The 57,671-nt window shown below is 50.2% G+C and carries 53 protein-coding genes (2 of these 53 only partly in view); 38 read left to right on the top strand and 15 right to left on the bottom strand.

All coding sequences use genetic code 11. The annotated features are described in order from the left end of the window. The 6 genes from GBK04_RS01435 to GBK04_RS01415 all read left to right on the top strand — a co-directional run. Positions 1–260: the 3' portion of a hypothetical protein gene (locus GBK04_RS01435; RefSeq protein WP_373330617.1), read on the top strand. The gene continues 100 nt to the left of window position 1, outside the view; the window shows 260 of its 360 coding nt (coding positions 101–360); its start codon lies off the left edge, out of view; it ends in the stop codon at positions 258–260. Then, a complete protein-coding gene (locus tag GBK04_RS30215; protein ID WP_373330616.1) occupies positions 233–445 on the top strand; it encodes a Rieske (2Fe-2S) protein in 213 nt (70 codons plus the stop codon). The genes GBK04_RS01435 and GBK04_RS30215 overlap by 28 nt, the downstream gene beginning before the upstream one ends. 114 nt (positions 446–559) lie before the next feature. After that, complete coding sequence (locus GBK04_RS01430) at positions 560–994, top strand: thioredoxin family protein (RefSeq protein WP_152756214.1); 435 nt, start codon at positions 560–562, stop codon at positions 992–994. A 103-nt stretch (positions 995–1,097) separates the two neighbouring features. After that, a complete protein-coding gene (locus GBK04_RS01425) occupies positions 1,098–1,994 on the top strand; it encodes an FAD:protein FMN transferase (RefSeq protein WP_152765732.1) in 897 nt (298 codons plus the stop codon). A gap of 41 nt (positions 1,995–2,035) precedes the next feature. Next, entirely contained in the window at positions 2,036–2,257 is a 222-nt protein-coding gene (locus GBK04_RS01420; RefSeq protein ID WP_152756213.1) for a DUF4266 domain-containing protein, read from the top strand. A gap of 23 nt (positions 2,258–2,280) precedes the next feature. Further along, positions 2,281–3,498, top strand: coding sequence for a DUF3570 domain-containing protein (locus tag GBK04_RS01415; protein WP_152756212.1), 1,218 nt, complete (start codon positions 2,281–2,283; stop codon positions 3,496–3,498). Positions 3,499–3,530: 32 nt separating this feature from the next. On the opposite strand, the gene GBK04_RS01410 is transcribed toward GBK04_RS01415, so the two are convergent. Then, positions 3,531–6,026, bottom strand: coding sequence for a TonB-dependent receptor (locus GBK04_RS01410; RefSeq protein WP_152756211.1), 2,496 nt, complete (start codon positions 6,024–6,026; stop codon positions 3,531–3,533). A gap of 84 nt (positions 6,027–6,110) precedes the next feature. Next, positions 6,111–6,935 carry an AraC family transcriptional regulator gene (locus tag GBK04_RS01405; RefSeq protein ID WP_152756210.1) on the bottom strand — a complete coding sequence of 275 codons (825 nt, stop codon included), beginning with the start codon at positions 6,933–6,935 and terminating at the stop codon, positions 6,111–6,113. Between the two features lie 312 nt (positions 6,936–7,247). On the opposite strand from GBK04_RS01405, the gene GBK04_RS30210 reads away from it, so the two are divergent. The 9 genes from GBK04_RS30210 to GBK04_RS01365 all read left to right on the top strand — a co-directional run bounded on the left by GBK04_RS30210 (position 7,248) and on the right by GBK04_RS01365 (position 21,744). Then, complete coding sequence (locus GBK04_RS30210) at positions 7,248–7,376, top strand: hypothetical protein (RefSeq protein ID WP_373330615.1); 129 nt, start codon at positions 7,248–7,250, stop codon at positions 7,374–7,376. Further along, positions 7,373–9,073 carry a sodium:solute symporter family protein gene (locus GBK04_RS01400; protein ID WP_152756209.1) on the top strand — a complete coding sequence of 567 codons (1,701 nt, stop codon included), beginning with the start codon at positions 7,373–7,375 and terminating at the stop codon, positions 9,071–9,073. Before GBK04_RS30210 ends, GBK04_RS01400 begins: the two co-directional genes overlap by 4 nt. A 190-nt stretch (positions 9,074–9,263) precedes the next feature. Beyond that, on the top strand, positions 9,264–11,537 hold the full coding sequence (locus tag GBK04_RS01395) for a GH92 family glycosyl hydrolase (protein ID WP_152756208.1): 2,274 nt from the start codon (positions 9,264–9,266) through the stop codon (positions 11,535–11,537). Positions 11,538–11,766: 229 nt separating this feature from the next. After that, positions 11,767–12,297 (top strand): (2Fe-2S)-binding protein, encoded by a 531-nt coding sequence (locus GBK04_RS01390; protein ID WP_152756207.1) that lies wholly within the window; start codon positions 11,767–11,769, stop codon positions 12,295–12,297. A 66-nt stretch (positions 12,298–12,363) separates the two neighbouring features. Next, positions 12,364–13,380 (top strand): FAD binding domain-containing protein, encoded by a 1,017-nt coding sequence (locus tag GBK04_RS01385; RefSeq protein ID WP_152756206.1) that lies wholly within the window; start codon positions 12,364–12,366, stop codon positions 13,378–13,380. A gap of 53 nt (positions 13,381–13,433) precedes the next feature. Continuing rightward, positions 13,434–15,662 carry a xanthine dehydrogenase family protein molybdopterin-binding subunit gene (locus GBK04_RS01380; protein WP_152756205.1) on the top strand — a complete coding sequence of 743 codons (2,229 nt, stop codon included), beginning with the start codon at positions 13,434–13,436 and terminating at the stop codon, positions 15,660–15,662. A gap of 267 nt (positions 15,663–15,929) precedes the next feature. Then, positions 15,930–17,279 carry a TolC family protein gene (locus GBK04_RS01375; RefSeq protein ID WP_152756204.1) on the top strand — a complete coding sequence of 450 codons (1,350 nt, stop codon included), beginning with the start codon at positions 15,930–15,932 and terminating at the stop codon, positions 17,277–17,279. Positions 17,280–17,408: 129 nt separating this feature from the next. Continuing rightward, positions 17,409–18,509: an efflux RND transporter periplasmic adaptor subunit gene (locus GBK04_RS01370; RefSeq protein ID WP_373330614.1), complete on the top strand. Its 1,101-nt coding sequence runs from the start codon at positions 17,409–17,411 to the stop codon at positions 18,507–18,509. Positions 18,510–18,591: 82 nt separating this feature from the next. Continuing rightward, on the top strand, positions 18,592–21,744 hold the full coding sequence (locus tag GBK04_RS01365) for an efflux RND transporter permease subunit (protein ID WP_152756202.1): 3,153 nt from the start codon (positions 18,592–18,594) through the stop codon (positions 21,742–21,744). A 215-nt stretch (positions 21,745–21,959) separates the two neighbouring features. Here GBK04_RS01365 and GBK04_RS01360 read toward each other — a convergent pair whose 3' ends face one another. The 4 genes from GBK04_RS01360 to abc-f all read right to left on the bottom strand — a co-directional run bounded on the left by GBK04_RS01360 (position 21,960) and on the right by abc-f (position 25,683). Continuing rightward, complete coding sequence (locus GBK04_RS01360; protein ID WP_152756201.1) at positions 21,960–22,937, bottom strand: DUF6624 domain-containing protein; 978 nt, start codon at positions 22,935–22,937, stop codon at positions 21,960–21,962. Between the two features lie 154 nt (positions 22,938–23,091). Further along, on the bottom strand, positions 23,092–23,433 hold the full coding sequence (locus GBK04_RS01355) for a DUF1801 domain-containing protein (RefSeq protein ID WP_152756200.1): 342 nt from the start codon (positions 23,431–23,433) through the stop codon (positions 23,092–23,094). Positions 23,434–23,537: 104 nt separating this feature from the next. Next, positions 23,538–23,894, bottom strand: a complete 357-nt coding sequence (locus GBK04_RS01350) for a GyrI-like domain-containing protein (protein WP_373330613.1) — start codon at positions 23,892–23,894, stop codon at positions 23,538–23,540. 148 nt (positions 23,895–24,042) lie between these two features. Beyond that, entirely contained in the window at positions 24,043–25,683 is a 1,641-nt protein-coding gene (abc-f, locus tag GBK04_RS01345) for a ribosomal protection-like ABC-F family protein (RefSeq protein WP_373330612.1), read from the bottom strand. A 251-nt stretch (positions 25,684–25,934) separates the two neighbouring features. On the opposite strand from abc-f, the gene GBK04_RS01340 reads away from it, so the two are divergent. From GBK04_RS01340 to GBK04_RS01315, 6 genes are all read left to right on the top strand, one after another. Then, positions 25,935–27,233 carry an acetylxylan esterase gene (locus GBK04_RS01340; RefSeq protein WP_152756199.1) on the top strand — a complete coding sequence of 433 codons (1,299 nt, stop codon included), beginning with the start codon at positions 25,935–25,937 and terminating at the stop codon, positions 27,231–27,233. 21 nt (positions 27,234–27,254) lie between these two features. Then, on the top strand, positions 27,255–27,824 hold the full coding sequence (locus tag GBK04_RS01335; RefSeq protein ID WP_152756198.1) for a Crp/Fnr family transcriptional regulator: 570 nt from the start codon (positions 27,255–27,257) through the stop codon (positions 27,822–27,824). A 74-nt stretch (positions 27,825–27,898) separates the two neighbouring features. Then, positions 27,899–28,339, top strand: a complete 441-nt coding sequence (locus tag GBK04_RS01330) for a nuclear transport factor 2 family protein (protein ID WP_152756197.1) — start codon at positions 27,899–27,901, stop codon at positions 28,337–28,339. Between the two features lie 230 nt (positions 28,340–28,569). Continuing rightward, positions 28,570–29,040, top strand: a complete 471-nt coding sequence (locus GBK04_RS01325; RefSeq protein ID WP_152756195.1) for a hypothetical protein — start codon at positions 28,570–28,572, stop codon at positions 29,038–29,040. A 45-nt stretch (positions 29,041–29,085) separates the two neighbouring features. Further along, a complete protein-coding gene (locus tag GBK04_RS01320) occupies positions 29,086–30,093 on the top strand; it encodes an SDR family oxidoreductase (protein ID WP_152756193.1) in 1,008 nt (335 codons plus the stop codon). A 54-nt stretch (positions 30,094–30,147) separates the two neighbouring features. Continuing rightward, positions 30,148–31,644, top strand: coding sequence for a vitamin K epoxide reductase family protein (locus GBK04_RS01315; protein ID WP_152756191.1), 1,497 nt, complete (start codon positions 30,148–30,150; stop codon positions 31,642–31,644). Between the two features lie 46 nt (positions 31,645–31,690). Here the strand turns inward: GBK04_RS01315 and GBK04_RS01310 are convergent, their stop codons facing one another. Both GBK04_RS01310 and GBK04_RS01305 read right to left on the bottom strand, forming a co-directional pair. Continuing rightward, positions 31,691–32,836 (bottom strand): sensor histidine kinase, encoded by a 1,146-nt coding sequence (locus tag GBK04_RS01310; protein ID WP_152756189.1) that lies wholly within the window; start codon positions 32,834–32,836, stop codon positions 31,691–31,693. A 135-nt stretch (positions 32,837–32,971) separates the two neighbouring features. Further along, a complete protein-coding gene (locus GBK04_RS01305) occupies positions 32,972–33,886 on the bottom strand; it encodes a DUF2911 domain-containing protein (RefSeq protein WP_152756187.1) in 915 nt (304 codons plus the stop codon). Between the two features lie 80 nt (positions 33,887–33,966). Here GBK04_RS01305 and GBK04_RS30205 point away from each other — a divergent pair, with 80 nt between their 5' ends. Both GBK04_RS30205 and GBK04_RS30200 read left to right on the top strand, forming a co-directional pair. Continuing rightward, positions 33,967–34,221: an NUDIX hydrolase gene (locus GBK04_RS30205; protein WP_373330611.1), complete on the top strand. Its 255-nt coding sequence runs from the start codon at positions 33,967–33,969 to the stop codon at positions 34,219–34,221. Next, on the top strand, positions 34,218–34,505 hold the full coding sequence (locus GBK04_RS30200) for an NUDIX domain-containing protein (RefSeq protein WP_373330610.1): 288 nt from the start codon (positions 34,218–34,220) through the stop codon (positions 34,503–34,505). Before GBK04_RS30205 ends, GBK04_RS30200 begins: the two co-directional genes overlap by 4 nt. Here the strand turns inward: GBK04_RS30200 and GBK04_RS01295 are convergent. The 6 genes from GBK04_RS01295 to GBK04_RS01270 form a co-directional block, all read right to left on the bottom strand. Further along, entirely contained in the window at positions 34,495–36,144 is a 1,650-nt protein-coding gene (locus GBK04_RS01295; protein WP_152756185.1) for a S8 family serine peptidase, read from the bottom strand. The two genes, GBK04_RS30200 and GBK04_RS01295, sit on opposite strands and share 11 nt — an antisense overlap. Next, positions 36,141–36,818 (bottom strand): hypothetical protein, encoded by a 678-nt coding sequence (locus GBK04_RS01290; protein ID WP_152756183.1) that lies wholly within the window; start codon positions 36,816–36,818, stop codon positions 36,141–36,143. The genes GBK04_RS01295 and GBK04_RS01290 overlap by 4 nt, the downstream gene beginning before the upstream one ends. A gap of 29 nt (positions 36,819–36,847) precedes the next feature. Then, positions 36,848–38,092, bottom strand: coding sequence for a 3-phosphoshikimate 1-carboxyvinyltransferase (locus tag GBK04_RS01285; protein WP_152756182.1), 1,245 nt, complete (start codon positions 38,090–38,092; stop codon positions 36,848–36,850). Between the two features lie 144 nt (positions 38,093–38,236). Continuing rightward, complete coding sequence (locus tag GBK04_RS01280; RefSeq protein ID WP_152756180.1) at positions 38,237–38,851, bottom strand: hypothetical protein; 615 nt, start codon at positions 38,849–38,851, stop codon at positions 38,237–38,239. Between the two features lie 59 nt (positions 38,852–38,910). Further along, the gene (locus tag GBK04_RS01275; RefSeq protein WP_152756178.1) at positions 38,911–39,525 is read right to left on the bottom strand and encodes a DUF502 domain-containing protein; all 615 of its coding nucleotides are present in this window, start codon (positions 39,523–39,525) and stop codon (positions 38,911–38,913) included. A 90-nt stretch (positions 39,526–39,615) separates the two neighbouring features. Next, on the bottom strand, positions 39,616–41,220 hold the full coding sequence (locus GBK04_RS01270) for a DUF4139 domain-containing protein (RefSeq protein WP_152756176.1): 1,605 nt from the start codon (positions 41,218–41,220) through the stop codon (positions 39,616–39,618). A 133-nt stretch (positions 41,221–41,353) separates the two neighbouring features. Between GBK04_RS01270 and GBK04_RS01265 the strand changes: the two genes are divergently transcribed. From GBK04_RS01265 to GBK04_RS01225, 9 genes are all read left to right on the top strand, one after another. Then, entirely contained in the window at positions 41,354–42,430 is a 1,077-nt protein-coding gene (locus GBK04_RS01265; RefSeq protein ID WP_152756174.1) for an Ldh family oxidoreductase, read from the top strand. A gap of 143 nt (positions 42,431–42,573) precedes the next feature. Further along, positions 42,574–43,611: an endolytic transglycosylase MltG gene (gene mltG / locus GBK04_RS01260; protein WP_152756172.1), complete on the top strand. Its 1,038-nt coding sequence runs from the start codon at positions 42,574–42,576 to the stop codon at positions 43,609–43,611. A 7-nt stretch (positions 43,612–43,618) separates the two neighbouring features. Further along, positions 43,619–44,032, top strand: a complete 414-nt coding sequence (locus tag GBK04_RS01255; protein WP_152756170.1) for an acyl-CoA thioesterase — start codon at positions 43,619–43,621, stop codon at positions 44,030–44,032. Between the two features lie 10 nt (positions 44,033–44,042). Further along, positions 44,043–44,957 (top strand): YihY/virulence factor BrkB family protein, encoded by a 915-nt coding sequence (locus GBK04_RS01250; protein WP_152756169.1) that lies wholly within the window; start codon positions 44,043–44,045, stop codon positions 44,955–44,957. A 312-nt stretch (positions 44,958–45,269) separates the two neighbouring features. Then, complete coding sequence (locus tag GBK04_RS01245) at positions 45,270–46,274, top strand: glycosyltransferase (protein ID WP_152756167.1); 1,005 nt, start codon at positions 45,270–45,272, stop codon at positions 46,272–46,274. A gap of 57 nt (positions 46,275–46,331) precedes the next feature. Next, positions 46,332–46,958 (top strand): L-threonylcarbamoyladenylate synthase, encoded by a 627-nt coding sequence (locus GBK04_RS01240; protein WP_373330609.1) that lies wholly within the window; start codon positions 46,332–46,334, stop codon positions 46,956–46,958. A gap of 134 nt (positions 46,959–47,092) precedes the next feature. Next, the gene (locus tag GBK04_RS01235) at positions 47,093–47,758 is read left to right on the top strand and encodes a WbqC family protein (protein ID WP_152756166.1); all 666 of its coding nucleotides are present in this window, start codon (positions 47,093–47,095) and stop codon (positions 47,756–47,758) included. Between the two features lie 38 nt (positions 47,759–47,796). Further along, the gene (locus tag GBK04_RS01230) at positions 47,797–50,328 is read left to right on the top strand and encodes an ATP-dependent Clp protease ATP-binding subunit (RefSeq protein WP_152756164.1); all 2,532 of its coding nucleotides are present in this window, start codon (positions 47,797–47,799) and stop codon (positions 50,326–50,328) included. A 499-nt stretch (positions 50,329–50,827) separates the two neighbouring features. Then, positions 50,828–51,433, top strand: a complete 606-nt coding sequence (locus GBK04_RS01225) for an SPOR domain-containing protein (RefSeq protein ID WP_373330608.1) — start codon at positions 50,828–50,830, stop codon at positions 51,431–51,433. Between the two features lie 6 nt (positions 51,434–51,439). On the opposite strand, the gene GBK04_RS01220 is transcribed toward GBK04_RS01225, so the two are convergent. After that, positions 51,440–51,661 carry a hypothetical protein gene (locus GBK04_RS01220; RefSeq protein WP_152756160.1) on the bottom strand — a complete coding sequence of 74 codons (222 nt, stop codon included), beginning with the start codon at positions 51,659–51,661 and terminating at the stop codon, positions 51,440–51,442. A gap of 229 nt (positions 51,662–51,890) precedes the next feature. Between GBK04_RS01220 and fabG the strand changes: the two genes are divergently transcribed. From fabG to GBK04_RS01195, 6 genes are all read left to right on the top strand, one after another. Then, positions 51,891–52,637 carry a 3-oxoacyl-[acyl-carrier-protein] reductase gene (fabG, locus tag GBK04_RS01215; protein ID WP_152756158.1) on the top strand — a complete coding sequence of 249 codons (747 nt, stop codon included), beginning with the start codon at positions 51,891–51,893 and terminating at the stop codon, positions 52,635–52,637. 129 nt (positions 52,638–52,766) lie between these two features. Further along, a complete protein-coding gene (locus GBK04_RS30195; protein WP_373330607.1) occupies positions 52,767–53,690 on the top strand; it encodes a hypothetical protein in 924 nt (307 codons plus the stop codon). A 14-nt stretch (positions 53,691–53,704) separates the two neighbouring features. Then, the gene (locus GBK04_RS30190) at positions 53,705–54,844 is read left to right on the top strand and encodes a hypothetical protein (RefSeq protein ID WP_373330606.1); all 1,140 of its coding nucleotides are present in this window, start codon (positions 53,705–53,707) and stop codon (positions 54,842–54,844) included. Positions 54,845–54,852: 8 nt separating this feature from the next. Further along, positions 54,853–55,758, top strand: coding sequence for a DUF2279 domain-containing protein (locus GBK04_RS01205; RefSeq protein ID WP_152756156.1), 906 nt, complete (start codon positions 54,853–54,855; stop codon positions 55,756–55,758). Positions 55,759–55,856: 98 nt separating this feature from the next. Beyond that, positions 55,857–56,837: a Smr/MutS family protein gene (locus GBK04_RS01200; RefSeq protein ID WP_373330605.1), complete on the top strand. Its 981-nt coding sequence runs from the start codon at positions 55,857–55,859 to the stop codon at positions 56,835–56,837. A 4-nt stretch (positions 56,838–56,841) separates the two neighbouring features. Further along, positions 56,842–57,671, top strand: the 5' portion of a protein-coding gene (locus tag GBK04_RS01195; protein ID WP_373330604.1) for a DUF4403 family protein. Its footprint extends 610 nt past the window's final position; 830 of the gene's 1,440 nt are visible here — the first part of the coding sequence; its start codon is at positions 56,842–56,844; the stop codon falls past the right edge of the window.

Here is a 57,671-nt window from a genome sequence, read left to right as displayed (position 1 = left end):
CCCTGAGCCTGCAAAACCAGACCCAAACAGCCACGCCCGTAACGACACCCGATACCAGTGGTACCACAACTCCAACCCCAGTGACGAGTACGGTGAAGTTGAATTCATCCGCGACCATCAGTACCGAAGCTTTGAACGCCATCAAGAGTCCTAAACTCAAAATCGACCTGACCCAATCGGCCAATGCGGCCCTATTGAAAGTGGGGGGTACCTGCGGAGCAGTGGCATTGTGGTGGCGCAATCCTCCGCCGGGGTACTAGTAGCCGCTACTCAGACTTGCACGCATGAGCCTAAAAAGCAGATTATTTTCAATAAAACAGAGTTTTACTGCACGGATCATGGCGCCCGTTTCAGCCTGACGGGAAGTCCTTTGAACACAATCACCCGCAAGGCTCTGACGGTCTATAAAGTAGCTACCGATGGCAATACGGTGGTGGTGTATTGAAGGAAACGTCTGCTAGTGAAAGACCGACCCAGAGACATTACCACTACCTGCACCAGAGTATTGATTTACAATAAATAGTATTTAACTAACCTGACTACTCGTTAAAAATTACCTATGAAAACCATCATCGTTTCCCTGCTTTTCCTGCTGTGCGGCCCCACTATGGAGTGGAAGCTCGATTTTAAAGCCGCAAAAACCGAAGCCGTTGCGACCCATAAAATGATCCTGCTCAATTTTTCGGGGTCTGACTGGTGCGGGCCGTGCATCAAATTGAAAAAGGACGTGTTCGAATCGGCAGAATTTGAGGCCTATGCTTCCCAGAACCTGGTATTGTTGCGGGCGGACTTTCCCCGGCAGAAGAAAAACCAACTACCCAAAGAACAGGTGGCGCTCAATGAAGCACTGGCCGAGCAATACAACCCCAAGGGTACCTTCCCGCTGACGGTACTACTGGACGAAAAGGGAAAGGTCGTCAGGGAGTGGGAGGGGTACCAGCCCTCCGTTTCGGGCTTTATTGGGGAGATTTCAAAAGCTGGCGGTACCAAATAAACGTACGTTCCGACATTCAGGTTATTATACAATTAAACACTCACCTGTTTCTCCCTTGCCGACTTCCGACTTTCCGCAGCTTCACAAGCGTACGGAGCGCCTAATGGGCAATCGCTTCGAGATTGGCCTAGTAGCCGACCAGGAAGAGTGGGCACAGGCGCAGATTGAAGAGGCGATTGTCGAAATCCGGCGTATCGAGCGCTTGCTGACGACGTTTAGTGACGATAGTCAGACCCAGTTCATCAACCAGAATGCAGGGATACGACCCGTAGCGGTTGACGCCGAGGTGTTCGATTTAATTGCGCGTGCCTGCCGGCTTTCCGATTTGACCCAGGGAGCCTTCGACCTGTCGTACGGCTCCATCGACCAATCACTGTGGAACTTCGACCAGCACATGACCGCCCTGCCTTCGCCCGAAACAGCCCGGGAAATGGTACGGCTGATCAATTACAAAAACATAATTCTGGATAGGGAAAAGCAGACGATATTTTTGGCAGAAAAAGGTATGAGGATTGGGTTTGGCGGAATAGGCAAGGGCTATGCCGCCGAAATGGCCAAAAGACTCTTAATTCGAAAGGGAGTTACCAGCGGAGTAGTCAACGCCTCGGGCGACCTCACCACCTGGGGGCTACGTCCCGACGGGAGCCCGTGGACTATTGGTCTGGCCGATCCCGACGCTAAGGATCAGCCATTTTCGTACCTGGAAATCAGTGGCCTGGCCGTTGCTACATCGGGTGACTACGAAAAATTCGTGACGATTGGTGGCAAAAGGTACTCCCATACCATCAATCCCCGCACGGGGCTGCCCGTTACAGGCATTAAAAGTGTGACGATTATTTCGCCCAACGCCGAGCTTTCCGATGCCCTGGCCACGCCTGTATACGTCATGGGCCCCCGCGTGGGACTGGACCTGATCAATCAGATGCGGGATATTGCCTGCGTCATCATTGACGATCGGAACCAGGTGTTTTGTTCGGATTCTATAGTGGTAAAGGGGTAGGTGATACGGATTTATCAACAACCGGCTTTCAGCTAAAAAAAATGAAAATAACGAACCTGCTAAAATTCAGTGCATTCCTGCTACTCCTAAGCGTATCGTCCTGCGTGACGGTGAAGGAATACCAGAAAAACAAGCTCAACGACTCGGAAATGGATTTGGCCGCCCGCAAAGCCGAGAAATTCGAGCAGGGCTTTTACCTCTACCGGGAGGGTGCCTCCGGGGCCAATGGTGGCAAGAGTGGCGGTGGCTGCGGCTGTAATTGATACCCTGAACGTACTTCCTTTTCATGAAAAAAATAATCATAAGCGTCGCCGCTTTAATGTTCCAGCTAAGTGTGGCCCGAGCCCAGGCTCCCGACAGCACCGCAGCCGATTATCAGGCCCGGAAACTGAAAATTTCGGAAGTCAATCTGGTGTCAAGCTACTACAATCAGGATGGCAACAACTCGGCCATTACGGGCGGGATCGGAACCGAAAAACTCTTCGATGTGGCCAATTCGCTGGAATTGAAACTGACGAAAACCGACCGGCGGCAGCGGATCCATACCTTTTCCGGGGAGTTTAATATAGACTATTACTCCTCGGCTTCGCAGGACAATATCGACCCGCTGACAATTTCCGGTGCCTCCCGTACCGACACACATGTCTATCCGTCGATTTCCTGGAATGTCCAGGATCCCCGTTCCCGCACAAGCCGGGGTATAAGTGCTTCGTATTCCACCGAGTACGATTATACCTCGTATGGGCTGAACCTCCATTTTGCCAAGACTTCAAAGGATAAAAACCGCGAGGTCACGCTGAAAGCGGGGGTTTTTCTGGATACCTATGAGGCCATCCTACCCTCGGAGCTGCGGCCCAGTGGATACAGTTCGGGGGCGGAGGGCGACAGGGCCAATCTGTATTACAAGCCACGCAATACCTACAACGGATCGTTGTCGCTTTCGCAGGTGGTCAACAAGCGACTGCATCTGCTATTCATCATCGAGCCCACCTACCAGGAGGGATTGTTGAGTACGCCCTTTCACCGGACGTATTTTACGGATGGACAGGAAAAAGTGGAAAAGCTACTGGGCAGCCGGGTCAAGGTACCCCTCGGAGTACGGAGCAGCTATTTCCTGGGTGACCGGACGGTCATCCGGACGTTTTACCGCTTCTACGTCGACAATTGGGGGATGAAGGCGCACACCTTTTCGCTGGAGGTACCCTTTAAAATCACCCCCTTCTTTTCGCTCAGCCCGTTTTACCGGTTCAATTCCCAGAGCGCGGTACGGTACTTTGCACCCTATGCGCAGCATGATCCGAACACTACCTACTACACCAGCGATTATGACTTATCGACCTTCCAGAGCCATTTCGGTGGGCTGGGCGTCAGGATTGCGCCACCGGGCGGGGTGATGGGAATTCAGCACTTCGGGGCGCTGGAAATCCGGTACGGGCATTATTACCGCACGGCGGGCACGGGTATGAATGCCAATATGATTACCCTGGCGGCAAAATTCAAATAACAAAGCGCCTGGGCTAACGGTGGCTCTTCAGTCTAGAATTCCTTGTCGCCAAACTCGTTTCCGGGTAGTTTTGCGCGTTTACTCAGCTGCCGGAACGTGTAGCTGAGGTTGATGAGGAAGATGTCCTTTTCCTGAATGTAGTTGGTAGTAGTGAAAAAATCACGTCCCCGGGTGGTGATTCGCTGCTCGTTCGTAGGCAGGAAACCCAGGCCTATGTTCTGCCATTGCGCCAGAACCGTCAGGCGGTTGTTCAGTAGCGTCTTTTTCAACGAAAGATTCGGAGTTAAAAAGCGCGAGTCTTCACCTTGCGCCGTAATACGTTGTGAGAGGTAATTGACGGTGGCCTGCAACGAAAGCGACGGGGCGATTTGTAAAGTGGTATTGGCATTGATGGAATACACCCAGGCCGCCCGGTCAAAAGCCACAACACCCTCGAACAACTGCCCTTCCTGTGAATAGCGGTACACGGTGCCCCCCAGGTAAAATTTCCAGGCTTTTGTAAGTTTCAGGTCCGCCGCCAGCTCTAGACCTACCCGCTGGGCCAGCCCGGCATTGGTGAAGATGCGGTTCAGAATGGTATCGGCGTATACCTTGTTGACACGATTGATCACATGCTGGATACTCTGGTAGTAGGCAGTGACTAGTACAGTACTGTTGCCCACCATTTTGCTAACTCCTGTTTCAGCCAGGTTCACAAATTCTGGTCGCAGGGTAGGGTCTCCCTGTTCGAGCGTTTCGGAGTGTTCGCGCTCGGGTAGGGGATTCAGCGCAAAATTATTATTACGCTGCACCCGACGGCTGAATCCCGCCCGCCACGATAATCCTTCCTGCGACTTATACAATACATTGAACGACGGAAACAGGTTATTGAGCGTCAGTGCGTAGGTCTGGTTGCTGGCATTATTCACTAGATCCCGAACGGCGTGTTCGTAGCGCAAGCCCAGCGTGTACTCTACGGTGGATTTGGTGGCGGCGAATTGCGTGTAGAAACTGTGGATGCGATTCGTGATGACAATCAACCCCGAAAATTCAGGAATAGGAACCAACGGCATCCGGTTGCCATACTGCTCGCGGTACCGGTAATCGCCCCGGTCTTCCTGAGTACGATACTGGTACCCGGCTTCCAGTTTGCCGCCCCAAAGGGGCAGGCTTCCGTCCACATTGGCTCGGAAATTCTGAATCGGTCGATCCGTGGTGGTGAGTGTGTATTGCAATGTATCGCGGTAGTCGGAGCGGTTGAGATTCCGGTTTTTGGTAAAACCACTGATTTGATCGTACTCGTACAACACCCCGGCGCTGAGGGTACCTTTGTTCCGGTAGGTATGCGTGTAATCAAGATTGGCGGTATAGAATTGCCCCTTTTTACGAACAAGATTGCTGTTAAAATAAGAGGTACGCCCGGTCACTTGTCCAGTCCGAACGTTGGTAGTCGTGTTATCATAAAAAATATCGGCCAGCCGGTCTTCGGTGCGCTGGCTCTGGAAGAGCCCCAGATTCCAGGTATTGAATGCATTGGGTACAAAAGCTACCGCCAGCCGATTCGTGTAGGTGTAGCGGTCGAAGCTACGCTCGCCTGCGGAGGGAAAATGGGTGTGCCGATTGCCAATCACAGTGCTGACATCCCCCACGCGCCGCCCGGCGATGTCGTTGCGGAGGTAGGCTGAGCTGAGCGTAAAGTCCCACACTTTTGAGCGGTAGTTGAGGGTGCCATCCAAGGCGTGTCGCTGGGGTTTCTTGGCATTGCCAAAATCACTCACGCTGGGCAAACCCACCAGTCCGTTCAGCTGGGCCGACCAGCCCGTATCGGCTCCGGTCCGGGTGATGATCGCGATGATACCCGCCTTGCCGTCGGGATCGTAGCGAGCGTTGGGCGTGGTGATAACTTCGATGGACTCGATGGAATTGGCCGGAAGCTGATTGAGCAGGGTACCCAGGTTGGCCTGCACGGGTTTGCCATTGAGGAGCACCAGAAATCCATTGGCTCCGCGCAGGCTCACATCCCCTTCGGCATTGAGAGTCAGGCCGGGTAAGTTGCGCAGTACATCGGTAGCTGTCCCGCCCGCTGCCCCTTGAAACTGCGCAGCGCGGTAGGTCTGTCGGTCGGCCTTCATAAGTACCTCCGCTCGCTGCCCGGTTACGCGTACCTCATCGAGCAGTTTGGATTCTACCTCAATCAGCAAGGTACCTACCTCGGTAGTGCGTCCGCCCTGCACGATAAGTTCAGTTGTAGTGGATTGATAGCCCGCATAAAAGGTCCTGATTGTGTAGCGGCCGGACCTGGGGTTTTGAATAAGGTAACGCCCGGTCGTGTCGGTAATGGCACCGCTCAGCGCCACTGAATCAGTAGCGGTGTAAAGCGCCACACTTACGAAAGGCACGGGCTGGCGGCTAGTTTTGTCGAGTACCAGGCCGCTGATTTGGGCGTAGGACTGAAAACCGAAACTAAAAAGCAGGGCTATTCCCGCCAACAGATATTTTGTAAGTGCAAGGGTAGGTGTCTTTTTTTGAACGAATTGTGCCGGCTGCATTGCTTCCAGAGTGGGAAAGGGGTACCCGGCAAAATTGGTACAACGAGGAAGGTAATCCGTGGTACAAATGAAAATACTTTGGTATCAGCCTGTCCCGCTTCGGAACGCCTGGGGCGTTGGGCCGACGTACTTTTTAAAGTACTTGACAAAGTAGGAAGGATCGGTGAAATTGAGGGAAAAGGCTATTTCAGAAACCGTCAGGTCGGTGTAGAGCAGGAGGCGCTTCGACTCGGCAATAACAAATTCCGCCATCAGATCGGCGGCCGCCTTGCCGATCGCCCGCTGGCAGGCCATGTTAAGGTTCTGCGGAGAAACATTCAGAATCTCTGCGTAATGGCTCACCGTATGCTTCAACCCATTGTCGTCATGCAGTAGCTGAATGAAAGCCTGGGCGGTACCCGCTTTCCGTTCTTGCTGCTTGACAAAAGGAGACGAAACCAGCAAAATCTTGGCCAGTAGGGCTTTCAACAATCCTTCAATGACGGTAAACGAGTTTTCTCCATGTACCCCGATTTCTTCAGTCATCAGAGCCAGCGTTCCTTCGATCATGGCATTCTCACGTACCTGCAGACAACTCTGACCGCTGATTTTGGTAAAAAGCGATTTAAGTTCGCCGTCCAGACTTTTTTCGATAAAAGCCTTTTTCACCAGAACCACATACCCCTCCGGTTCTGAGTCGAGCTGCCAGTAATGCACCTGTTCCTGCCGCACGATATGGATCACTGGCGGTTCGATGGGATATTCCATGGAGTCAATACCGTGCATGCCGGTACCTTCCGAGAGATAAATCAATTCAAGGTAGCTATTGTGCTTGTGGGGATTGGTGCGCCGGACATTCTTACGGAATGGGGCCACCTTGATGGTACGTTCTGTTTCAATTTTGGTTTTGATGACAAGTTGGGTAGCCATGGCAGTTGGACGGGGCCGGTAAAACTGGCGTGTGTTTAATGAACCTATTCGTAATCCTGGTCCGTACATTGAAATGTTTTCCAGGGGGTACCTTGTAAGGATGAAGATTCCGAGGCAAACTACCCGGATTATTTTCATTTTTTTAATGCATTCGGATAGAATTGGGATTATTGATCAGGGTACCCGCTGAATCCGTCGGCCTGCAATTCCCAAAAAAATCCCGGCACATTCCGAAAAGGGTTCTATTTTTGCTGAATAGCGTTTGTCCGGTCCCGCAACTGCAACCGAATCAAAATGACTGAACCCAACTCAATGCAAGATTCTGAAACCGAAGGCCTGCCGCCCTTCGTCAAGACCTGGCGGCAGATGTACGTCATCATCACAGGCGTACTGGTACTGCTCATCGTTCTGTTTTATGCCTTTATGATCCACTTCCAATGAGCTACCTCGACTGGATTGTGTTGGCTTTGTCGCTTACGTTTATCGTGGGTTATGGTATTTACCGTAGCCGCGAAAACAAAAACATCGGTTCCTACCTGCTGGCCGACCAGTCGCTGCCGTGGTACCATGTGACCTTGTCGCTGATGGCTACCCAGGCTAGCGCCATTACGTTTCTTTCGGCTCCGGGACAGGCCTATACCGACGGAATGCGTTTCGTGCAGTTCTATTTCGGATTGCCTTTCGCCATGATCGTATTGTGTATCACGTTCGTGCCGAAATTCCACCAACTTAAAGTTTTTACGGCCTATGAGTACCTTGAGGGACGTTTTGACCTCAAAACCCGAAGCCTGACCGCAGGACTTTTCCTGTTACAGCGTGGCCTTTCCACGGGCCTTTCTATCTATGCGCCCTCCATCATTCTCTCGGCTATTTTGGGCTGGGATATCATGTGGACCAATATCATTTCGGGTGGGCTTGTGATGCTTTACACCGTGACGGGTGGAGCCAAAGCCGTTTCCCACACGCATTTGCAACAAATGGGGATCGTCACGCTGGGAATGGTAATCGCGGGTATTACGGTGGTGAAGCTGTTGCCTGATGACGTATCGTTTACCGATGCATTACATGTGGCGGGAAAGATGGGCAAAACCAATGTCATTGATTTCACCTTCGATCTGAATAACCGCTACAATGTGTGGTCGGGTATCATAGGCGGGTTTTTTCTGCAGCTTTCCTATTTCGGCACCGATCAGTCGCAGGTGGGTAGGTACCTCACGGGTAGCTCGATTGGCCAAAGTCGATTGGGGCTGGCGATGAACGGCCTGTTGAAGATTCCTATGCAGTTTCTTATCCTGATGGTCGGGGCGTTGGTATTCGCATTTTATCAATTCACTACCCCACCGATGTTTTTCAATCAGGTGAAGGTAGAGCAGGTGATGGAAACCCCCTACGCTCCCGAATACCAGAAACTGGAAGACCGCCACGCTTTGTTGCAAAGCGAAAAACGCCCCCACGTACGGGCGCTGACGGAAGCCCTGGAAAAAGACGATGAAGCGGCCATAGACCGCGAACGTACCTACTTGGGCGCCGCCGAGGAAAAAGTGCAGGCCGTGCGTCAGGAAGCCCAGGATCTGATCTCGAAAGCCAACGGCGAAGAGACCAACGATGTGAATTACGTTTTTCTCCGCTTCGTGATCGACTACCTCCCGGCGGGGCTGGTGGGGCTACTCATCGCCGTAATCTTGCTCGCCTCGATGGGCTCCGTGGCGGCGGCTTTCAACTCGCTGGCTTCCACTACTATCATTGACGTATTCCGGCGGTCGGTCAGCAAAGATGGTTCCGATGCATACTACGTAAAGGCTTCTCGCTGGGCTACCTTCGGCTGGGGCGTTTTCTGTATCGTGGTAGCCCAGTACGCTAGCCGGTTGGGTAGCATGATCGAGGCTGTGAATGTGCTGGGGTCGCTTTTCTACGGGGTGATTCTGGGCGTTTTTCTCGTTGCTTTTTACTTCAAATCCATTGGTAGTCGGGCTGTGTTCTGGGGAGCCATCATCGGCGAGTTTTTTGTGGTGGCCAGCTATTGGCTCGAGTTAACGGCCTTTCTATGGTTGAATCTGATCGGCTGTGCCCTGGTGATCGGCATCGCCTGGATCATCGAAAAAGGCTGGCCACAACGCGAGCTGGATACTCTGGATTAAATTTACTGATTTTTGAAACGGCCGATTCTAACAAAGATGGGTAGGAGCCAGGTATAGGTTTTACCCTTTCTTTGCTTAAAAAGAGCTTATCAGGGGTTATTTTACCAAAGGTACCCTCTTTCTTAAGGTAGGGGTCGATCTCTGGCAGGAGCGCCAGACTGCTCCTGCCGATATTCAAAATTTCAGTCTAATGAGTTCAAAATTTTTCCTGGTATTTCTATTGGTGATGGGGTTGCTTTCCAATTCTCCAGGCCAAACGCCCGATCTGGTGCACTATGTCAATACCTTGCAGGGTACCAATTCCAGTCATCAGCTGACGCGGGGCAACACGTACCCGACGACCGCCCTGCCGTTCGCGATGCACACCTGGACCCCGCAGACCGGTAAAAATGGCGATGGCTGGAAGTACCAATACGCCAAAGACTCCATCCGTGGCTTCCAGCAGGCGCACCAATGTAGTTCCTGGACCAACGACTACGCTGTTTTTTCGCTGATGCCCGTGACAGGTACCCTGACGCTGGATGAGGGGAAGCGCGCCGCCCGATTCAGCCACGCCAACGAAATAGCCAAGCCGCACTACTATAAAGTGGCACTTGACAATAAAATTACGACCGAGATGTCACCCACCGAGCGGGGGGTACACCTTCGTTTTACTTTTCCCAAAAAACAGGATGCCTTCGTGGTACTCGACGGCTACACCGGCATGAGTGGCGTGAGTATTGACGTCAAAAACCAGAAAATTACTGGCTATGTCCACAACGGGCGCGGTTTGAAAGAAAATTTCAAGAATTACTTTATCATACAATTTGACAAGCCTTTCGTAGCGCAGGGGATTTGGGAAAACAAAAAAGGAGAAAAATGGGATGATCGACTAAGCGGGGAAGGCCGCGGCTACGGAGCCTATATCCAATTCAAACCGGGAGAAACGGTGCAGGCCAGGGTAGGTTCTTCCTATATCAGCCTCGAGCAGGCCGCGCTCAACCTGAGTCGCGAACTGGGTACCCACAAAACCCTGGAAGATACCAAAGCCGCTGCGGCCCTGGTCTGGAACGAACACCTGAACAAGGTACTGGTCGAAGGGGGTACCCAAGCCGAAATGGAAACGTTTTATTCCTGCTTCTTTCGGGCCAGTTTGTTTTCCCGGAAGTTCTTCGAGTTGAACCAGGCCGGAGAGCCTTACTATTTCAGTCCATACGATGGCACGGTGCACGAGGGGTACCTCTACACCGATACGGGGTTCTGGGATACCTTCCGGGCGCAGTTTCCGCTCAATGCCATTCTGCATCCCACCATGCATGGCCGTTACGTGGCCGCTCTGCTCGATGCCAAAGACCAGTGTGGCTGGTTACCCTCGTGGTCGTTTCCCGGTGAAGCGGGCAGCATGATCGGCAACCACGCCATCTCGCTGCTGGCCGATGCCTGGGCCAAGGGAATCCGCACGTTCGACCCCGAAAAAGCCCTGGAGGCCTATTTGCACGAAGCTACCAACAAAGGGCCGTGGGGACCTGCCAACGGGCGCGACGGCTGGAAAGATTACTTTACGCTGGGCTATGTACCCTACCCCAAAGTGCGGGAGGCTACGGCCAAAACCCTGGAATACGCGTATGACGATTTTTGCGGGTATAATCTGGCCAAAATGACCAATAGCCAGTTTTACCAGGATATATTCTCCCGCCAGATGTACAATTACAAAAATGTGTATGACCCCCAGGTAGGCTTCATGCGGGGCCGGGGCGCCGAGGGTACCTGGACGCCCAATTTTGATCCGTACGAGTGGGGTGGTCCGTTTACCGAGGGCAACGCCTGGCATTACCTCTGGTCGGTGTTTCAGGACCCACAGGGGCTAATCGACCTGATGGGGGGCGATCAGAAGTTTACCGACAAGCTTGATGCTGTTTTCAGTGAGCCCAGTACGGTGCACGTAGGTACCTACGGCGGAAAGATTCACGAAATGACCGAAATGGAAATGGCCGAAATGGGACAATATGCCCACGGTAACCAGCCCATACAACACATGGTGTACCTGTACAATTATTCCGGAGCCCCGTGGAAAGCGCAGCAGCACGCGCGGGAGGTGATGGCCCGACTGTACAGTGCCACCGAAGACGGCTATCCCGGCGATGAGGATCAGGGACAGACTTCTTCGTGGTATGTACTGAGTGCGCTGGGCATCTACAGCGTGTGTCCTGGGGTGGATGAATACGTTATCGGCAGTCCGGTGTTCAGGAAGGCCACAATCACCCTCGAAAATGGAAAGAAGTTTGTGATCGAAGCCGAGGACAATGACCCGAAGAAGGTGTACATCCAGTCAGCCACGTTGAACGGCCGGCCTTTCACGCATAATTTTATCCACTATGCGGATATTATGAACGGGGGTACCTTACACTTCCAAATGAGCGAAACGCCCAATACCGCACGGGGTACCCAGCCGGAAGACCGGCCGTTTTCGCTTACCCAAAAATAATTTTCTTCACAAAAAGCAGCCGATTCGCTACTTACACTACTACCATCCGGATAGCGCCTGGGTTTTCTGAGAGGGTACCCTAAACCCAAATCGGGAAAAGGCGTGCACCAGCCTGCGTGGGGAAATAGGTTTGCTGAGGAAAAACATCCATTTGATTCCTCTTGGCATAGTTGTTTGACCGATCAGAATTCTTTACCAATGAATTCATGCATCCTACACCTAATCGACTATGCTATCAGAGAACGCCACGATTCTTCCAAAAACCCAGGTCAATTTCGACCCCAAGCCCGTTACCCTCACTGTCAATGGGATAGACCGCCCCTTGCAGCTCATGCCGTGGGTCAGCCTGCTGGACGCGCTGCGGGAATACATCGGCCTGACAGGTACCAAGAAAGGCTGCGACCATGGCCAATGCGGAGCCTGTACCGTGATTTGTGACGGCAATCGAATTCTCAGCTGCCTTACGCTGGCCGTGATGAAAGAGGGGGCCGAAATCACTACCATTGAGGGCATCGCTCCCAGCGACGACGAGCTACATCCCTTACAAAAAGCCTTTATCGAACATGACGCCTTTCAATGCGGCTATTGTACGCCGGGCCAGATATGCAGTGCGATCGGTATGCTGAAAGAAGGCCATGCCCAAAGCCGGGCGGAAGTAGCAGACCTCATGAGCGGCAACCTGTGCCGCTGTGGAGCCAACAGTAACATCATCGACGCCATTATGGAAGTAAAGGAGGGACTTGCGAATGAGAAGCAATGAAAGCGGCGGCTGCCGCCGTCCTAAGTCCCGTCTTTAATATCCTACATCAAAATTTCAGTATTTCTTATGAATAATTTCAGCTATACCAAAGCCCATGACTTGCCCGAGGCAATCCGGTTGGGTGCGAAAAACGATACCCAATTTGTAGCGGGTGGTACCAATCTGATCGATCTCATGAAGTATAACGTCGAGCGGGCCAGCGCCCTGATCGACATCAATCACCTGCCTGACCAACAGGATATCCGCGAGCAGGAAGACGGTGGCCTGCGTTTGGGGGCATCGGTCACCAATGCGGCTACCGCGTACTATCCGTTGGTTGAGGAAAGGTACCCCCTGTTGTCCAGAGCCATCCTGGCCGGCGCATCGGGGCAAATTCGCAACATGGCGACCAATGGAGGGAACCTGCTCCAACGTACCCGGTGCTACTACTTCTACGATGTCAACACGCCCTGCAACAAGCGTCAACCCGGTTCGGGCTGCTCGGCTCTGGGCGGCTACAATCGCATCATGGCCATTCTGGGCGCCAGTGAAGCCTGTATTGCCGTATTCCCCTCGGATATGTGCGTAGCGCTGGCCGCGTTAGAAGCTACGGTGAATATTACCGGCCCTAACGGCGAACGTACCCTGGCTTTTGCCGATTTTCACCGCTTGCCCGGCAACACGCCCGAGCTGGATAATAATTTGCAGAAGGGCGAGGTGATTACGAGCATTGACCTACCGCCCAAAGGATTTGCTTCCCACTATTCCTACCTCAAACTCCGCGATCGTAATTCCTACGCATTTGCCCTGGTATCAGTGGCGACTGGACTCGAGCTGGAAGGCAACACGATCAAAGATGCCCGGATCGCACTGGGCGGGGTAGCCCACAAGCCCTGGCGGGTCAAGGAAAGCGAGACTTTTTTGATCGGAAAGGAAACCACACCCGAAAATTTCGCGGCCGCAGCGGATATTATTCTGCAGGGAGCCAAAGGGTATGAATTCAACAGCTTCAAGATCGATCTTGCCAAAAAAGCCATTGTCCGTAACGGTATGATGGCTCTCAACCCAAGCGAGACGCAACTACCCGGCGCAGTACCCAATTAATGGTGAATGAAAGCTATTCACTCATTTTCAAGATATCTCAATCGTAAAGCACAATGAAACAAACAGGACAACCCATCAGCCGGCTGGAAGGTACTTTGAAAGTAACGGGTGCCGCCCGGTATGCCGGCGAATTCAAGCACGAGGGGATGCTATATGGCTACGTGGTGAACAGTACCATCGCCAAAGGAAAAGTGATCAGGATCGATACGGAATCAGCCAAAAGGATACCTGGGGTAATCGAAATATTCACCCACGAAAATCGACCTTCACTGGCCTGGTTTGATATGCAGTACTCCGACATGGACGCACCGCCCGGCTCACCCTTTCGCCCCCTCTACGATGCCCAGGTCAGCTACTACGACCAGCCGATTGCCCTGGTTGTTGCCGAAACCTTCGAAACGGCCCGCTACGCAGCTTCAATTCTGCATGTGAAGTATGAGGAAGAAGCATTCCACACGGATCTTAAGACCAATATAGGCAAAGCCCGTGATCCGCAGCTAGGCATGGCCACCCTGCTCAAGCCCCTGCCTCCAAAACCCAAAGGCGATTTTGATCAGGCTTTTGAAGAGGCGGACGCCCAGATTTCGTCTGCCTACTGGCATGGTACCGAGCACCACAATCCCATGGAAATGCACGCTACCACGACCTTTTACGAGGAGGGTGGTAAACTGACGATTTTTGATAAAACCCAGGGTACGGTCAATAGCATGTTATACGTCTGCAATGTGTTTGGACTGAGCTTCGGCGATGTGCGGGTCGTGGCACCTTACGTAGGAGGAGCATTTGGTTCGGGATTACGGCCGCAGTACCAGCTTTTCATGTCGGTGATGGCGGCTACCCAACTCAAACGCTCGGTACGCGTGACGCTGGACCGGGAGCAGATGTTCAGTTTTGGCCATCGCCCGCCTACCTTGCAGCGGGTGCGCCTGGGAGCGACGCCCGATGGGACAGTGACCGCACTGAATCACGCGGCGCTGGCCGAGACCTCACAGTATGAGGACTATACGGAAGTAGTCGTGAATTGGTCCCATATTTTGTATCCGGCTAAAAATACCCAGCTCGACTACCAGCTGGTGCCATTGGACATTCACACGCCGCTCGATATGCGGGCGCCCGGTGGAAGTACGGGTGTTTTTGCAATCGAAAGCGCTATGGATGAGCTGTCGTACCAACTGAATATGGATCCGCTAGAACTTCGGCTCGTCAATTATTCAGAACGGGATGTGGCGCAGGACAAACCTTTTTCCAGCAAAGAACTACGCGAATGCTACAGACAGGGTGCCGAAAAATTCGGTTGGTCGGCACGTAACCCCGAGCCCCGGAGCATGAAGCGCGGCCACAAACTGGTGGGCTATGGCATGGCCACGGGAATTTGGGAATGCATGACGGTACCCAGCCGCGCCGAAGCAGTGCTGAGCGCCAGCGGCCGAATCGAGGTAAACAGCGCCGTCACCGACATTGGAACGGGTACCCTGACCGTCATGACCCAAATCGCAGCCGATGAATTCGGACTTTCTACCGATGACATTACATTTTCCTATGGCGATAGCGACCTACCCTTAGCTCCGATTCAGGGTGGCTCATTTACAGTATCGAGCGTGGGGTCGGCGGTAGTGAAAGCCTGTCAATCGCTGCGGAAAAAGCTGTTGAAACGGGCGGCCCGGATGGAGAATTTTTCGCTATCGCAGGCAAACCAGGCGTCGATCCGGTTTGAGAAAGACCGGATCGTCCTGAGCGATGATCCGGCGATTTCTGTTTCTTATGCCGATCTGATTGCCGACCACAATGGTAAAGCCATCAAGACTACGAAAACCTCAATCCCCAACGCTTTCAAGCTGAAAAAATACACTCGGGCTGCCCACAGCGCCGCTTTTGTAGAAGTGGAAGTAGATGAGGAATTGGGAATCGTCAATGTTACACGGGCCATAACTGCCGTGGCGGCCGGAAAAATCGTTAATCCTAAAACCGCCCGTAGCCAGCTAATCGGCTCGATGGTGTGGGGCATCAGCAAAGCGCTCCGGGAAGAAACCATAAGCGATTCGCGTTTTGGCAAATACCTGAACCGCAACCTGGCCGAGTACCACCTACCCGTCCATGCTGATATTCACGAATTGGATGCCATTTTTGTGGATGAAGATGATACCATCGTCAATCCCTTGGGTAGTAAGGGGATAGGGGAGATCGGCATTGTAGCCATGGCTCCGGCCATTGCCAATGCAATATTCCATGCTACGGGCAAGCGCATCAACCACCTGCCGATTCATGTCGAGGACTTGCTGTAAGTCTGCATGCTAGGCTAATATTCTGGATGCGGGCGAGGGTCAAAAACTGGTTTTGCATTTTACAAATAATAAATAAAATTAAAAAAGTCGGATACAGTCGTATCCGGCTTTTTTTTGGAGTTTAGAAACTATTGTAGAAAACTTGTGTTTGTAAATCTATTATATCCTATAAATAGCTGAATCCTACTGCTTAATCCTGGCCGCTTAGTGTACTGAATGTGATTATTCGGATACAGGATTTAGGGTTTTCATTCCGATAGACTTTTTATGCGCGTACTTTTTATCCTATGTAGTTTTTGGCTTTTTAGTAGCAAGTCGTACTCCGTACACGCACAAACCACCGCTTCTGACACACTATCAGCCTATGCTACCCTGGAAGAGTGCATACAATACGCGCTGGCGCATCAGGTGGACATCCGCCAGGCGCAACTCGATGAGCAGATTACTGACCGTACCATCAAAAGCCGCCTGGCCGACTGGTACCCTCAGGTAGGTTTCAACTTCAACATTCAGCACTACCTGCAACTTCCTGTGGTGCTTTTTCCTGACCTGAACAATCCCTCAGGCCCCCGGCGTGAAATACGCACCGGGGTAACCAACTCCTCGACCGGTGCCTTCACGCTGAACCAGACGATTTTCAATCGTGATGTGCTGCTGGCCAACCGTACCGCGCAGGATGTGTTGAAGCAGGCTGTGCAGAACACCACAAATACCAAGATCAATGTGACGGTCGATGTGAGTAAAGCTTTTTATGATCTGCTGCTCACCCGTCAGCAACAGGATATTCTGAACGCCCAGATCGAACGCCTGGCCCGCAACCTGAAAGATGCCGTGAATCAGTTCAAGAGCGGTATTGTGGATAAAACCGACTATCAACGCGCCACGATTGCCCTGAACAATGCCACAGCCCAACTCAAACAAGCCCAAGAACAGGCCATAGCGCGGGAAGCCGTGCTGAAGAACCAGATGGGGTACCCTGTAGAGCGACCCTTGACAATCACCTACGACAGCACGCGCCTGGAACTGGATGCTCAGCTGGACACCACCCAAATAGTGAACTACCAGAATCGCATTGAATACCAGCGCCTGCAAACGCGCCGGAACCTGCTGCGCGCGGAGATCGACTACGCCCGGTGGAGTTTCCTGCCGACGGTGTCCTTTTTTGTGAACTACAACCTGCTCTACCAAAACCAGGAATTTGCCCAATTGTACGGTCGGACTTTTCCAAATTCCCTTTTCGGTCTGACCATTGCCCTACCGCTTTTTCAGGGAGGCAAACGACTGCAAAACATCAAGATCGCCGAACTGCAGTTTGAGCGCTCCGATTGGGATATGACGGGCCTACGCAATGACATCAATACCGAGTTCACTCAGGCCCTGGCTCAATACAAGGGTGATTGGATCAATTATCTGACATTACGGGAAAATGTTTCCCTCGCCCGCGAGGTGTATGACGTGATTCAGTTGCAGTATAAGTCGGGCGTGAAGACCTACCTGGATGTAGTGATTGCCCAGACGGATCTGAGAACGGCGGAATTCAATTATACCAATGCGTTGTATCAGGTGATCAGTAGTAAACTGGATGTCGAACGCGCCTTGGGTAGCATTGATTACTGATTATTACGAGGTATAAAAATTTTCATAAATCAAGACTCTGAAATAGAAGTAGATAGCTCACAACTCTAAGGCTACCAGAATAGAGAAACAATGATAAAAAAAAGATCAGTCCCCGCTATCATCTTTGGTATGGCAACCCTTCTGGCCTGCGGTGGGAAAGAGCAAAAGCCCCAGGCGCCCACGACCGTTCCGGTGGCTACGTATAGGGTAGAACGGGGCGAAGCGATCTCCTACGACGAATACCCCGCCACCGTGACGCCTTTGAAAGTGGTGGAGGTACGTGCTATGGCAAGTGGCTACGTTACAGGTATTTATTTTGAGGATGGGCAACGGGTTCGTAAAGGACAGAAACTCTATCAGATCGACCAACAACAAATCCAGGCATCGGTAGATCAGGCTCAGGCCAACCTGCGGGTAGCGGAGTCTAACGAACGACTGGCGCAGAAAGATGCCGAGCGCTATCAGGAGCTCGACCGCAACGAGGCCATTGCCAAGCAGGTACTCGATAACGCGCTGGCTCGGCTCGAAACTGCCAAATTGCAGGTACAGGCGGCCAAAGCTACGGTAGAACAGTCGCGTTCGGGCTTGAAATATACTTCCGTTTTCGCGCCTATTTCGGGTACGATCGGTATTTCCCAGGTACAGCTGGGCGCGTTGGTTACCTCCAATCAGACGTTGCTGAACACTCTCTCAACCGACGACCCCATGGCTGTGGATTTCGGAGTGGATCAAAAGGAAATTGTACGGTTTACCCGCCTTCTGCAACAGAATAAGAATCCGCGTGACTCGACCTTCCAACTCAGTCTGCCCGACGGAAGTACCTACCCCTATGCCGGACGCATTGGACTGATCGACCGGGCCGTGGATGCCCAGACCGGAACGATCCGGACACGGCTTGTTTTTCCCAATACTAAGAATATGCTGAAAGCCGGGATGACTGTGAATGTGCGGGTAAAAACCGACGGCAGTAGTGGCAACTCCCTGTTGATTCCCAAAAAGGCCCTCGTGGAGCAGATGGGCGAGTACTTTGTGTACGTCGTGCAGGGTGATAGCGTGATCCAGCAGAAAGTTCAGACCGGCGCCGACGTGCGTGATCAGATTGTGATTCGCGGTGGTCTGGAAGAAAATACGGAAATCGTCACGGAAGGAATACAGAAATTGAAAAACGGGGCAAAAATTTCAAAAGCAGGTACCCCGGCACAAAGTTCCAGCCCGGCGGGTACCAAGTAAGGAAGCGAGAAAAGGTAGCCTGACTTCTGAGGTCAGAAAGTCAATCGTCCAGAGTCCAGCATCCAGAATTCAATATTAACGCATGTTTGCAAATCGCTTTATCAATCGGCCCATTCTGGCCATCGTTATTTCCTTAGTCATTCTGCTGGTAGGCGTTCTGGCCATTATGAGCCTGCCTATCAGTCAGTACCCCGACATCACACCTCCGACTGTACAGATTACAGGTACCTACACGGGTGCCGATGCCTCCACCGTGGAGCAGACCGTGACGACACCCATCGAAACCCAGGTGAATGGTACCCCCGGCATGAGTTACGTATCCAGCACCAGTACCAACGATGGCCGCACGTCCATCAGTGCCGTATTTGAGGTAGGTACCAACGTCGATATTGCGGCTCTGGATCTTCAGAACCGCGTAAGTGTGGCCGCGCCTCAGCTACCCAGTGAAGTAACCCGCCTGGGACTGACGGTTCGGAAGCGGAATCCCAGCATCCTGATGTTGGTGGCAATGTACTCACCCGAGAACACCCACGGGGTTAATTTCGTGAGCAACTACGCCAACATTTATGTGAAAGATGCCCTGCTACGCGTGAAAGGCGTGGGCGATATTTTCAGCCGGGCCGACGACTTCAGTATGCGGGTATGGCTGCAACCCGACAAAATGGCCCAGTTGGGCCTCACATCGGGGGAAGTTATTTCGGCCTTGCAGGAGCAGAATTTACAGGTTGCGGTGGGCTCGGTAGGTGCGCCGCCGCAGCATAACGATCAGACTTTTGAATATACCGTCTTCACCAACAGCCGCCTTTCGTCGGCAGAAGAATTCGGAGAAGTTATCGTCCGCACCCGTCCCAATGACGGGTCGCTGGTGTACCTTAAGGACGTGGCGCGGGTAGAACTGGGGAAGTTTAGCTATAACAGCAATTCGTTCGTGGATGGCAAGCGGGCCAGCTACCTGCTGGTGTACGAAGCGCCCGGCAGCAACAGCCTCGAAACTGCCCAGGGCGTATACGATGCGATGGATCAGTTGAAAAAATCCTTTCCTAACGACCTGGACTACATGGTACCCTTCGAGGCCGTTTCGGTGGTGAAGGTATCCATTGATGAGGTGGTTAAAACGTTGATAGAAGCCCTGTTGCTCGTAATTCTGGTGGTATTCCTCTTCCTGCAAAGCTGGCGGGCTACCCTCATCCCTCTGCTAGCCATTCCGGTGTCTATCGTGGGTACCTTCATCTTCTTCATTCCGCTGGGCTTTACCATCAATACGCTTACGATGTTCGGTTTTGTACTCGCCATCGGAATTGTGGTCGACGATGCCATTGTGGTGGTAGAAGCTGTGCAACACTACATCGATGAAGAGGGAATCTCGGCCAAAGAAGCTACCATGAAGGCCATGAAGGATATTTCCGGACCAGTCATCGCCATAGCTCTGATTCTGGCGGCGGTGTTCGTGCCGGTAGGTTTCATTCCGGGTATTGTGGGGCGGTTGTACCAGCAATTTGCCATCACCATTGCCATTTCGGTATTGCTCTCGGCTTTTGTGGCGCTTACGCTGACCCCCGCGCTGTGCGCCATGCTGCTGCGGCCCATGAAACTAAATAAAGACTCGCGGGGTCTGAATAAATTCTTTTACAAGTTTAATACCTGGTTTGGCCGGGTGACGGATCACTACTCAGAGGGTGTTAAAAAATCCATTCGCAAAGCTCCACTGGTGCTGGTAGGATTGGTGGTACTTTACCTGGGCACAGGGCTTCTTTTTAAAACCAAACCCAGCGGTTTTATCCCCTTGGAAGATGGAGGACGCTTGTTCTTGACCTACGAACTGCCTGAGGCCGCCTCAACGGGCCGCAGTATCGCTACCCTGGACACCCTGATGAAGATTCTGGACAACACGCCCGGAATCAATCACTATGCGGGTTTGGGCGGACTCAACGTGGTGACTTTTGCTTCCAAATCCAATAGCGGTACCATCTTCTGCCAGCTGGACGATTGGGACGAACGCAAGGCCGACTCACTTACCGTAGAAGGACTGGCGGCTACGCTCCGTAAAAAAGTAGCAGGCCTCAAAGAAGCCAACGTAGTGGTCATTACACCGCCCGCCATTCCCGGTCTGGGCCGCACGGGTGGGTTTAGTTTTGTGATCGAGCAACGCGAAAGCAACGACGACATCAAGCAGTTTGAGAAGGTAGTTAAGAATTTTACTGCCGCCGCCAACCAGCGTGACGAAATCAGCGGTGCCTTCTCGTTCTTTACCGCCCAAACTCCTGGCTACCAGCTCGACGTAGATAGGGCCAAGGTAAAGCAACTGGGCGTTTCGCTCTCGGAAGTATACAGTACCCTGCAAACCTACCTGGGGAGTCGTTATGTCAATGATTTTACAATTTATGGGCGTAATTTCCGAGTCGTAGCGCAGGCCGATACCAACTTCCGGGCTAATATCGATGCGTTGGGCAAGTACTACGTCCGCAACCAAGGTGGACAAATGGTACCTATCAGCGCGCTGGTGACGCACAAAATGGTGGAAAGCGCTCCGTTGATTTCGCACTACAACCTGTTCCGCTCCACTGAACTGAACGGTAATCCGGCTCCCGGCTACAGCAGTGGTGAGGCCATCGAAGCGCTGCGCGAGGTAGCAGCCGAGGTACTGCCGATCGGTTATGGCTACGAATTTACGGGACTGAGCTTCGAGGAAATCAACGCGGGGTCAAGTACCCTGTACATTTTTGGCCTATCCATTCTGTTTGTCTTTTTATTCCTGGCGGCTTTGTACGAAAGCTGGTCGGTACCCTTTGCGGTGCTGCTGGCGGTACCCATCGGGGCATTTGGAGCCATCGTCACGCTGACTTTGTTCAAGAGCATTTCCAACAACATCTACGCCCAGATTGGCCTCCTGACTCTCATTGGTCTGGCGGCTAAAAACGCCATTTTGATCGTGGAATTTGCCAAGGAACGGGTAGATCAGGGCGAATCAATCCGACAGGCCATCATGGAAGCTGTCCGACTGCGGCTTCGTCCCATCATCATGACCTCCCTGGCCTTTATTCTGGGGGTACTGCCGCTGGCTTTCTCACAGGGAGCAGGTGCTGCTGCCCGCCAAACCATCGGCTGGACCGTATTAGGCGGAATGGTCGCCGCCACCCTGCTGGCGATTTTTGTGGTACCCGTGTTGTTTTCGAGTATTGGAAAGATAGCTTATGGAAGGAAGGATTTGGAGGAAGAAGGGGAGAAGGTAAGCTAAACACCTTCATACGTTACTAATTCACCCCACTGGTTTGCTTTGCAAAAGCAAACCAGTGGGGATTTTTTAAATCTACGACGAATCGATGAACCGCTTAATCGATACACGACTTTCTCTTATGCCGTCCAGAAGTCATATCTTTTTGCAATTTCATACATAACACAGCAATCGCACTGACTTCTTCAAATAATTATATGACCAGGATTTATCCCTATTTAATTTATTTGGATATTCTTCTTTTCTAACTCGGGCAACTTCTTTTTATATTCCTCTACATTCCAGGTAATGCCCCAGCCGGAAACATATTCTTGCAATTTTCCTAATCCGACCGCTTGGCGCCTTTCATCTACATGATCCGGGTCGTCAAGCGGCAGGACGTAGGCACCGCTGTTGTCATACCCTATCTGGCTCCCGTAAATTTGTCGCTTACCCTGCCCCAACGCCACTCTATCTTCTAACAGGGCTAAGGCGCTGGCTTCAGCGTTTCCGATCCTGACAGCTTCCCGCATCATGGGTAGGTACTGCTCACGAGTTTTCTGATCGGCGTGCTGAATTACCAGGAAGAGCGTTTGGTTGCCCTGATTTCCAATTACGCTGTCGCCCAGCCAGCCTCGCTCATCCAGTATTTTTTTGATTTTTATTAGATTGATTGAATCGGCGGTCATGATTTTCTTCCAGTGCGCCTGCATTTCTTTAGAATCGTTTCCGTACTTTTTCTGAATATCTCCGATTTGCTTCCGATAGATTTGATCAATCTGAAAAATGGTGTCGAGCATGGCTACCAATGGTTTATCGTAATTGGCTTCCTTCTTCTCCTGGTTTATTTTTACAAGCGCAGTTACTTCTGCCCAGCGGCGGTCGTCGTGTAGCGTCAACAAGTCGGAGTCGGTGCTCATGTGCCGATAATTTGTGTAGTAGCCGCTGCGGGCAATCCTGAACAACTGGACGAATGCCGAATCGGCATTATTGGCGCGCGCCCACGAACAAGCGGCATTGTATCGATCGGTGATTTCACCAAGATCGCCTGCCGAAGCAAAAGCCTTGGAGTAAGTCTGGGCCGATTTGAGGTACTCCTTATTTTCATAATACTTCCAGGCGGTATCGATGAGTCCGGCGTATTGCTCACCGAGTTGAGCGACAGCCATGTTGGCGATTAGGAGTATTACAATGCTTAAAATTGCTCTCTTTTTCATTTTTGTGTTCAAGGGAATTATTGATGGATGAATTAACTCATAAGTTTTCGCCCTAGCGACGATCAGCCGCTGCCAGGCGGTAACCGTGGGCTATCTGAATTCCTACCGCCAGCCATTCCTGTTTCACATTTAATGTAGCTTGAATACACAATTACTAATACAAAGCCAGTGCCTGCTGCAAAATAGCCTGAATCGTTTCCATCGGCAAATCTTCGTTCGGATCAATCAACATAATCTTCATACGTGTCCGATTTTCGGCCAATAGGGCCGGATGATCGATTTGTCTTCCTTCGACGATGGCCAGGTAGGGTTTCTTGTGTTTTTTATGAAAGGAAAGGTAGCATAACATTTTCTTTTTATAGTAAAAAAACGGCAACCGCCACTTCCATGCCGGTGTGATGCTGTCATTCGCTGAGAGAATAACCTCCCGCAAAGCAAGAAGACACCCGCGCACGGGTTCTTCTTGCTGCATAAAATAGTGGTCGAGTTCCTTCATTAGTTGATCGCAATGAATATATCTACCTCGGCATTCTCAGGGTTTTGGGCTTTTTTGCAGTATATCTCAAAGTCGGCGGTGTACTTTCTGGACAAATCTGACCCCTAGATTTCATGCCAGGTACCAATCACCGCACCTTCCATCAGGTTTCCCTTTGAGAGGTACCTTACGTACTTGCCCTCCGGAATTGTTTTTCCCACCATCCCCTCCGGAATCGTAGCCAATGTCGTTACCTTGTAACCCAGAATCGTCGTGTAGGGCTGGGTATGGTCCAGGACGTAGTCGGTGTAGACACAGTACAACGATTCACCCATTTTATTGGGGATTCTCCCGGCCATGCCTTCCGATATGAACCGGTTCCAGAGCGCCGGTATTTCCTGAGTGGCTTGCCCATTCTCGTTGGTGGTCCTGACTGCAATGCCGATTATTTTGAATTCCCCAATCGTTTCCTGCTCTCTCATTTTTTTGATTTTGGTGAGCCGCAAGATTGCGGGGATTGCTGACAACCCTATGTCAGCTGACATTTAATTATTTAAAAAATCCTGACGCTGGAGCCAATTTTGAATGAGATTTCAAAATTCCTGAATTAGTACCCCATCATTCGTTACGTCAAAGCCGGATTTCCTTTTGACTATTTATTTGCTCCAAAAAGTACTCATCGTGTGAAACAACGATCAAGGTACCCTGATATTCGTTGATGGCTGCGGTCAGAATTTCTACGTTTTGAATGTCCAGATTATTGGTTGGTTCGTCAAGTACAATGAGGTCTGGCGACTGAGTATTGATTGTCAGGCAACACAACATCAAGCGCATTTTCTCTCCACCGCTCAGGGTACTATTCGGTTTGTCCCAATATTCTTTTGCGAAAAGAAATCGATTGAGCCTGATTTTGATTTCATGTTCCTGTAAGGCAGAAACATTGAATCTTTGCGCTTGTTCATACACAGTCAGGTTGTTGTCAATTAGCGAATAGTCCTGATCTATGTATACTGAATTCCCTGCCGCTCGATAAACCGTTCCGATTTGTGGATCTAGGGTACCTAATATGAGTTTTATCAACGTTGTTTTACCCGAACCATTCGAGCCTTTCAGGGCGATTCGCTCGCCACTCGTGATCTGAAGGGTTAAGTCTTCTTGCCATAGAAAGTCATCTCCGTACTTATAATTAAGTTTGGCAGTATCGAATAGTATTTTACCCCGATGCAACGCGGAATTGTCAAAACCAAATTTCATCTTGTCAAGATCCGACAATTCGTTTCGTAGTTCGCGTAGTTCGTTTGAAAGGCCGCCAATTTTCTCCGCGTGAACCTCTTTCAATTTGGAGGTACTATTTTCAGCGTTGTTCCGTAAAGTATTGATCATAATCCGGGCAACGCCTGCTTTCTTCTGTTTCTTCTTGCCCCGGGCATCCAACTTTTGTTGTCGTTGCAAGGTTTCCCGTTCTTTTTCTTTGGCTTTGCGCAGCGCCTTTTCCCGGCTTTGTATATCCTGATTCAGGGCATTGGTTTCTATTCTTTTTTGCTCAGCATAAAAATCATAGTTACCGCCATATCGAGTGATACCACCTTTACTCATTTCGCAAATGGTATCCAGACTATTCAACAATTTCCGATCATGACTCACCACGACCAGGGTACTTGGGGTGGATTGAATGAAGCGATACAATAATTGCCTGCTTTCCGAGTCTAAATGATTGCTCGGTTCATCCAATAAAACAAGTGGGGGCTGATGGATGGAAATACCCGCGAGAACAACCTTCGTTTTCTGACCGCCACTCAACGTTCCCATTTTTTGGGATAAATCCAAATCGGTCAATTGCCAATAGTTCATGGATTCGGCACAACGCTCTTCGATAGTCCAATCATCGTCAAGCAAATTCAGATTCTCTTCCGATACATCGCCAGTGAGAATTTTTTTCAGTGCATCCAGTTTATTCTCTACTTGTAGTGCCTGGGCCACGGTCAGATGATTAAACTGACCGAAAATTTGAGGTATATAATAAGGTTTCGTGTCGCATAGTACCTGCCCATAAGAAGGCTGTAATTCACCCGCAATTATTTTGAGTAAGGTAGATTTTCCCGCGCCGTTGTGGCCAATCAAGGCTACTTTGTCGTGATTGTTTACTGTAAGATTGATGTGTTCAAACAGTAAATCCTGGTTGGGATGTATATAGGAAAGATTTTGTAAAAGAAGCATAATTTCTTTCTTGTAGAGTGAATAATCACAGCCAATCGCAAAGCAGTTGGCCATCTATTTAGTCCGAAAGAAATTATTTTTTACACGGAGAAGTCCTTTGAATTTGTGCTCGCAAATATACGGATGTTTTTCGAAATGAGTTTTCATATCGGTGGTAGAGGGTACCCTAAAAGATTTCAGAAAGTAGCCCACCCATCCCCAGAATGCACAAATTTTTAAAATCTTCCGCCGGTGCATGGATAAATCCAGGTCAATTGGTTCTTTCTAACCCTAGAATCGAATCGTTTCACGTAATAATCCTTCCCATGCGAAATCGCTCCCTGCCCTTACTGCTCCTTATCTTTTGCCTATACCTTAACCCGGGCCTGGCCCAGCCCGTCGAACGTTTCGTCAAAGTCATTGTGGCACCCGACCGCACGGATTGGACCTATAAGCCCGGCGATAAAGCCAAATTCACCATCAGTGTGTTGCAAAGTGGCAACCCCGTGAAAAATACTCTGGTGCGCTACGAGATCGGTCCCGAAAAAATGCCCGCTACCGTGAAAGAAACCAAAACGCTGGCGAATGGTACCATTTCGGTAGAGGGTGGCACGATGAAAGATCCTGGCTTCCTGCGCTGTATCGCCATCGCCGAAGTAGACGGTGTGGAGTACCGGGGGCTGGGTACCGCAGGTTTCGGGCCGGAGAATATCCAACCCACCGCCACGGATCCTGCCGACTTTGATACATTCTGGTCGGAGGGTAAAGCCGATTTGGCCAAAATACCCCTGGATGCGAAAATGACGCTGCTACCTGAGCGCTGCACCGAAACGGTCAATGTCTATCATGTGAATATCCGAAACTATGGCAATTCGCGGCTGTACGGGATTCTGGCCATGCCCAAAAAAGAGGGAAGGTACCCTGCTATTCTGCACGTACCCGGCGCGGGGGTTCGTCCTTACTTTGGTGACATAGCCAACGCCGAACAAGGCATCATCACGCTTCAGATCGGTATTCACGGGGTACCCGTCACAATGGATGCGGGCGTCTACGACGACCTGCGCGCCGGCGCCCTGAGCAACTACCAGAATTTCAACCTCGACGATAAAGACCGGTTTTACTACAAGCGGGTGTACCTGGGCTGCGTGCGGGCCAATGATTTCCTGACCAGCCTGCCTCAGTTCGACGGGTCGAACCTGGCCGTAACGGGCGGTAGTCAGGGCGGGGCGCTGTCCATTGTGACGGCCGCGCTGGACAGCCGTGTAAAAGGGCTGGGCGCTTTTTACCCCGCGCTGAGCGACGTAACAGGTTATCTGCATGGACGGGCGGGTGGCTGGCCCCACTATTTCGCGGGTAGTAGCCGTGATTTTAATGACAAAAAGGACAAGATTGCCACGACGGCCTACTACGACGTCGTGAACTTCGCCCGGCGCGTGAAGATTCCGGGACAGTACTCCTGGGGATTCAACGACGAAACCTGCCCGCCTACCTCCATGTACGCAGCATACAACGTCATCACCGCGCCCAAATCGCTCTATCTGGCGCTGGACACCGGCCACTGGACCTACCCCGAGCAGCGGGATTTGATGAATGGTTGGCTGCTGAAGCACTTAAAGGGCGAATGAGGGAAGGTACCTTAGAGAAGTATGGGGGATAATCTCAAAAATGTTCTGACTGGGGTTGGAGCAATTCCTGATGCAGATTGGGAGCTTTTTCACTCAATTTTAAGGGAGGAACGGATAACCAAAAATGAATTCCTGCTGACAGAAGGGAAAGTCTGTCCGGGGATTTATTTTTTGGTACAGGGTTGCCTGAGAACCTACCGGCTGATAGACGGAAAGGAAGTCAATACCGCCTTTCACTTTGAGAACGATTTTGTCTGTGAGCTGGAAAGTCTTTCTACAGGTACCCCTTCCCACAAGTTTATCCAAACACTGGAAGATTCCCGAACGATTTTTATTCCGAAAGCCCAACTGATCGGCCTGTACCAAAACTCGACTTCTTTTCAGGAACTGGGCCGTAAGATTCTGGAACAGGTAGCCATCACCGAACAGAAATATTCTTCGCTTTTTACCCTTTATTCCCCGCAGGACCGCTACGCCTATATTCTCGAAAACTACCCCCACCTCATTCAGCGCGTTCCTTTACAGTACCTGGCTTCCTATCTGGGCATAGCCCGCGAGACCCTGAGTCGTATCAGAAAAAGAATGGCCTGAAACGTTTTGTGACGATCGTCAATTCACAGCCCTAGCGCTTTTCCGTCATTTGCAGCAGCTAAAATGTATTGCAAATGAAAAAGATCGTAATCACGCTGCTAATGGGCGCCTTGATGACTAGGGTGTCCTTCGCACAAAAAAGCAACAAAGGAATGGAAATGGAAGTGAAAAAGACGGTGATGGCTTTCAACGAAGCTGCCGCCCACCGCGACCTTGAAGCGCTCAACTCCGTGCTTCATCCCGATTACCGAGTGATGGCCAATCGCTTCCGGGGTACACCGGGTACTACCTTGATTACCCGGGAAGCCTACCTCGGCATGATGAAGGATGGAAAAGTAGGAGGTGCCTCCTACGAGTCGGAGTTCAGACAAATCAGCGTGTCGGCTCACACGGCTATGGTGGAGATATCACTCAAAGGCAACGGCACATCAAGCATGCATAAGTACCTGTTTTTGGTCCAGAATTCCCAGAATGAATGGCAGGTAATTAGCGACCTACCTTTGGTCGTAGACTGAAATTTGGCACGCCTTTTCAGGGCAACGGGCCGGAAGTTCTTTACTTCCGGCCCGTTTTTGTTTTGGCCCTCGCGTAGATGAGGTGGTTTACGAATGGGGAAAATAGTATTCAGAGGCAGGAACACTCTACCTTGTAGTTGCCTAACCCCCGAATAATAGCTCTGTTTTAGGGAATGGCAGGATATTTATGACCTATCTAACCAATTCCTAACTCAAAACACCGAATCCCTATGAAAAATAATCCCGTCAAAGAAATCAGCACAGCCTTAGGCGCAGGCCTGATCGCCGGCTTGGCCGGTACGGCCGCTATCACGATCTCTCAGATGATCGAAATGAAAATAACCAAGCGGAAGGCCAGCGATGCGCCTACCAAAGCAGTAGCCAAAGTGCTGGATATAAAGCCGGTCAACAAAGGAGAAAAAGCGAAAGTAGCTCAAGAAATCCACTGGACGTATGGTACCGCCTGGGGCGCAGTACGCGGCTTGCTCTCGTTGGTAGGGCTTACGGGTTCACCCGCCACAGTGGCCCATTTTGCCGGGGTGTGGGGTACCGGGCTTGTCATGTTACCCAGCCTGGACATAGCCCCGCCCATAACCGAGGAAAAGCCCAAGGCAATCGCCATCGATGTGCTACACCACGCCGTGTATGCCGCAGCGGCCGGACTGGTATTCGATGCCATCATGGAGAAAGACTTGTGGTGATTTCAACAAGTATCTGTCAATCAGTAGAATCTAATAAAATATATAATGGAAAATAAAGAATTTGAAGGAAAAGTAGTCGTCGTAACTGGTGCTTCAGCGGGTCTGGGACGCGCCATTGTGCGCGAGTTTGCCAGGCAGGGAGCCAACCTCGGGCTTTTGGCACGTGGAATAGAAGGTCTGGAAGGTGCGAAAAAAGAAGTGGAAGAATACGGGGGCAAGGCCCTGGCTATCCCGACCGATGTGTCGGATCCCGAGCAGATTGAAGCCGCGGCCGAGCAGATTGAAAACGAATTGGGACCCATTGATATTTGGATCAATAATGCCATGAATAGTGTGTTCGGGCCGTTCAAGCAGCTGGAAGCCAAAGACTTCAAGCGCGTGACCGAGGTTACCTACCTCGGGCAGGTGTACGGCACGCAATCAGCCCTGAAACGGATGCTGCCCCGTGATCGGGGTAGCATCATACTGGTGGGTTCTGCTCTGGCCTATCGGGGTATTCCGCTACAATCAGCCTATTGCGGAGCCAAGCACGGCATTCAGGGGTTTTTCGATTCGTTACGGTCGGAGTTGTTTCACGATAAAAGCAATATCAACCTGAGCATGGTGCAGCTCCCCGCCATGAACACGACGCAATTTGGGTTTGTGAAAAGCTACCTCCCCAATAAGCCACAGCCGATGGGGCGAATCTATCAGCCCGAAGTGGCGGCACAGGCCATTGCCTACATCGCTAAAAATCCGCGCCGGGAACTGTACGTAGGGTACCCTACCGTTGAATCCATTCTGGGCGATAAGATTGCTCCCGGTTTACTGGACCGGTACCTGGGGGCTACCGGCTACGACGGCCAGCAAACCGACGAGCCTAAAGATCCCAACCGGAAAGACAACCTCTATGAACCTTTGCCCGGAGACCACGGAGCCCATGGTACCTTCGAGGCTAATGCGTGGGATTTTAGTCCCGAAACCTGGGCCGCCACGCACAAGCTCATTTCGTGGGGAGCGGTAGCCTCGCTCGCTCTGGCCGTCGGAGTATTGGTAGGTAAAAGGTGGTCTTAATGAATAACGCTGTCAGCCATTTGAAGGCTGGCAGCTTTTTGTTTGAAAACCTGTATGGAAAACGGAATGGGTGAACGCGGCGTGACGCGCCCGATGATGAAAATGGATCAGGATGGGGGTACCTCCAAAGGTGAGTCCATGAAAATGACCCACCACGACCGGATGGATATGCTGATGATGCACCACAAGCAAACGTTGTGGGTGTATTGGCTGGTCGTGATTTTGGGCTTCTGGGTATTGCTTTCGCCTTTGACTTTCGATTACGGAAAAAATCCCTTTCTGCCTAGCGGGGGGCGGAGCGTTTGGTTGTCGTTGGACGCCCGGGTGTTGGCCATGAAGTGGAGCGACATCGTCTGTGGTATCCTGCTGATTGTTTTTGGTTGGCGTTCTCTAACCTCCAACCGGCCCATAAGTGTTTGGATTTGCTGTTTTGTGGGTATCTGGCTCAGCATGGCTCCCTTGGTTTTCTGGTCTCCCTCGGCCCTTGCCTATATGAACGATACCCTGGTAGGGGCGCTGGTTATGGGGCTCACGGTACTGATTCCCGGCATGCCCAATATGATCATGTACATGGAAATGGGCTCAGAGGTACCCCCAGGCTGGACCTACAATCCATCAAGCTGGCCGCAGCGTTGGATCATGATCGTTACCGGTTTTATGGGTTGGATGGTGTCGCGCTATTTGGCGGCGTTTCAGCTAGGGTACCTGGATACGGTCTGGGATCCATTTTTTGGACATAGTTCGATTGAGGTACTTAATTCTTCCATGTCGCATGCCATGCCTGTTTCGGATGCCGGGCTAGGCTCACTCGCGTATACCTTTGAATTCCTGATGGGGTTTATGGGCAGTCCGGCGCGCTGGCGTACCATGCCCTGGATGGTTACGTTCTTTGGCATTCTGGTCATTCCGCTGGGACTGGTGCATATTTTCCTGGTCATTTCTCAGCCGGTCTTGGTGGGTGCCTGGTGTACCCTGTGTATTGTTCCGGCACTGATCATGCTACCCATGCTGCCGCTGGAAGGAGATGAGGTGATAGCCATGTTCCAGTTCATTAAAAAAGCCCGAAAACGCGGCGACAATTTATGGAAGGTATTCTGGTTCGGTGGCAGCCTCGACAGCATGGATCAGGATAAGCGATCACCCGAACTGGTTAAGTTTCCCGACGAGAAAAACTCGATTTTTCAGGCATCCATCTGGGGGATGAGCTTTCCCTGGACCCTGACGATTTCTATGCTTTTGGGTATTATTCTGGTGTTTATACCCGATATTTTCGGCGATACGATCCAGACTCAATCCGCTACGGTCAACCACCTGGGAGGGGCGCTGATTGTGGTAGTATCCGTGATCAGTATGGGTGAAGTGTTCCGGATAGGTCGCTACCTCAATGTCCTGCTCGGAGTAGGCTTAGCGATCAGCATCTGGTTCACGGAGTACCCTTCGCTTGGGCTTGCCCTGGCTTCCACTATTTTGGGTGTAGCTGCCGCCGCTCTGGCGCTACCAAAAGGTACCCAGACAGAACACTATGGCGATTGGGACGAGTACGTACGGTAGGTGCCCGATTTGAATCAATCCGTATCGGACCGCGAGCCAATGGGTTTTATTCCGTTCGCTGGAAATCATGGATGGTTTTGGGATTTTTAGGAATGGTGAAGAAAAAATCACTGCCTTTTCCCGGTGAGCTTTGCACCCAGATTTTTCCACCGTGTGTTTCGATGATTTTCTTGCAGGTAGCTAACCCTACGCCAGTTCCGGGATATTCCTGACGGCCGTGCAACCGCTGAAATACGAGGAAGATTTTGTTGAAGTAGGTTTCATCGATCCCAATTCCATTATCACTCACACAAAACAGCCAATCGTCGGGCTTTTCCCGAGCCCAAATCTCGATCTCAGGTACACTCCCTTTTTTGCTGTATTTGATTGCATTGCCGATCAGGTTTTGCATTACCCGCTTTATGTCATTTCGGGCTACCCAAAGCACAGGCAGCGGACTAACCCTCATCTGTGCTCCGCTGGCACTAATTTCGTTTTGAAGTTCTTCCAGTGTTTCGGCCATGAGGATATCCATGTCGACCTGGGCGAATTCCTGATTCAGACCGGTTTGAGAAAAATCCAGTAAATCATTGATCAAGGTACGCATCCGATTAGCCGAACTGGCGGTAGTCCTAACCAGTTTCAGGCCCGCTTCGTCCAATTGGCTGGCATACCGACTTTCAAGCAGCCCAAGGTACCCCTCGATCGTTTTAAGAGGTGACTGCAGGTCATGTGAGGCCACATAGGCAAACTGGTTCAATTCTTCATTGGCCATTTCGAGCGTTTGCAGGGCTTTCTGTCTGTATTTTAATTCGTGCTCAAACTCCTGCGAAGTTTTCAGCCCCACCGCATCATCGAAGTACTTCACCAGAGCCACCACCGTAGCAATGGAAACAATACCGGCCAAAAAGCGAACGAGTGCGCTGATTCGATAGACGGGTACCCAAAAAATGAAAGCATCGACCAGGTGGGTGAGCCCGCATAAGAGAATGAATGCTCCGAAAAGCCAAAAGACTCTTTTGAGCGGAACACCCTGCTTAACGAATATGAAGCGAAGCAAAATAACGGGAATGCACATATAAGCCAGCCAAATCATTAAATCCGAAATGATGTAGAGCCAGCCGTGGAAGTCGGACCATGTGCCGCATTGCCAACGCGGCGGCCAGTCGGATGAATCGCCTAGCCTAGAGAAAAATTCAATAATCTCTTCCATAGAAAACACCGGTAAATAGGAGCGTCGTGGGTTGTGCGATAGGAAGTACGAAAATAGCTTTGGACCAAACGTAAAGCAACAAAAAAAGCCCGCTGTTTCTGACAGCGGGCTTTTTTTGTTGCTTGGGAAAAAGGCTTATTTCTTCTTCCCTTTCGCACCTTTGACCATATTGGCAGCATTGGTAGCCGCGGCGGCTACCATCGCCTGCATGTTCTTCAGACCATTTTCAATCTGGGGACCCATAAAACTGAATGCGCTGTCGCCGGAGGTTTTTCCCATCGCCAGCGCTTTTTGAGCCAAAGGAATGGCTTCTGCTACCTTGCCCATTTTGGCCAGTATCTGCGCTTTCAGCCACACGTTGCGGAATGTTTCTTTCAAACCAATGGACTTATCAGCCATGGCCAGCGCCTGAGACAGGTTTTTGCCTTTAGAAAGCATGTAGCTGGCGGCATTCTGTAAGGTGTTGGGATCTTCGGGTTTTTCCATGACGGCCTTATCCATAGCCATCATCGTAATGTCGGTGGTCATAACCGCCAGGGGTACGGGTACGTTTACGGTACCCCAGCCAATGTTGAGATAGGCGGTGCTGTCGGTAACATCAGAAAAGCCAATCGTGAAGGATTCCATAAACTCAGACGCCGAAGCAGGCATTACCATCACCCGCACGGCGTCCTGCGATTCCTTGTAGCTTTCTTCGCTGGCTTGGGTGTCCTTATTCAGAATGACGGTCCATTGCCCACTCTGAGGAATAGAAAAAAGCGCATACTTGCCGGCAGGTACCTTTTTGCCTCCGAACATGAAATCGGTGGAAGCCTCCAGGGTAGTGGCGGCATTAGCGCCGGTCCGCCAGGTTCTGCCGTTGGAAACGACGGCGCTATCCCCAAAAACAGTCCGGCCTTTGGCGGATGGGCGCGAGTAGGTGACGGTGAAGTCAGTCACGCCCACGGTTTGCATCACACTGGCTGCCGGGCTGGGCTGAGGGGTACGTTGCGCCAGGGAGGTACTCAGTAACCCTACCACCAGTATAAATGCCAAATAATACTTTTTCATGGTTGTGTTTTTTTGTTTTTAGATTAACTGTTGAATTTAGGGGCGAAATTAAGCGAATAAAACAACAAACCCTACCGCCTATGCACCGGCATGCCCTGTTGGCTATGTTAAATAATCATGTTCCGGCGGATGAATTCGAGTGGGACATGTGGCTCAGGACCATTGCCTTTGTCGAAGAAAATCCGAATTGCTTCGAGCGCTCGCTCAAGGCGGGTCATGTTACAGCCTCCGCCTGGGTTGTGTCGCCCGACCGGCAGCAGGTACTTCTGATGCACCATCGCAAATTAAACCGCTGGTTTCAGCCCGGGGCCATTGCGACGGAAATCCTGATGTGAGGGGAGTAGCCCTGAGGGAAGTATGGGAAGAAACCGGGGTGAAAGCCATGCCCCTCGGTACGGGTATTTTCGATGTGGACGTACACACCATTCCGGCCAACAGTCGGGAGGCCGCCCACTACCATTACGATATTCGTTTCCTGTTGGAAGCTGATCCGGTCCAGAAAATTGAACGGAACCACGAGGCCAAAGAAGTACGCTGGGTACCCATGGAAGAGGCGAGGCTGTACAATGCCTCCGAGTCTATTCTGCGGATGTGGCGCAAAAACAGCCCTAACGTTTAATGAATTTCAGCACACGTACAGACTGAGGGGTACTTATTTTGACAAAATAGAGTCCGGGCGTGAAAGCCGCCACCGAGATTCCGACGTCCATTCTGGTAACGGGTATCCTCCGGGTCAGCGCTATTCCTGAATTACTGATAATCTGTACTTCGGTGGAAGAAGGTACCTGACTGCCGAACCGAATGTAAACGGCGTCCTGGGCTGGATTCGGATAAAGAACAGCAGTAGTGAGCGGGGTAGGTTCCGTAGCCAAGGGCGAGTAGTCTTGCAAGATAATCTCCTGCGCGCGTTGTACCACAGGTACCCCATAGCCCAGCAAAGAATCAGGGTTTGCTGCCTGATGCCCGGATTTTACTAAAACTTCCCGCAATTGTTGAGCCGTCAGATTCGGATGGGCTTGCCATAGATCGGCGGCCAGACCCGCAATCAGGGGAGCCGAAAAAGAGGTACCATTGCCCGTAGAAACGCCCCCGGTACCCAAATCGTTGCCAATGACCGTGCCTGCTCCCTGTGCCGCTACATCGGGTTTGATCCGGCCGTCGGCCGTGGGGCCCACCGAACTAAAAGGCGCATAGGTACGATTGGAAAATACAGCGCCAACCGCCAGTATGGAATCGGCATCGGCGGGAGCGGTAATGTAGCGCCAGGCATTGTTGCCCTCGTTGCCCGCAGAATTAACCAGCAGCATGCCGGTACGGGCCACGTGCCGGGCTCCCCGGGTTACCAGGGCGGTCTTGCCGTCCATTTGGGCCCGCGTATAATCGTAGGCTGGATCATCGAAAAGATTGTATCCCAGCGAACAGGAAATAATATCCGCTCCCAGGCTATCGGCCCGCTCGGCGGCCAGAATCCAGGTTGCTTCCTCATAGGGCGTTTCGCTGTATTCATTTTCAGTACGGTACAACACAAAACTTGCCTCAGGGGCGGCGCCTACCATCACGCCCGGTTGGTTGGCAGCTATGGTAGAGAGGCAGTTGAGACCGTGAAAGTGGTCATCGTACACATTGGTATTCCGGGAAATGAAATCGTAAGTATCGAGTATCCTTTTGGAATCAAACAGGGGTTTGAGGTAGACCAGCTCGTTCGCGCGCGAGAACCCGGCGTCCAGTACGGCGATAATTATTCCCTGGCCCTGAAAGCCATTATCGTTGAGTTCGGGTACCCCCAGCATAGCCAACTGATCCCGCATGCGTCCATGGTCTACAGTTTCCTGGGTACCAAATTTTTCGTTCACCGCGCCCAGCCGGGCAATGCCTGCTGTGGTGGCGGGGGCCAGGGGTAGGTTCCGTTCGATACCTTTAAAAAATGGCAAATTGCGGATGGCTGTCAATTGTGCGTCAGAGGCTTCTACAAGCGCTCCATTGAGCCAGCGGGTTGTATAGAGTACCTTCGCTCCAGTCTGCCCGATGGCCTGTATGTACGTAGGATTCACGGGAAAATCGGCCGGGGTAATGGCCACGCCATGCCGTTGCCGACGGGCGATAGCCCGTGCTGAAAGGTAGGCCTCCGGATTTTGGATAGTGAAAGGCGTGTTGGCTTTGTCCTTGAAATAGACAAGATAGCGTGGTAAACTCTGGGCTTTTCCCGACCCTACGCAGAAGCATACCAGTAAGCAGCCAAGGATGAAAAAATTCCTCATTTGGTAAAATTGGTTAGCGTGGATACTTGTGAATATCCGTAGTCTATAATGCCCTTGCCCTGGCAGTCGGGAGTGCCACAATATTGTACAAAGGTCCGTTCGCGCTGGATCAGGCCAATGCCCTCGGCATAAATCTCCTGGCTTCGTCGCAGTGAAAGGAGCGTCGAATCGTTCTGCTGAACTACAGTCAGCGTGTTGTCGAAGGTACCTCCCGCGGTTTCTCGGGGTTTATTGGCCGAAGTGATTTCATACAATTGTTCAGTCATCGTATTGAATAAATTTCCGTTCCAGCGGGAGCGTTCATAAGCGGGAAACTGGATTTTGACGAAGGTATCCCCGTTTTCAGCCCGCAAAGCCCGGGTTTCGGTACGCCAGGCTATAAAGACCGAATCGGCAACCCATTCGCCCTGTGGGTTTTCCACTCTCCGTTCAATCGGATAAACGTCCTGCCCGGCAGCGTCGGTATATTTTTCTCCTACAGTCTCACTGATTTTGTACCGACGGATTAAGGGTGCCTGAGCCAATGCGTAGGTAGTTTCGACTACGTCATATTCAGCCCTCTGCCCGGTATTGAGTGGAAAGTATTCATAACCCGGACTGCTGGGCGGGTTGGAAACACGCTCGCACCCCAGGCTAGTGAGCAAAATGAGAACGAATAGCCGGAAACGGTACATGAGAACGGATAGGGATGGACCGATGGGGTTCAGGAAAGTTGAGGTTCCTCGATTCGCGTCACCTGACCCAGGTGTTCCCAGAAGCTTGGATAGGACTTCACCACCACCCCCGGATCGTCGATTTGTACGGGACGTACCATGCCTATCGGGGCAAAAGCAAGGGCCATACGGTGATCGTCGTAGGTGTGGATGGCAGGGGTACCCTGGGGGTCTGGATCGGAGAGAATGCGGACTTCATAGCGATGGTTCGGTTCTATTTCACGAAGTTCCGCCCCGAGTTTGCTGAGTTCCTGTTGCAGGGCATAAATGCGGTCTGTTTCTTTGATTTTCAGACTTTCGACACCCGTCATGGACAAGTGAATGTTTTTCATCGCGCAGCATACCGCCACCGTCTGAGCCAGGTCAGGACAGTGGGTAAAGTCCCAACCGAGGGCCGGGGCGGCGGTCGTTTTTTGCAGCAGAACGCCACGATTCGTGAAGGTACTTTGTACGCCCAGGTGTTCCATGATATCCACAATGGCACTGTCACCCTGTAGGGAATCTTCTTTTAAACCCAGCAATTCTACTTCGGCATCCTCAGCCAACGCCACAATGCTGTACCAGTAGCTTGCTCCCGACCAATCCGATTCGATGGCATAAGGCCGGGGTTCGTACGCCTGGGCCGCTATCGTGATCGTTTTGGCATTCCAATCCGCTTTGTATTCAATGCCAAAGCTAGCCATTTGGTGAAGCGTCATTTCGATATAAGGTAGTGAACCTATTTCGCCTTCCAGCGTGAGCTTGAGACCTCGGGGCAGGAGGGGGGCTACCATCAAAAGCGCCGATATATACTGGCTACTCACATCACCCCGAATCGTCAGGTGATTGGATTCCGATGCCTTAAAACCTTCCAGACGCAACGGAGGGTACCCTTCTTTATTTTCATAAGTAATGTTGGCCCCCAACTCACGCAGGGCGTCCACCAGTAATCCGATGGGCCGTTCGCACATGCGCGGGGTACCCGTCAGGATTTTGTGTTGATTGGTCACGGCAAAGTAGGCCGTCAGAAAACGCATGGTGGTACCCGCATCGATCACATCGGCCACAGAGTCGGATGAAGCCAGCAGGCGTTGCATGGTCTGGCTATCGCGGGCTTCTGAAATATTGGACAGGTCGCTCTTGAAACCGGTCAGGGCGTTGATGATCAAGGCCCGGTTGCATTCGCTTTTGGAAGCAGCCAGTCTTATTTCGGCCCGGATCGGTCTTTGCGGGGGATGGACAAGCAGGGAATTCATGTACTTGGTTGACAGTGTTTTTTACTTTTGAGACTATATTTTCTGAGGCTTTGGTGGAAAGCGGACTTCCAGACAGGTACTTATGAAAACTTTGAAGAGACAGGTATCTGATGGGTTTGGCAAAAAATCAGAATTCACGATCTATCAATACGTTTGGAGTACCTTAACGCGGTTACGGCCTTTGATTTTGACGGAGGGAAAGCTTAGCTTGTAGCAAAGAAATCCGGTTACGGCCAGCGCCCCACCTACCACCAGAGCCTGGGTGTCGGTAGTGAATCGCTTGCCGTCGAGGCCTTTGTTGAAAAAATCGGCCCCCACAAACACCAGCCCCGCAATGGGTAGCAATACCGACCCCTCCGTAACCCAGGGTATGCGGCGGTAGGTCTTGATCCTTTTGATTTCCTGCAATTTGATTTCATGGCCCTCCATACGCCGGGCCGCTTCGTTGACCAGCAGAAAGGTAAAGCTGCTGTCGGAAACGCTGTAAATTTCTTCGTTGAAGCGGTTTGGATCGCCTTTAATCCGAAAACGGATGCGATCGCCGGGAAAGTAGCGGTAGCGGTGGAAACTGCCGATCATCGGTGAAGCATCCAGAACCAGGTACCTCTGCCCGGCTTTGGTAATGGCCCGTCTGCTATCATTCTTTTTGAGGAAAAGCTCTTCGCTCGTCAACGCCTTCGACGGATCATAATGATCCTGGGCGAAGGCCCGGCTCTGAAATGCCAGGATGAAAACCAGTAAAACAATGAGAGCTTTCATGACAATTTGTTGACTACACTATCCTTCGTTCGGCCTTCGATGTACCCTATGGGTCAGGCTTAGTCTTCGTCCTGTATTTGCCCTTTGGTCGAAACCCCACCCGACACGATCATCTTCATAATATCGGTACTTGTGGCATTCAGAAGCGTAACGTTGGCGATCGGCACAATGAACAGTTCGCCGGAAAATGCGTACGAATGCGGCATATAGACGGCAATATAATCCTTTATATGCAAATGACTCAAATCGGTTTGGGTAATAAAACCCAATTTCTTGATGTCGGATTCACGGTTGATCGTGACCAGTACGGGTTGGTTGAACTTCTTTTTATCCCCTACGAAGGCCGTAATCAGATCCTTAACCGAATAGAATATCAGGTTCACCAGCGGAATTTTCCGCAGAATGCGTTCGGTAAATTTGAAGAAAGACTGGGGTACCACCGTGGAGAAGAAAAATCCCAGCAGAATGATGCCCACCAGGATAATCAACATGCCCAGCCCTGGCAGATAGATGGATTTGTTTTGGGAAATGGGAATGGAAATGGGCAGAATCCCATCGAGGGTTTCTACCCCCGTCCAGATAATCAGAATTGTAAAATACAAAGGCGCCACCAAAATGAGCCCCCGGACAAAATAGCCGAAGATCCGATTCAGGAAGGTGTTATTGAGGTTCATTATCTGGTAACAAAAGTTGACGATCGACGCACGATATTCGACCTGAGACTAAGATGTGATCGAACATCGTGGGTCAAATGTCCAAAAAATCTAAAAAACTACCGTCCGACCCTTCGGATATTTGATCTCGAACCGGATGTCAAAAGTACGGTTTTCATTCGGTTTTAGATTAATATCCCAGCTAAGCTTACCGGTTTCCGGATTGCGTTTCGCTCCTGAAACTTCTTCTACATTGACTTCGATATCGCTGTTCTGCGATATGGGTACCTGATCTTCCAGGGTGAGCTGTACCGCTTCGGGTTTGGTATTCCGTACCGTAATCCGATACGTGACCGTTTCGCGAATATTGCTGCCAATGAAGCGCTTGCTGCTAAACTCATTCAGTCGTTCACGCTCCACAATTACTTTTTTGTCACGTCCCAGCGACAGCGTCAGCGTATCGTTCGTATTCTGGGTAGTCAACTGTGTTTCACCCACGTAGGTTCCTTGAAAATAGACATTCGCGGTACCGTTTAATAAATTGTATTTTTCCCATCCGCTAAGTTGGGCCACCAGGAAGGCGTCCTGATCCAGTTTCGGGATGGCAAAGTGGCGGAATGTAGCCGGAACTTCATGTCGGGCGATGTCCACCAGTTGGGGCTGATTGCCCGTGGGAATGTCGTAGGGAAGGGCGATATCGAAGGTCACAGATAAATCGTTTACTTCAATTTGTGTGAAATCTGCAGAAGACTGAACATCGGCCATGGGGGCGGCGGCTTCCACCACGGACCCTTTGATAGCAGGGGCAGCAGAAAATTTTGCCATTTCCCTTCGCATCACAATCGGCTGAGGGAAATCTACATATTGCGTCGTCAGTTCGGGCTTGTTGCCACCCAGCGCAGGATTGTAGGTCGAGAGGGTAAGCTTTATGTTCTCCCAATTTTGTCCGGTGTTCTGGTATACCTGGGCTTTATAGGAAAGGCTCACCGGCTGTTGAGTGTCTTTTACGCGAAGGTCGTATACAGGCCGCCATCCGGCGCCGTTCACGACGTATGAAATATCCAGATTTAAGGTTGTGCGTGCAGAAGCTGTCAGACTTACCTCGATGCCACCCGTGGGCTGTTTGCGGCGGTTTTGCCAATCCGAGAGCTGGTTCTGAATATTTTTCTCCTGTTCTTTCCATGCCGTGAGTTGCTCTTTGATTCTAAGGAGTTTGGTACCTATGTCGGTCAAGCGCTCCCGGTAAAAATTTGCCAGCTCTTTCAACTCGGTCACTTTCACTCCCGAAGCCGAACCGCTCACCTGCTTATTGATCAGAATCAACTTCTTTTCTTCTTCCAGTACCGAATACGACAATTCGGCGGCGGCGATGTCGTCCTGCACAGTGCGCAGGGTATCATCGAGGCGCTGGATGTTGGCAGGCCGAGGCGCATTGCGCAGGTAGTCGCGCACGAACCGGACCCCCGTTATGATGGCATTGCCCGTACCTGTTACCTGCATACTATTGGGATCTATCGTGAGTGGAATATTCTCGACCAATACCCGCTGCTCCCCGGCCTGAATCGTAGTTTTTGCCGTGGCGGTGAGTTCGGCCCGGTTCAGAAAAATAGTGGCGTGGGTGAGGGTAGGGGATACAGTTTGCGGAGAATTTGTCTGGGAAAAAGCCGCGCTTAGGGTACCCCAGGCTAAGGTTAAAAAGAAAATAATATTTCGCATGGCAAGGTAGGTTTACGTAAATACTGATTTTGTAACGTGGGTGGGTGAAGTGATATTTGTACGTTTGTGCTGGCAAAGTTTGCCATTTATTAGTTCAGATCGAAAAGTACCCTATACGTTTAAATGTGCTCCCATGTACCAGGCCGATTATTTACAGAGTTTTGTTAAGAACGTTTTTCAAAAAATTGGTTGTCCGCCCCAGGAAGCGCTACTGGCTTCCGAAGTGCTGATCAGTGCCGATCTGCGCGGGGTAGATTCCCACGGCATTGCCCGCCTGGCGGGTTACGTGCGTCTGTACGATAACGGTCGGCTCAATCCCACGCCGCAGGTGCGTGTCGTGTACGAAACCCTCAGCACCGCAACCGTAGATGGCGACCGGGGGCTTGGGCTGGTGGTAGCACCCCAGGCGATGCGCATTGCTATGGAAAAAGCGGCCAAGGTAGGTTCGGGCTGGGTGTCGGTGCGAAATTCCAATCATTTCGGCATTGCGGGCTACCATGCCATGATGGCTCTCGAGAAAGACATGATCGGCTGGACCATGACTAATGCCGCTCCGCTCGTTACGCCTACCTTTTCGTTGGACAAGCTGCTAGGTACCAATCCACTGGCGGTGGCTGTACCCACCCGAAACGAACCGCCCTTCGTCGCTGACTTTGCCTCTACGGCCGTGGCATACGGTAAATTCGAGATTCTGCAAAGGCAGGGGCTGCCCGCACCGCTGGGTTGGGCGCAAGATGCCGAGGGAAACCCCACCGATGATTCCAACGCCGTAAAAAGTGGGGGAGGACTGCTGCCACTAGGGTCTGATCGGGAGCACGGTAGTCACAAAGGGTATGGCCTGGGCGCTATCGTGGATATCTTCTCGGGAGTACTTTCGGGTGCCAACTACGGCCCTTGGGTACCCCCTTTCGCCACGGCTGGCTTCATGGCGGCACAGGCAGGCGTCGGATTGGGTACGGGACACTTTTTAGGGGCTATGTGCGTTGATGGATTTCGGCCCGTTGAGGAATTTAAAGACAATATGGATCGTTGGATCGGGGCTTTTCGTAAGGCACGGGCGGTGGAGGGAAAGCAGGTCATCATTCCTGGCGACCCCGAGCGCGAAGCCGAAGTGATTCGCCGACAGGAGGGTATTCCTTTGTTAGAGCCTGTGGTACAATCACTGGTCGAGTTGGCCCAACGATTTGAATTAGAATTTACCGTAAAATAAGGGTGAGTACAGGCGGTTGAGACGTAAACTACATTTGACCAAGGAGGTACCTTATGAGTTAACCATTAAGAAATGTAAATTAGACCGACCGTTTTCATTTTTCAACTATCCATCGCACCGGCGACCCGGTTTCAAATATATAGATGTCGCGTAATTTCAAGATAGGGGTTTTCATCACACTCGCTGTTCTCTCCACCACATTTACCTTCTATTTCTGGCAGATCTTCAAGACTCCCAACCTGCAACACGAGAAGCAGGAGAGCTTTGCCTTGTTGATTCCCGAGGGAGCAACCTACCAGTCGGTGCTGGACACGCTGAAAAAGCATGATGTAATCAATGATCAGATTTCCTTCATGTTTCTGGCCAAGCTGCTGAACTACCCCGAGCGGGTCCGCGAAGGGCGTTACGTGATAAAGCCCAATTCGTCCAATTTTCAGGTATTGAAAAAACTACGCGAGGGCGACCAGGATGCTGTGCGCCTGACCTTTAACAACATCCGCTTGAAAGAAGAACTCATCGAGCGCATCGGGCCGCGTTTCGAATTTGGCGAACAGAAGTTCCGCGAGGCGCTCAGCAGCCCCGATCTGGTTCAAAAATATGGCTTCGATACGACCACGATCGTCAGTATGTTCCTGCCCAATACCTACGATATATACTGGAATGTGGGTACCGAAAAGTTCCTCGACCGGATGCACGATGAATACAAGAAATTCTGGACTGACGAGCGCCTGGCCAAAGCCAAGGCCATCAATCTGACGCCAGTGGAGGTGGCTACCCTGGCTTCGATTGTGGAGGAAGAGCAGGCGAGGAAAAAGGACGAACGCCCTAAAGTGGCCGGTATGTACATCAACCGTTTGCAAGCCGGTATGCCGTTGCAAGCCGATCCTACGGTAAAATTTGCCCTGGGCGATTTTGCCATTAAACGCATCCTCACCGCCCAATTGATGGTACCTTCTCCTTATAACACTTACCGGAATACCGGCTTGCCGCCGGGCCCCATTCGTCTGGCCGACCAGGTATCGCTCGATGCCGTGCTTAATTACGAAAAGCATAATTATACCTACATGTGCGCCCGGGCCGACCTATCGGGGTACCATGCCTTTGCCGACAATTATGCCGACCATCTGGCCAATGCGCGGCTGTATCAGGCCGAACTGAACCGGAGGAATATTATGAAATAATTCAAAAATGTTTACCTACGAAGTGAAAGGAATCCGGGTACGGTATGCCGATACGGATCAAATGGGGTACGTATACTACGGAAACTACGCCCGCTATTACGAAATAGGCAGGGTAGAGGCCTTGCGTAGTCTCGACTTCCATTATAAAGTGATGGAGAACGATGGAATCATGATGCCCGTATACGAAAACCGGTCGAGGTACCACCAGCCCGCTCGTTACGACGATTTGCTCAGCATCTATGTAAGTATCCGTACCCTGCCGACTGCCCGGGTGGTTTTTGAGTATGCGATTCGGAATCAGGATGACGTTCTATTAAATACCGGAGAAACGACTCTGGTGTTTCAAAATAGGGTAACGGGGCGACTTTGCATGGCTCCGGCCGATTTGCTGGAAAAACTCTACCCTTACTTCTCGGACTGAACAGTAGCCTATGCTGGAAAAATTACTTCAATATCGTCAGTTTCAGCGGTTCAGCGATTGGCTGAAAACCACCACCCTGTTCCGGGGCTCAGTCACACTGTACGATATTCTGGTAAACCTCCTCGATAAACTCCTGGTCTATGACATCGACCAACGGGCTTCATCCGTAGCTTTCAGCCTGACCCTTTCGGCATTTCCCGCCCTTATTTCTTTTTTTACCCTCATTCCCTACATTCCGGTTGATAATCTGCAAGCTCAGATTATGGATTTCCTGCGCGAGGTGATGCCCAGCAGCATCTATGCCGAAGCACAAACCACCATTTTGGATATCATCAGTCGTCCCCGTCGTGACATCCTGTCAGTAGGTTTTATTCTGACCATTGTTACTTCCACCAATGGGATGGTATCGCTCATGAGCTCATTCAATGTGGTGTATCGGGACGAGGATAAACGGGGTTTTTTCAAAACCCGCGCCATTGCCCTTATGCTTACCATCTTGCTGGCGCTAATCATTTTCCTGTCGGTGGTACTGTTGATCGTAGGCGACGGTGTCATGCAGATTGTCAGTGAATGGAACATCATTCGTGAAACATGGATTATTAACCTAGTGAATGTACTTCGTTATATCACTACGCTTGCCGCACTTACGGTAGGTGTTTCGTTGATCTACCGATTTGCACCGAATCGTCTGGTTCGCCTCTCCTTTTTCAATGCTGGCGCATTTATTGCTTCGGCGCTCATTGTGCTGGCCACCTACGCATTTTCCTTCTATCTTTCTAATTTCGGGACTTACAATAAGCTCTATGGCTCCATAGGTACCATGATTGCTCTCATGGTCTGGATCTATCTGATTGCCCTGCTGCTGATTTTTGGATTTGAAATCAATGCCAGCATTATTATGGCCAGGCGTGCCAAAAAGGGCTAAAAATAAATGCCGGACCTTAGCGATCCGGCATTATATAAAATACCCTAACCCATAAAGACTAAATTTGTGATTTGACAGATACGGACAGTACCCCAAAGGGAGTTGCCGCATTTAACTATCACACACTCAGTCCGCCAAATCTTTATCGAATACCGTGCCAAAAAAATGAGATGATTTAATGACAAAATAAGGCTTTGAAAAATAATTATTTACCGTTTACTCAATCAGGGCATTACTTTATTGGCTAGTGGGAGTTTATAGTACAAAGACTCGGTAAATCCACACCGGGCAGAGTTCTTAATAATTTAGCCTATGAAAATGCCTTTAGTTTCCGTCATCTGTACAACCTACAATCATGAAGATTTCGTGGACGCAGCCCTTGCGTCGGTAGCCCGTCAAACATATCCAAACATTGAATTGATCATTATCGATAACGCTAGTACGGATAGTACCCTGAGTCGTGTCGATCTTTTTTGCCAGCAGAACCCCCACGCTCAACGTATTGCCAACGCCTGGAATAAAGGCCTGTGCTCCGCCTTTAACCAGGGATTGGCGCTGGCTCAGGGTAAGTATGTGATTGACTTCTCGGGGGATGATATATTAATACCTAGCCGGATCGAGCGGCAGGTAGCTTTTTTTGAAAATTTACCCGAAGATTATGGCGTTATTTTTTCCAATGCACTGTACATCGATGCCACAGGCGCACCGGGGCGTTTCCACTATCCTGTCGATGCTACTGGCCGTGTGCAAATCCAAATACCCACAGGAGATGTGTATAAGGACGTCTTGGAACGCTATTTCATTTGTACTCCTACCATGATGATGCGACGTAGTGTGATTGAAGCCCTGGGAGGCTACGACGAATCACTCACGTATGAGGATTTTGATTTTTGGGTGCGTTCGTCGGTACGGTATATGTACGCTTATCAGGATGAGGTACTTACTCATAAAAGGGTACTTCCTGAGTCATTGTCGGGAAAGGTGTATCAGCCGAGAAGCGGTATGTTGCAGTCTACGTTTTCAGTTTGTAATAAAGCATATGATCTTAATCGTAGTCAGGAGGAATTCGATGCCCTAGCCCTCAGAATCCGAACGTTCATCCGGAAATGCTTCTATGCCCAGGAATTTGAGTTGGCCATACGCTTCCGTCATTTGCTGAATTATATCGAGGACCCCGGATTACCTACTGAGTTGATCGTATTCCTTTGCCGTTTGCGGCTTCCCGTCAATTGGGCCTATCGTTTTTATGCCCAGCGGTGGTCAAAAAAACTGACTGGTCGGAGAGGTTTTGATGTAAAATTTGTTACAAATTCGTAGACGTAGTTGTAATTTTACCTAGGTTATTGATTTTCATCTCCTTTTTCTTTCTTAAAAGTGCCTGCTGAACTCATACGAATATATCCCGACAATCCGGACATCCGAAGAATCCGCCAGGTGGCCGATTGCCTGCGGGGTGGAGGGGTGGTCATATATCCCACCGACACGGTGTATGGTTTGGGTTGTGATATTCATAATGCCCGGGCGGTTGAAAAAGTGGCCAGGATCAAGGGCATTAAGCCGCAGAAGAACGATTTTTCGTTCATCTGTTACGATCTCAGTCACATTGCCGATTATGCCAGGGTGAGCAATGCCGCTTTCAAATTAATGAAGAAAGCGCTGCCGGGACCATTTACTTTTATTCTCGAGGCTACCAACCATGTTCCTAAACTACTGAATACCAATAAAAAAACGGTGGGTATCCGGGTTCCGGATAATGAAATTCCCCGGTTTTTCGTGCGTGAATTGGGAAACCCCATCATTACTACTTCCATCAAAGACGATGATGAAGTGATCGAATACTCTACCGATCCTGAGCTTATTTTTGAGAAGTTCCAGCACCAGGTAGATATTGTGGTAGATGGCGGCTATGGGGGCAATGTGGGTTCCACCATCGTGGATGCTACAACCGACGATTTTGAAATAATCCGGGAAGGCCTGGGTGATTTATCCCAATTCCTTTAAAGCGAGAAATTGCATCAAAGGTGGTTTGGAGCCAGATGTATTCCTTTTTGTAAATTATTTTTTATAATTTTTTTGATAATTACCTCGGTCTTTGCCATATTTGGTAATGACTGGTAAATCGGGTAGCCAACGGAATGAAATCTAGGGTACTGCTGGAATTGCATTATCTGCCTTGCCTGGAGTATTTCAGCTGTTTGATGCAATTCGATGAGGTAGTTCTGGATGTGTATGAGCCATATGTTCGGCAGTCATACCGAAACCGCTGCCGGGTGTTGACTGCCAATAAAGTGGACACGCTTACTGTTCCGGTCAAAAACAGAGGACAAGGAGGCACAATTCGCGAGGTTCGCATTGACTATGATCAGCCTTGGCATCGTCGACATTGGGGGTGTCTGCAATCCGCTTACGGGAAATCGCCGTACTTTGAGCATTATTCCCCCGGGCTGGAAGCTCTGTATTATAAAAAGATACCCTTTCTCTTTGATTTTAACTTTGAACTGCTGACATTATGTCTTCATTATTTGGGTGTAAAGAAACACATGACGTACACTTTGTCACCCACTTCAATGATTTCAAATATTTTTGACGCCAGGTCTTTGATAAATGCAAAGAAGAAGACAGATGGTACTGTTTTTTATACACCTTTTCCCTATTATCAAACCTTTGGCAACGATTTTGTATCAAATTTGAGTATCGTTGATTTGCTGTTCAATCAAGGTCCTGAGTCACGACTGATTCTCCAGAATTCAATACCGCCCACAAAGTACCTGAATGAACAAAGCCCGACGGATATTGGTTAATAAACTAGTAGAAGACACTATATTTTTCCTGCCTATACATGGAAGCTAAATTTTCAAATCGAGTAAAAGAAGTAATTACCCTTAGCCGGGAAGAGGCCTTGCGCCTTGGTCACGACTTTATCGGCGCTGAGCACCTGCTGCTCGGTATGATCAGGGAAGGGGATGGCGTAGCCATAGGTCTGCTCAAGAAGTTGGGTGTTTCCCTGGATGAAGTTCGGTTGACTATCGAACAGGCTACGAAGGGTTCTGCCACCAATAATGTCAAGAATCTGCAGAACATTCCTCTGACGCGCCAATCCGAAAAGGTACTTAAAATTACCTACCTGGAAGCCAAGATTTTCAAGAGCCCGTTGATCGGCACGGAACACCTGTTGCTTTCGATCCTGCGGGATGAGGATAATGTGGCTACGCAGATACTGCACCGTTTTAATGTAAACTACGAAGTAATTAAGGAAATGTTAGAATATCAATCATCCGGAACGCCTCCCCGTATGGGTTCCGACACCGATGATGGGGACGATGATCCCCGGAGCGGCATGTTCGGCAGTGGGGGTTCCTCAGGTAAGGAAGCTAAGGGTGCCGAAAAATCAAGGACTCCGGTTCTCGATAATTTTGGCCGTGATTTGACCAAGCTGGCTGAGGTCGGCAAACTGGATCCCATTGTGGGTCGTGAAAAGGAAATCGAGCGGGTAGCTCAGATATTGAGCCGTCGTAAGAAAAACAATCCCATTCTGATCGGTGAACCCGGTGTGGGAAAAACGGCGATCGCCGAAGGTCTGGCGCTCCGCATTGTTCAGAAAAAAGTATCGAGGGTACTGTTTGGCAAACGTGTTGTAACCCTGGATCTAGCTTCACTGGTAGCCGGCACCAAGTACCGGGGCCAGTTCGAAGAGCGCATGAAAGCGGTTATGAATGAATTGGAAAAATCGCCCGATGTGATTCTGTTTATTGACGAGCTGCATACGATTGTGGGTGCAGGGGGAGCTTCGGGCTCTTTGGATGCCTCCAATATGTTCAAGCCGGCTTTGGCACGGGGCGAGATTCAATGCATCGGCGCAACGACCCTTGACGAATACCGCCAGTATATTGAGAAAGACGGAGCTCTGGCCCGCCGTTTTCAGATGGTGATGGTGGATGCTACTTCGGTGGAAGAGACTATTCAGATACTAGAGAATATTAAAGATAAGTACGAGGATCACCACCATGTGAACTATACCTCTGATGCGTTAGAATCTGCGGTAAAACTTTCAGAAAGGTATATTACTGACCGGTTCCTGCCAGATAAAGCTATCGATGTGATGGATGAGGTAGGGGCCCGTGTGCATATCAGCAATATCACGGTGCCGGAGGATATTCTTAAACTGGAAGAGCAGATTGAGAATATCAAACAAGAAAAAAACCGCGTGGTGAAAAGCCAAAAATATGAAGAGGCGGCTCAACTGCGTGATCGTGAGAAAAAACTGATAGACCAACTCGATCGGGCCAAACAGCACTGGGAAGAGGAGACCAAACAGAAGCGTTATACGGTTACCGAGCAAAACGTAGCTGAGGTAGTGGCCATGATGACGGGTATTCCCCTGACTAATGTTTCATTGGATGAAGGCAAGAAATTGCTTAATATGGCCGATGAACTCAAGGGAAAAGTCATTGGACAGAATCCTCCAATTGAGAAACTGGTAAAAGCCATACAACGTACCCGGGTTGGGTTGAAAGATCCTAAAAAACCCATCGGCTCGTTCATCTTTTTGGGACCGACGGGTGTGGGTAAAACGGAGTTGGCGAAGGTACTTGCGACCTACCTATTTGATAAAGACGATGCCCTAGTACGGATCGATATGAGCGAATACATGGAGAAATTTAGCGTATCGCGCTTGGTAGGAGCACCTCCGGGTTATGTAGGTTATGAAGAGGGAGGACAACTCACTGAAAAAATCCGTCGTAAACCGTACAGTGTAGTATTGCTGGATGAAATTGAGAAAGCCCACCCCGATGTATTCAACATTCTGCTGCAAGTGCTGGATGATGGTATCCTGACTGACGGTTTGGGGCGCCGGGTCGATTTCCGGAATACCATAATCATAATGACCTCTAACATCGGAGCGCGCGACCTGAAAGATTTTGGAAGTGGGATCGGTTTCGCCACCAAGAGAAGTGAGAATCAGGATGAGGTTATGCGAAGCACAATTCAGAGTGCGTTACGGAAAGCATTTTCGCCTGAATTCCTCAATCGGTTGGACGATGTGATTGTTTTCAACTCATTGCAACGCGAAGATCTGCATCGTATCATCGACATATCGCTCGATAAGTTGTTCAGCCGTGTTAAAGGACTGGGTTATGAAATCGAACTGACCATTCCGGCTAAGGACTTTCTTTCCGAGAAAGGATATGATCCGCAGTATGGTGCCCGCCCCTTGAATAGGGCCATTCAGAAGTACCTGGAAGATCCGGTTGCTGAAGAAATTTTAAAAGGGGATTTGCGAGATGGTGATGTGTTGGTTGCCGACCATGATGGTAGCAGCGAACAGTTGACCATAAGTGTTAGAAAAAAAGAAGAAGAGGTTGCTAATTAAAGCGAAGGTACCTCGATGTAAGCAAAAAAGACCACTCTTTTCAGGGTGGTCTTTTTTGCTTTATCCCTGCTAAATATTGTTCATTAGAATGGAGAATACATACCTGTTCAATCAATTACTTCAGTCTTATAGGGTACTTAAGATTTTAGGCAATTAACTCAGATAATTAGTAAAAGGGCACAGCCCGGAAAACGGGTAGGAAAATAGTAGCGGGAATTATTTTCCAATAAAGTTACTTTTGTTAAAAGGTTTATCCCCAAGTAGTTATTGTCAAATAATATTACATTAATAAAAATAAAATATCTTTGTTGAAGAATTGGCCTTGTTTTTGAAGATTATGTGTTTTTAAAAGCAGGTCGATGGGCAACTTCGGGTTGAATCGGATAACAAGAATGACATGGAGGAGCAAAATATAAAAAAAGAACCAAGAAAGAGACAAGAAAGTCCTCGGGGAAACACCTCTTCTAAACGCCAAAATTCCTCAGGGGCACCCTGGTGGTTGGTCGTTGTACTTTTGGTGGCGCTGTTGGGTATGGCCTCTTACATCGCCTGGATGAATTCGGCAGATCCCGCGTATCGCAAAGGTTACCTTGCCTACTATTTGGGTTCAGGCAATTCCGAAGCTGAACTGCTTGAATCTACCATTCCTTCCGACATTCCGTCCGATTCACTGGCGGCGTGGGAAAACTCACTTTTAAGTGCCAATCAACTCGGGACTGATTCTACTGCTCAGGATTGGAAAAGTCTTTCGGAATTAACGAACGAGGCAACAGGTACAGATACGGTATCCAATCAATCGTTTCAATCGTTGCCTACCCAGACCACCCCAAAGGAGCCGGTTCAAACGGACAATTTTGTGGCCCCTAAACCAGTACTAGCCTACTACATCAAAGCAGGGGAGTTCGAAAGCAGAAGTTCGGCACTCTTTCGAATCAAAGAGCTTCGGCAAGGTAATTATAAGGCAAAAATCATCGAACCTGATTCGGCAGGGGGTACCTTTGTCGTTTCGGCGGGCGAATTTTCCAGCTACAAAAGGGCTCTGGATCAGGCACAGGCCATAGGCTTCATCATGGACATTCGTACCTCGGTCATTAAAAGGGAGTGACCGGCACTATTTCTTTTGGAAAAGGTAGGTACCAAAGGTGTAGGCGATAAATAGGGCAAAAACTAATAACCCGATTCCGATCATAAGTACCAAAATTCTCGAACCCTCTTCAAAAGCAGACTTTGGGGTACCATCGGCTTTTCGGGGATTCTGTATCCGGACTTTGAAGTACCCAATGGTATAGGCTAGAATACAGAACAAAATGACTCCCAGTATTATGCGGGGCATGGCAAATGAAGATTAGGTCAGGTACGAATATACGATGATCCCAATTATTCTGCTTTTGGCTGTTGCATATTTTTAGTCGCTTCGACCGGCACACGATCCAATTGCCGGGTACTTTTGCGCACAAACTCCCAATCCCTTACCTTTACGCGGTATTTTTTGAACGGTTCGCGCCGTTTTCTTTTTCTCAATTTTTCCCGCTTGGAATAGGCACAGCCCAAACTCATTCTGTATGAAACTATTGGAAAATAAAGTAGCGCTGGTAACAGGTGCATCACGTGGTATTGGGCGGGCCATCGCTATCCGCTTTGCTCAGGAAGGAGCCGATGTGGCCTTTACCTTTCTGTCGAATATTGAAAAAGGTCAGGCACTGGTAGCCGAATTGGAGCAGTACGGTATCAAAGCTAAAGGGTACCGTTCGGATGCCTCTGATTTCCAAGCGGCCGATGAACTTATTACCGAAGTGATTGCGGATTTTGGTCGGATCGATGTGCTGGTAAACAATGCTGGGGTTACGCGGGATGGGCTTCTGATGCGTATGAGTGAAGAACAGTGGGATACTGTGATTACCATTAACCTGAAATCGGTATTTAATCTTACCAAGGCGGCCATCAAAACTATGATGCGGGCCAAAAGCGGTTCGATCATCAATATTACATCGGTGGTAGGTATCATGGGCAACGCCGGTCAGGCCAATTACTCCGCGTCTAAGGCAGGCATCATTGGCTTTACCAAATCGGTGGCTTTGGAATTGGGTTCGCGCAGTATACGGTCCAATGCAGTAGCCCCGGGTTTTATTGAAACAGAGATGACCGAAGCGCTTGAGGCCAAGTCGCTCGAGGAGTGGAAGCAATCAATTCCCCTAAAGCGGGGAGGCAAGCCTGAAGAAGTGGCCGATGCCTGTGTCTTTCTTGGCTCCGATATGTCGAAGTACATCACCGGTCAGGTAATACAGGTGGATGGGGGTATGCTCACCTAGGGTACCTGCTTATGTGAGTCGGAGAAGTTTTCCGGCTTCTCAAAAACCAATCATAGGGTTTTAGCCGTTATGGTTGTATCTTGTCCATTCCGGAACTAACCCCCACACTCCGAGACTTACGCTTCGTCCATGCGATCCGAACTTTTCCTGCAATCTTCTCCGTGGTTCATACTACTTTGTCTGTTAGCCGGTTCGGCTTATGCATATTTTCTGTACCGTCCTGAGCCTTCATGGAGCAAGGGATTGAATACTTTTCTGGCTATTCTCCGTGGAAGCCTCGTTTCTATTCTGTGCTTTTTACTATTGGCTCCGCTGGTTCGTACTACACAGACTACCACCGATAAGGCAAAGGTGGTATTGGCCATTGATAACTCGCTGTCAACTGCCCAGGAGGGTACCAAAGCTGTACCCCTGGTGGCTGAGGCCGCCCATAAGTTGGAAGCGGACGGGTATGAAGTAAGCATTGAGACTCTGGACGCCGAACGACCGGTTGCGGAGTTTGACTCCATAAAATTCACCGCCTCTACTACCGATCTATCGTCTTTACTAGGGTCCATTCGGAGCAACTTTGAAGGGCAAAACCTGACCGATGTGATTATGCTTTCCGACGGAATAGTCAACCAAGGGCTTTCGCCTGCCTTTGCGAGTTACCCTTTCCGGGTACATACGGTTGCTATTGGTGATACAATACCTAAGAAGGATGTGTTGATTCGCAATGTACTGTCCAACCGAGTGGCTTATATGGGTAATGAATTCCCCATTCAGATCGATATTGTGGCTAACGGCTTGGCAGGGAGAAGCACAACTGTTTCGTTAAAGCAGGGGGGGAGAGTAATCTCTACCCAAAATGTGGTGATCGGTCGTAATGATTACTTCCAGGCGTTCACGTTTACTACTTCGTCCACACAAAAGGGAGTGCAGCATTACACGGTGGAAGTAGGTGGGGTATCAGGGGAATTTAACGCTCAGAATAACCGCCGTGAGGTGTACATCGACATCATCGACGGCCGGGAGAAAATACTTCTGTTGGGGCTAGCCCGCATCCGGACATAAAGGCCTTGCGGAGTATGATCGAGCAAAATGAAAACTATGAACTTGATATAAGGCTGCTGACCACTGCTACCAATCTTGAGAATCTCACGGAGAAAGCCTACGATCTCATTATTTTGCACCAGATACCTGATGCTTCCGGTTTAGGTAATGAGTTAGTGCGCCGCCTGCTGACCCGAAATACGCCCGTATTTTATATTCTCGGAAATCAATCGGCAATAGGTGCCATGAACTCTCTGAACCGCACCGTGCAGATTGCAGCCAACCCGGGGCAATTTGATAAAGTAACGGGTGTATTCAATTCGTCCTTTCAGCTCCTCAACCTGGATATTCAGCGATTGGACATCTTGGAGAGGCTCCCGCCCTTGTCGGTACCTTTTGGTGAATACAGGTTGTTGCCGGGTAGTGAGGTAGTGCTGTATCAACGGGTAGGTAGTGTGGCCACCACCAAGCCTCTGTTGATGCTTAATACCGCCGGCGACCGAAAGGTGGCGGTACTGGCGGGTGAAGGCCTGTGGTTGTGGCGTCAGGAGGAATACGCCCTCACCGATAAACAGACAATCGTAGATGAACTTTTTCAGAAAGTGATTCAGTTGCTTTCGGTGAAAGAAGACAAACGTAAATTCAGGGTATATCCTGTGAGTGCCGAGTTTGACGCAGGTGATCGGGTTTCTTTTCAGACCGAAATTTACAATGACATTTATGAAAATATCTACGGGCAGGAGGTAAAGCTGGACCTGACTGATGAAAAAGGCAAAGTACAAAACTATACATATACCCACAGCGCCGAAAGCCCGCGTTTTGATATAAGCGGCCTTCCTGAGGGAGTATACAGGTATCGGGCATCTACTATTCTTCGCTCAGGGCAAGAGCAGGTAAGCGGTCAGTTTGTCGTCAGAAACACTGATCTGGAATCTCAGAATACTACGGCTGATTTCGGTTTACTCCGTGAAGTGGCCCAACGCTCCGGCGGACGGTTTGTCCAACCTGCTACCCTCGAAAGCCTGGTTCAGATTATGACCAAAAACCGTCCTCCCGACCGTCTGAATTCCTCCGAGCAAATGGCCGAACTCATCCATTTAAAATGGATTTTCTTTGCCTTGCTCATTTTGGCTACCTTAGAATGGGGCTTTAGAAAATACAGTGGGAGTTACTGATCGATTTCATGAAAACGATCCTGCTGTTGATCTTCGGGAGCCTGTCGTTCTATTCTGTAACTGCCCAGGAGTCGGAAGCGGAGGTTATGCCTGACACGGCCGTTGCACACCCTCCAAACTACCGGTTGTTGCACGGGATGTTCGCGGCCCAAACCGCATTGTACGCCGGAAGTCTTTATGGACTGAGTAAAACCTGGTACAAAAATCCCCTCACCCGATTCAGCGTCGCCGATGATTCACATGAATGGAAACAAATTGATAAGGTAGGACATCTCTATACTTCCTTCCAAATTAGCCGGCATACAGCCGAACTCTATAAAAAAACGGGAATCAGCAGAAAACAGGCCGTTCTTTATGGGGCCATTTCTGGTTTCTTTTTCCAGACTCCCATTGAAATTCTGGATGGTTTTTCCCCTGATTATGGCTTTTCAATTGGAGACATGGCAGCGAATCTGGCGGGACCTTTACTTTTTGTCGGGCAGTACGCCTTCTGGGATGAGGTCAGAATACAACCCAAGTTCTCCTTTCATTTTACCGATCTTGCCACCATCCGCCCTGAACTGTTGGGTCGTAATCGATCCGAACAGTGGCTTAAAGATTACAACGGGCAAACGTACTGGTTTTCAGGCAGTCCGCATTCCTTTTTTCCTGGGTCTCGCTGGCCAGCCTGGCTTTGCCTATCCGTAGGGTACGGCATTCAGGACATGGTTGCTGCCGAAACCCAGCAGAGTGTAGAATTGGGATACCGACCCTACCGACAGTACTATTTTTCGCTGGATGTGGATTTTACCAAAATAAAAACGCGCAGCCGCTTGATTAAAACCCTGGCTTTCATGTTGAATACATTGAAGATCCCCGCACCAGCCGTATCGTTCTCCCGAGAAGGTGTGACTTTTAAGCCCTTGTATTTTTAAGGATTAGTTGAGGGAGGTAAGGTACCCCAACCCGTGGGCCAAAAATCGATTTCAAGGGGCGGTTCTTTCAAGAAGTACAGTAACACGAACTAAAAAGAATGAGTATGAATATTGGTGATAAAGTACGATTGGTGCATGGACGGGAAGAAGGCATTGTGTACCGTTTTCTTCCGGGCAATATCGTAGAAATAGAAATTGAGGATGGGTTCCGAATTCCCGTGCTCCGCAATGAATTGGTGACGATTTCACCCGTGGAGGGTGAGCGATTGGTACGAAACGAGCCGATTAAAAAAGACAATGTACCGGTCAGCAAAACCCGGGCCGTTTTTGCCGAGAAAGGTATATATCTGGCCTTTGTACCTATCAACGACCGTGAACTCACTGTACATCTGATCAACAATACCGACTGGCACCTGCCCTTTGTGACCTATCAGGAACAGGAAGGAATAACTACGGGACTGGGATCGGGTGAAATGAAACCACGTACCTCCTATAAACTGACGGACCTACTGGCCAAGAATTTCGAACAATGGCCCGTTTTCGATATACAGGCCTTGTATTTTAAAGAGGGGAATGGCTCAGCAAAACCACCATTCCAGAAAAAAATTAAGTGCCGCGCCCAATCTTTTTATAAACGCAAGCACGCCGCGCCAATCCTTCAGAAGGAAGCCTACCTGTATCAACTTGATGATGAAAACGAAACGGTCAAAGCTTTTCCGGGCGTAGGAATATCGGCAGCAGATCTGCGCGAAAGAATGCTTTCTCCTTCCTCAGAGCCAAAGACAGTTCCTACAAAGCCGGATTCAGTAGTGGATCTGCACCTCGAAAAGCTTACCACCGAAATAGGCAAAATGTCCAATACAGAAAAGCTGACATTGCAATTGACCACTTTCGAACAGCAGCTTGAACGGGCCATTGCAGCTGGGATGCACGAAATGACATTCATCCACGGGGCAGGCAATGGCGTTCTGCGTAATGAATTGCATCGGCGACTGAGCAGGCATCAGAATGTGCAGTTTTTCGAGGATGCGCAAAAACAAAAATTTGGATATGGCGCCACCTTCGTCAAAATCAAGTAATTACGTGAAGTCACTGACACGAATTGGATTGATTTGGATTGCGAGCGTGATGTGGGCCATGCTGGTATGGCAGTGTAGTTCGGGGGGCTCATCTCAACCCGCGGCACCAAAAGAAAAATACCTCTATTCGAATATGCAGATTCAGAACGAAAAGCATCTGTCGGTGGTCAATATTCCGGTGGAGACCCCGTTGGCCGAGTTGGAAAAGCAACTGAATGCCCAACTGAATGGGCTTCTTTACGAAGACAATAGTTTTGAGGATGATAATTCGGACAACCTGAAAGCGAAGGTTTGGAAAATAAGCCCAATCAAAGTTCAAGCCATTGACTCTACCTTTCTCTTTGAGGTACCCCTGAAGGTATGGGTGAGTGTAGGGTACAAGGTGAGTCCGCTGGGGCTGACACTTTCGGGGCACAAGGAGACAGAATTCGCTGTACGCATCCGGTTTATATCCAAGATGCATATTTCACCCAGTTGGAAAGTTATTTCCGAAACCTCCGTCGACAGCTATGACTGGATCACGGAACCGGTAATCAAGGTAGCGGGATTCACCCTGCCGGTTAAATCGATGGTGAGCCGTACCCTGAATCGAAACTTTGAAAAAATTACAAAGGCAATCGATGAACAAGTCGGCAGCACCATCGATTTAAAAACGCATGTACAAAAGGCCTGGGATTTGGCCCGACGCCCCGTCGAATTATCCAAGGCGTATAACACCTGGCTTATGGTGGTACCTACGGGAGTTGTCATGACTCCGTTAGTGGTAAGAAATAATGTCATCCGCAGCACCATTGGCCTGCGAGGGTACACCCAGACCGTAACCTCCATGATACC

The sequence above is a fragment of the Salmonirosea aquatica genome (genome assembly GCF_009296315.1).
GTDB classification, from domain to species: domain Bacteria; phylum Bacteroidota; class Bacteroidia; order Cytophagales; family Spirosomataceae; genus Salmonirosea; species Salmonirosea aquatica.
Note: the sequence above shows the minus strand (reverse complement) of the source record. Positions and strands in the feature narration are given on the sequence as shown.

What these genes read in the sequence shown, in the direction of transcription:
- GBK04_RS01430 (WP_152756214.1), top strand. Translation starts at nt 560, where the DNA reads ATGAAAACCATCATCGTTTCCCTGCTTTTCCTGCTGTGCGGCCCCACT.
- GBK04_RS01425 (WP_152765732.1), top strand. Translation starts at nt 1,098, where the DNA reads ATGGGCAATCGCTTCGAGATTGGCCTAGTAGCCGACCAGGAAGAGTGG.
- GBK04_RS01420 (WP_152756213.1), top strand. Translation starts at nt 2,036, where the DNA reads ATGAAAATAACGAACCTGCTAAAATTCAGTGCATTCCTGCTACTCCTA.
- GBK04_RS01415 (WP_152756212.1), top strand. Translation starts at nt 2,281, where the DNA reads ATGAAAAAAATAATCATAAGCGTCGCCGCTTTAATGTTCCAGCTAAGT.
- GBK04_RS01410 (WP_152756211.1), bottom strand. Translation starts at nt 6,026, where the DNA reads ATGCAGCCGGCACAATTCGTTCAAAAAAAGACACCTACCCTTGCACTT.
- GBK04_RS01405 (WP_152756210.1), bottom strand. Translation starts at nt 6,935, where the DNA reads ATGGCTACCCAACTTGTCATCAAAACCAAAATTGAAACAGAACGTACC.
- GBK04_RS30210 (WP_373330615.1), top strand. Translation starts at nt 7,248, where the DNA reads ATGCAAGATTCTGAAACCGAAGGCCTGCCGCCCTTCGTCAAGACCTGG.
- GBK04_RS01400 (WP_152756209.1), top strand. Translation starts at nt 7,373, where the DNA reads ATGAGCTACCTCGACTGGATTGTGTTGGCTTTGTCGCTTACGTTTATC.
- GBK04_RS01395 (WP_152756208.1), top strand. Translation starts at nt 9,264, where the DNA reads ATGAGTTCAAAATTTTTCCTGGTATTTCTATTGGTGATGGGGTTGCTT.
- GBK04_RS01390 (WP_152756207.1), top strand. Translation starts at nt 11,767, where the DNA reads ATGCTATCAGAGAACGCCACGATTCTTCCAAAAACCCAGGTCAATTTC.
- GBK04_RS01385 (WP_152756206.1), top strand. Translation starts at nt 12,364, where the DNA reads ATGAATAATTTCAGCTATACCAAAGCCCATGACTTGCCCGAGGCAATC.
- GBK04_RS01380 (WP_152756205.1), top strand. Translation starts at nt 13,434, where the DNA reads ATGAAACAAACAGGACAACCCATCAGCCGGCTGGAAGGTACTTTGAAA.
- GBK04_RS01375 (WP_152756204.1), top strand. Translation starts at nt 15,930, where the DNA reads ATGCGCGTACTTTTTATCCTATGTAGTTTTTGGCTTTTTAGTAGCAAG.
- GBK04_RS01370 (WP_373330614.1), top strand. Translation starts at nt 17,409, where the DNA reads ATGGCAACCCTTCTGGCCTGCGGTGGGAAAGAGCAAAAGCCCCAGGCG.
- GBK04_RS01365 (WP_152756202.1), top strand. Translation starts at nt 18,592, where the DNA reads ATGTTTGCAAATCGCTTTATCAATCGGCCCATTCTGGCCATCGTTATT.
- GBK04_RS01360 (WP_152756201.1), bottom strand. Translation starts at nt 22,937, where the DNA reads ATGAAAAAGAGAGCAATTTTAAGCATTGTAATACTCCTAATCGCCAAC.
- GBK04_RS01355 (WP_152756200.1), bottom strand. Translation starts at nt 23,433, where the DNA reads ATGAAGGAACTCGACCACTATTTTATGCAGCAAGAAGAACCCGTGCGC.
- GBK04_RS01350 (WP_373330613.1), bottom strand. Translation starts at nt 23,894, where the DNA reads ATGAGAGAGCAGGAAACGATTGGGGAATTCAAAATAATCGGCATTGCA.
- abc-f (WP_373330612.1), bottom strand. Translation starts at nt 25,683, where the DNA reads ATGGCCAACTGCTTTGCGATTGGCTGTGATTATTCACTCTACAAGAAA.
- GBK04_RS01340 (WP_152756199.1), top strand. Translation starts at nt 25,935, where the DNA reads ATGCGAAATCGCTCCCTGCCCTTACTGCTCCTTATCTTTTGCCTATAC.
- GBK04_RS01335 (WP_152756198.1), top strand. Translation starts at nt 27,255, where the DNA reads ATGGGGGATAATCTCAAAAATGTTCTGACTGGGGTTGGAGCAATTCCT.
- GBK04_RS01330 (WP_152756197.1), top strand. Translation starts at nt 27,899, where the DNA reads ATGAAAAAGATCGTAATCACGCTGCTAATGGGCGCCTTGATGACTAGG.
- GBK04_RS01325 (WP_152756195.1), top strand. Translation starts at nt 28,570, where the DNA reads ATGAAAAATAATCCCGTCAAAGAAATCAGCACAGCCTTAGGCGCAGGC.
- GBK04_RS01320 (WP_152756193.1), top strand. Translation starts at nt 29,086, where the DNA reads ATGGAAAATAAAGAATTTGAAGGAAAAGTAGTCGTCGTAACTGGTGCT.
- GBK04_RS01315 (WP_152756191.1), top strand. Translation starts at nt 30,148, where the DNA reads ATGGAAAACGGAATGGGTGAACGCGGCGTGACGCGCCCGATGATGAAA.
- GBK04_RS01310 (WP_152756189.1), bottom strand. Translation starts at nt 32,836, where the DNA reads ATGGAAGAGATTATTGAATTTTTCTCTAGGCTAGGCGATTCATCCGAC.
- GBK04_RS01305 (WP_152756187.1), bottom strand. Translation starts at nt 33,886, where the DNA reads ATGAAAAAGTATTATTTGGCATTTATACTGGTGGTAGGGTTACTGAGT.
- GBK04_RS30205 (WP_373330611.1), top strand. Translation starts at nt 33,967, where the DNA reads ATGCACCGGCATGCCCTGTTGGCTATGTTAAATAATCATGTTCCGGCG.
- GBK04_RS01295 (WP_152756185.1), bottom strand. Translation starts at nt 36,144, where the DNA reads ATGAGGAATTTTTTCATCCTTGGCTGCTTACTGGTATGCTTCTGCGTA.
- GBK04_RS01290 (WP_152756183.1), bottom strand. Translation starts at nt 36,818, where the DNA reads ATGTACCGTTTCCGGCTATTCGTTCTCATTTTGCTCACTAGCCTGGGG.
- GBK04_RS01285 (WP_152756182.1), bottom strand. Translation starts at nt 38,092, where the DNA reads ATGAATTCCCTGCTTGTCCATCCCCCGCAAAGACCGATCCGGGCCGAA.
- GBK04_RS01280 (WP_152756180.1), bottom strand. Translation starts at nt 38,851, where the DNA reads ATGAAAGCTCTCATTGTTTTACTGGTTTTCATCCTGGCATTTCAGAGC.
- GBK04_RS01275 (WP_152756178.1), bottom strand. Translation starts at nt 39,525, where the DNA reads ATGAACCTCAATAACACCTTCCTGAATCGGATCTTCGGCTATTTTGTC.
- GBK04_RS01270 (WP_152756176.1), bottom strand. Translation starts at nt 41,220, where the DNA reads ATGCGAAATATTATTTTCTTTTTAACCTTAGCCTGGGGTACCCTAAGC.
- GBK04_RS01265 (WP_152756174.1), top strand. Translation starts at nt 41,354, where the DNA reads ATGTACCAGGCCGATTATTTACAGAGTTTTGTTAAGAACGTTTTTCAA.
- mltG (WP_152756172.1), top strand. Translation starts at nt 42,574, where the DNA reads ATGTCGCGTAATTTCAAGATAGGGGTTTTCATCACACTCGCTGTTCTC.
- GBK04_RS01255 (WP_152756170.1), top strand. Translation starts at nt 43,619, where the DNA reads ATGTTTACCTACGAAGTGAAAGGAATCCGGGTACGGTATGCCGATACG.
- GBK04_RS01250 (WP_152756169.1), top strand. Translation starts at nt 44,043, where the DNA reads ATGCTGGAAAAATTACTTCAATATCGTCAGTTTCAGCGGTTCAGCGAT.
- GBK04_RS01245 (WP_152756167.1), top strand. Translation starts at nt 45,270, where the DNA reads ATGAAAATGCCTTTAGTTTCCGTCATCTGTACAACCTACAATCATGAA.
- GBK04_RS01235 (WP_152756166.1), top strand. Translation starts at nt 47,093, where the DNA reads ATGAAATCTAGGGTACTGCTGGAATTGCATTATCTGCCTTGCCTGGAG.
- GBK04_RS01230 (WP_152756164.1), top strand. Translation starts at nt 47,797, where the DNA reads ATGGAAGCTAAATTTTCAAATCGAGTAAAAGAAGTAATTACCCTTAGC.
- GBK04_RS01220 (WP_152756160.1), bottom strand. Translation starts at nt 51,661, where the DNA reads ATGCCCCGCATAATACTGGGAGTCATTTTGTTCTGTATTCTAGCCTAT.
- fabG (WP_152756158.1), top strand. Translation starts at nt 51,891, where the DNA reads ATGAAACTATTGGAAAATAAAGTAGCGCTGGTAACAGGTGCATCACGT.
- GBK04_RS30195 (WP_373330607.1), top strand. Translation starts at nt 52,767, where the DNA reads ATGCGATCCGAACTTTTCCTGCAATCTTCTCCGTGGTTCATACTACTT.
- GBK04_RS30190 (WP_373330606.1), top strand. Translation starts at nt 53,705, where the DNA reads ATGATCGAGCAAAATGAAAACTATGAACTTGATATAAGGCTGCTGACC.
- GBK04_RS01205 (WP_152756156.1), top strand. Translation starts at nt 54,853, where the DNA reads ATGAAAACGATCCTGCTGTTGATCTTCGGGAGCCTGTCGTTCTATTCT.
- GBK04_RS01200 (WP_373330605.1), top strand. Translation starts at nt 55,857, where the DNA reads ATGAGTATGAATATTGGTGATAAAGTACGATTGGTGCATGGACGGGAA.